The organism is Gordonia desulfuricans NBRC 100010, from assembly GCF_001485495.1.
In the GTDB taxonomy this organism is placed as follows: domain Bacteria; phylum Actinomycetota; class Actinomycetes; order Mycobacteriales; family Mycobacteriaceae; genus Gordonia; species Gordonia desulfuricans.
Map to the genome: position 1 here is coordinate 1 of NZ_BCNF01000022.1, position 57671 is coordinate 57671.

Below are 57671 nucleotides of genomic sequence, written 5' to 3' on the forward strand. Positions count from 1 at the left end.
GAAACCCCCGCAACACGACCTCGCCGGCGCAACCACCGGAGCGGTCCGACCGATCAGTAGTCGGCGTCGGTGTACTCGATCACGCCACGGATGTTCTTGCCCGACAGCATGTCGTCATAGCCTTCGTTGATCTGGTCCAGCCGATAGGTCGTGGTGATCAGATCCGAGAGGTTCAGTGATCCGGAACGATACTCGCGCAGCAGGTTCGGGATCTGGGTGCGTGGACCGGTACCACCGAAGATCGCTCCCTGGACCCGCTTCTGCAGCAGCGTCAGCTCGAAGAGGTTGAGTTTGACGTCCTCGGCGGCGAAGTTGCCCATACCCACCACGACCACCTGGCCGCCCTTGCCGGTGAGCCCCAGCGCCGGTGCGATGATGTCGCCGAAGATCTCGCCGACGGTGATCACCGTGGTGTTGGCCATCTTTCCCCAGGTGATCTCCCCGATCACCGGTGCCGCCTCCTCGATCGAGGCGAACGAGTGGGTCGCACCCACCTTCTCGGCCATCTGCCGTTTGAACGGGACCGGGTCGATTGCGATCACGAATCGTGCACCGGCCGCCGCGGCGCCCTGCACGGAGTTGATGCCGACGCCGCCGATACCGATCACCACCACGGTGTCACCGGTGTGGGTGTCGCCGATCTCCACGGCCGAGCCCCAGCCGGTGGCCACACCGCAGCCGAGGAGTGCGGCCTCACGCAGCGGGATGTCGTCCTCGATCTTGACCACCGACGCCTCGCTGACGGTGATGTAGGGGGAGAACGTGCCGAGCAGGCACATCTGGGTCACCGGGGTGCCATCCGTGGTGTGGATGCGGTGGGTGTTGTCGGCGATCGACAGTCCGCTCAGCAACCGCGCACCCTCGTCGCAGATGTTCTGATGCCCCTGCGAACACGGTTCGCACACACCACACGCCGGGATGAACGCGGTGACGACGTGATCGCCCTCGGCGAGTCTGGTGACACCGGGACCGACCTTGGTCACCACGCCGGCGCCCTCGTGGCCGCCGAGCACCGGCATCGGGATGGGACTGTCACCGGTCCGCAGATGATGGTCGGAGTGGCAGAGTCCCGATGCGGCCAGGCGAACCTGGACCTCACCGGCGACGGGATCACCGATCTCGATCTCCTCGATCTGCCACGGCTGTCCGGGTTCCCGCAGAATCGCACCCTTGGTCTTCACGCGCCCCACACCTTTCCGGCACCATCTGTGCCTCACATCACATCGTCGGCCATGGATGCGCCGGCCCGCATGGGAATGACGGATTCGATGCGCGACCGGGACGGTGCCCCGTGCGAGGATGGATGTCATGGCCGAGCCCGCGTCCGACGACCCGAATGCCTCCGGCCGTCGGGTCCGCACCCTCCGGTGGTTGTTGCCCGCACTGCTGATCCTGCTGTGGATCGCGATCGGCGGTCTGACCGGACCGTTCGCCGGCAAACTCTCCTCGGTCACCACCTCCGACAGCAGCGCTTTTCTGCCCGCTTCGGCCGAATCCACCCGTGCCGGTGAGGAACTCGCGGCGTTCCAGGACACCGACGAGGTGCCGGCCATCGTCATCGCCGAACGCACGTCCGGGATCACCCCGGCCGACCGTGCGTTCGTCGCCGACGCCACCGGCGGCGTCGCGGGCACCCCCGGTTTCGGTACGGCCGTCTCACCACCGATCCCGTCGTCCGACGGTCGCGCACTCGAGGTGTTCATCCCGGTCTCCACCGTCGACTCCGATCTGGGTGATGCCGTGGAGGCCCTGCGCACGGCGCTCGACGACGCCCCGGACGGCCTGACCGTACTGGTCACCGGACCGGCCGGACAGATCGCCGATCTCGGTGAGGCCTTCGCCGGGATCGACGGCATCCTGCTGCTGGTCGCGGGGCTGGTGGTGATCGCCATCCTGATCGTCGTCTACCGCAGTCCGATCCTGCCGTTCGTGGTGATCATCTCGGCGGTGTTCGCCCTCGCCCTGGCCTGCGGGGTGGTCTATGCACTCACCCGGGCCGGGCTGCTCGAGTTGAACGGTCAGAGTCAGGGCATCCTGTTCATCCTGGTGTTCGGCGCCGCCACCGACTACGCATTGCTGCTGGTCTCACGGTTCCGCGAGGAGCTGACCGGCACCGACGACCGGGTCACCGCGATCACCCGGGCCTGGCGCGCCACGATCGAACCGATCGCGGCGTCGGCGGGCACGGTGATCGCCGGTGTGCTGTGTCTGCTGCTCAGCGACCTCAACTCCAACAGCAGCCTGGGCCCGATCGCCGCGCTCGGCATCGTCGCGTCGTTCCTGGCGTCGATGACCTTCCTGCCCGCGGTGCTCGCCCTGCTCGGCCGCTCCGCGTTCTGGCCCCTGCGCCCGCACCGCACCGACGGCGAACCGACGCACCGTTTCTGGCATGGCATCGCCGAGTGGGTGGCCGCCCGCCCCCGCGCGGTCTGGGTGGGCACCCTGATCGTGCTGATCGTCGGCGCGGCCTTCGCCCCCACCTTCCGTTCCGACGGCATCGCCCAGACCGACTTCTTCCTCGGCGACGTCGACTCGGTCGCCGGTGCCGAGATCCAGGCGCAGCATTTCGACGCCGGAGGCGGCAGCCCGACGTGGATTCTCACCGAGGCCGCCGCCGCCGATCAAGTGGTCGCGACCACGAAAACCGTCGACGGGGTCGCACAGGTGTCGGTGAGCAGCGAGAACGGCGCACCCATCGTGCGTGACGGCCGGGTGGCGGTCGAGGTGACCCTCGCCGACAACGCCGAGTCGTTGGCCGCCCAGGACACCGTCGAACGGATCCGCACCCGGGTGCACGCCATCCCGGGCGCCGACGCCGAGGTGGGCGGCACCACCGCGGTCGCGCTGGACACCCGCACCACCGCCAAGGCCGACCGCAATCTGATCATCCCGGTGGTGCTGCTGGTGGTGCTGGCCGTACTGATCCTGCTGCTGCGCAGTCTGGTCGCACCACTGTTGCTGTTGGCCACCACGGTGTTGTCGTTCGCGACCACACTGGGTGTGGCCGCACTGCTGTTCAACGGGCCGTTCGGCTTTCCCGGCGCCGATCCGACCGTCCCGTTGTTCGCCTTCGTCTTCCTGGTGGCGCTCGGGATCGACTACAACATCTTCCTGATGACGCGGGTGCGGGAGGAATCGCTGCGGCACGGCACCCGGGCCGGGGTGATCGCCGGGCTCACCTCCACCGGCGGTGTGATCACCTCGGCGGGTGTGGTGCTGGCGGCCACCTTCGCGTCGTTGGCGGTGATCCCGCTGCTGTTCCTGGCCCAGGTCGCCTTCCTGGTGGCCTTCGGTGTGCTCGTCGATGCGCTGATCGTCCGGACACTGCTGGTCCCCGCGCTGTCCCTGGACATCGGGCGTCGGATCTGGTGGCCGAGCGCCCTCTCCCGAACCGACCCCGCCCGAACCGACCCCACCGATGACGACAAGTCCGGCGGAACACCGGTTCCCGCAACGGGTTCGGCCGAATCCGGGGTCCGCGTCGACGATCAGGGCTAGCGTCGGCATCACAGCCCTCTTGACGTGAAATCTGGTGTCCGATGACCCTCTCCGATCACACCGCGGACCTTCGGGAGGACTTCACCTCCCTGCGCCGCGGTGGCCTGAACTGGAACTCCCTGCCCCTGCGCCTGTTCACCAAGGGCAATGCCCGCTTCTGGGATCCGACGGCGATCGACTTCGGTGCCGACGCCGAGGACTGGCAGGAGATCACCGCCGAGCAACGGCGCAGTGCCACCTTCCTGGTGTCGGAGTTCGTCGCCGGCGAGGAGGCCGTCACCGCCGACATCCGGCCGTTCATGGATGCGATGGCCGCCGAGGGACGGTTCGGCGACGAGATGTATCTGAGCCAGTTCTGTTTCGAGGAGGCCAAACACACCCAGGTGTTCCGGCTCTGGATGGATGCGGTGGGCCTGACCGCCGACCTCAATCCGTATGTCGCCGAGAACCCCTACTACCGGCAACTGTTCTACGAGGAGCTGCCGACGTCGTTGCAGGCACTCCACGCCGATCCGTCACCGCGAAATCAGGTGCGCGCCAGCGTGACCTACAACCACGTCGTCGAGGGCTCGTTGGCGCTCACCGGATATCACGCGTGGCACAAGGTCTGCGCCAAGTACGAGATCTTCCCCGGTATGCGCAACCTGATCCGGCTGATCGGCGACGACGAGCGCCGCCACATGGCGTGGGGCACGTTCACCTGCCGGCGGCACGTGGCCGCCGACGACTCGCTGTGGACCGTCATCACCGACCGGATGGGTGAACTGCTGCCGCTGGCCGTCGGGTTGATCAACTGGGTCAACGACCAGTTCGACGAGCAGCCGTTCGGTCTCGACAACGACGAGTTCGTCGCCTATGCCGCCGACCGCGCGCAGCGCCGCCTCGGCGCCATCGAGTCCGCGCGCGGGCGCGACCTCGCCGAGATCGATCTGGACTGCTCCCCCGCCGAACTCGAGGAGAGGTTCGGGCAGGAAGATGCCGCGGCGATGGGCGCGCTCTGACCCACCGCCGCTCACCGGCTCCCGAGCTCGACGATCTCGGCACACCGCGATTCGACGAGCCCGCGGTGATGGCTGACCAGGACCAGGGCCGCTCCGTCGTCGACGATCTCCTGGAGCAGGCCGATCACCGATCGGGCGGCCACCGGGTCGAGCATCGAGGTGGGTTCGTCGGCGAGCACGATGTGCGGTGCCTGAACCAGCAGGCGTCCCACGCAGGCCCGTTGCAGCTGGCCGTCACTGACCTGGGCCGGGAATCGCTCCAGCAGAGACGATTCCAGTCCGACGCGCCCGGCGATCGCATCGACGTCGACATCGCCGCCGGTGATCACGGCCGGTTCGGCGACGATGCGGCGCAGTGTCCAGCGCGGGTTGACGACCAGCCGCGGATGCTGGGCGAGCATGCCGATCGCACCCGGCGCCGGGGTGTCCCGCTCGCCGTACCGGACGGTGCCGGAATCGGCCGGGACCAGACCCGCGAGCACCCGCAGCAGCGTGGTCTTCCCGGTCCCCGACGGACCGGTCACCCCGGTCATGGAGCCCGGCCGCGCCCGAAGGTCGACGTCGTCGAGCACCGTGTGCCCGTCGAAGCCCACGCGCAGTCGCTCGGCGACGAGGCCGGAGGTCTGCCGGAGCGCAGTCGGTGTGTGCGGCATGGGAATCCTCCGGCTCATCGGATCGGTGTGAAGAACGCGGCGACATAGTCGTCGGGATGCTCGGCGCACGCCTGGAGGTCCTGTTCGGCGACGATCCTCCCGGCCCGCATCACCGCGATGGAGCGGCACACGCGGGCTTCTGTCAGCGCGTCCATGTCGTGGGTGATCACCAGTACCGCCGCACCACGCTCGGCGAGGCTGCCGAGCAATGCCCAGATCGCCTGTGCCCGTTTCGGGTCGAGTGCGGAGGTGGGCTCGTCGGCGACGATCACGGCCGGTTCGGCGACGATCGCGGCGGCCACCGCCGCGCGCTGCGCCATCCCCCCGGACAGCTCGTGCGGGTAGCAGTCGAGCGCATCGACCGGAAGTCCCACGTCGGCGCACAGTTCGGCCGGGGTCCGTGAGCCGCCGAGGACGTCGACGACCTCGGACAGCTGGCCACCCAGCGTGCGAACCGGGGTGAACGAGGTCATCGGGGACTGCGGGACCAGGCCGATGTGCCTGCCGCGCAGGGCCCGCCAGCGTGGGTCGTCGACGCCGAGGGTCTCACCCGCGACGGTCACCGTGCCGCCGACCCGCGACCCGGGCGGCAGCAAACCGGTGAGTGCGGCGGCGAGCATCGACTTGCCGCAACCGGATTCACCGATCAGTGCGGTGACGCTCCCCGCGGCCAGGCAGAGGTCGACGTCGTCGAGCACCCGCACCGTGTCGGCACGGCGGTCACGGCGGGTGGCGATGTCGACGGTCAGACCCGTCACCCGTGCGATCGGTTCGGTCATCACCACACCTCCCCACTCGGCGGACGATGGTTGCGGCGCAACGCCGATCCGGCAGCGGTACACGCCAGGGCGGCGATGATCAGCGCCAGCCCGGGGACGACCAGCGTCCACCAGGCACCGGTCAGGACGTCACCGCGGGCCTGCCCGAGCAGCGTGCCGAGGCTGGCCTCGTCCGGCGAGAGTCCCACCCCCAGGAACGAGAGGGTGGTCTCGTGCCACACCGCGTGCGGCAGCAGGATGATCATGGCCACCAGTGCCTGTCCGGTGACCGCCGGGAGCAGGTGCCGGCGTGCGACGAACCAGCGGGACGCGCCGGCGAGCCGGGCCGACTCGATCCATCCGGCGTGCGCGTTGTCGAGCAGTTCGGCACGCACCACGCGGGCCACCGACGGCCAGTGCGTCAGCGCGATGGAGGCGACGATGGCCACCGGGTCACCGCGCCACATCGCGGCGATCACCACACCCACCACCAGGTGGGGCAGCGCGTTGACCCCGTCGACGACGCGCATCACCACGGCGTCGAACCAGCCACCGATGGTCACCGCACCGATCCCCACCACCAGGCCCAGGACCGTCGAGATCACCGCGCACAGGGCGGCGATCAGCAGGGAGATACGGAGGCCCTCTGCGGTCCGGACACCGAGGTCGTAGCCGGAATGGTCGGTACCCAGCCATGCTCCGTCGCCCGGCGCGCGCAGGGCGGCGGCGAAGTCGGCGGTCTGGTCACCGGCGAGCAGCGGGACGACTACGGCGAAGGCCGCCACCAGCGCCAGGACCACCCAGGGCCCGTGTCGCCACAGCCGGCCGGCGGCATCCCGGACGGTCTGTGCACAGCCGGTTGTCCGCGTCCGGACGTCTGCACCTCCGGCGAGGTTCCCGGCGGTCATGCGGTCAGTCCGATCCGCGGGTCGATCCAGACGGCTGCGGCGTCGGATAGTGCCGAGCCGATCAGCACCAGCACCGCCGATCCCACCGCGAGCGAGGCGAGCAGCGGGAAGTCCAGGGCCACAGCCGAATCGACGAGCGCCTGGGCCAGTCCCGGCCAGCCGAACACGGTCTCGACGATCGCGGCCCCGGCAATCAGCTCGGGCAGGCGTGTACCCAGCAGGGCCAAAGTCGGCAGAACCGACATCGGCGCGACATGGCCGCGGAGCAAACGGATTCCGCCGATCCCGCGTGCGCGCGCACCGCGCACCGCATCGGAGTCGACGGCATCGATCACCGCCGCCCGCATGGACAGCAGCAACCAGGGGATCATCGACACCGTCAGGGCGACGAACGGGAGCACGGCATGGGTGAGGATGCCGTCGACGCTGTAGTCGTCGCCGGGCCGTCGGGCGCCCGACGTCGGGAATGCCCCGAGCCCCACCGCGAACACGCTCACCAGCAACAGTGACACCACGAACGGCGGTGTCGCGGCGAGGACCGCTGCGAGACCGGTGCAGACCCGGTCGACGAGCCCGCCGCGGCGCATGCCGATCACCGCACCCAGGATGATCGAGATGACCGCTGCGGCAAGCAATGCCGCCAGCGAGATACCGACGGTGAACGGCATGCGTGCGGCGATCACGTCGGCGACCGGCTGCGACTGCGTCGCCGACCAGCCGAGATCACCGTGCATCAGGTTGCGGCACCAGTCCCACCATGCCGACGGCCAGCTCTGGTCGAGGTGATAGGCCTCGCGGACGGCTTCGCGCTGGGACTCGGTCGCCGACTGGTAGCGGTCGCCGAGATGGGCGGTCAGCGGATCGAACGGCGACATCCCCGCCACCAGGAACACCCCCAGCGACACCAGCACGATGGTGGGGATCGCGATCAGCAGCCGGCGGGCGAGCAGTCGCAGCGCCACCCGGTTCCGTGACGGCCGCCGGCGGCCGGCCACACCCGGATCGATCGGCTCTTCGGAACCCTGTTGTCGTGCAGCGACCTTCGGGTCCGACGTCGAGTCGGCGGAAACGGTGGCGGTCATCACCGGCCGCCCTCGGTCCACGACGGCAGGTTCCACCACGGCCCCCAGGTGACCCCGTGGGAGTGGGGTTCGAGGATCGGCGCGTCGTGTGTCCATGCGCCGGGCCGGGAGACATAGGTGTGGTGCAGGAAGGTCAGGAACACCGACGACGGCGCCTGGGCGTAGACCCGCTGGATCTGCCGGTACCGTTCGGTGTTCTCCGGTGACGGCGCGCTCATCCGGGCGGCGTCGAGCAGTGCGTCGAGTCCGGGTGCGGTGAAGTTCCCCGGGTTCGAGTACGGCGACGAGTCCGGCACGCGCGTGTGCAGCGTGTCGTACACCTGCGAGTCGATGCTGTACGGGGCGGAGCCGCCACCGAGGAGCACTGCGTCGGTGCCGAGTCGGGTGTCGATGTCGTCCCAGCTGGTGCCTCGCGGGGTGACCTCGACACCGAGCGGCTTCATCGCCGCGGCGAAGGCCACCGACAGATCGCGGCGGAGGGTGTCCTGGGCGTTGTAGAGCAGCGTGAACGACGCGCGATCGGTGCCCTTGGCGCGGATTCCGTCACCACCGGCGATCCATCCGGCACGCTCCAGGACGGCCTCCGCCGCGGCCCGGTCGTACCCGAATTGTGTTGCGGCGTCGTAGGCCTCGCCGTACACCGGTGCGATCGGCGTCGACGACGGTTCCCCCCGGCCGGCGAGGACGTCGGTGACCAGCGCTTGCCGGTCCACACCGAGGTTCATCGCCAGTCGCGCCTGCACGTCGGCGGTGAAGGCGTTGCCGGCCGGCAACGACACGCCACGCCAGTCGGCCGAGCGCACCGCCACCACCTGTGCACCGTCCCGGCCGTCGAGCGTGTTCGCCAGTCGCGGTGGGAGGTTGGTGCCGTCGACCTCGCCGGCGGCGATCCGCTGGGCACGGGTGTTGTCGTCGGGGACGTAGCTGTAGACGACGCGGCGCAGTTGCGGCGCGCGGCCCCAATAGTCGTCGCGGGCGACCAGGACCGCCTGGTCGGGCTGCAGGGAGTCCAGGCGGTACGGGCCGGTGCCGACGGGCTCGGTGTTGAGCTTCCACTCGGCGGCCGGCGCGTCCTGCACCCGCTCGGACGGGACGATGCCCAGCAGCAGGTACGGCGACGGGTCGGCTGCGGTGTCGAGCTTCACCACCACCGCGTTCGGCCCGTCCGCGGTGATCTCGGTGATCGGTGCGACATCGGTGGAGATCTCCGATGCGACGGCCGGGTTGCGCACCGCCCGGTAGGTGGCCACGACGTCGGCGGAGTCGAAGGCGGTTCCGTCGGAGAAGGAGATGTTCTCCCGCAACGGGATACGCCAGGTGTTGGTGTCTCCGATCCGGGCGGGTGCCGCCGCGGCGAGCGCCGGGACCAGGTCCGGGACGACGGTGTCGTCGTCGGCCTGCGGCTGCAGCAATCCCTCGTAGATCGGGGAGACACCGAGTTGCCCGTAGCCCATCATCGGGTTGTAGTCACCCAGCTCGTACCCGGTGGCCAGGACCAGCCGATCGTCCTGCTCGTCCGTCGAGCCGGAACAGGCGGCCGCGAGCATCGCCACCGCTCCGGCCATCGCGAGCATTGCACGCCGCTTCATTTATCACCTCTAAAGTCTGTTCAGTTGAACATATGAGCATATTCTCAGCCCATTGGGTGATCGTCGCAATCCGGACAGCCGTTGGCCAGTCTTTCGACGCATTACTGGCCGACCGGACAGGGCGGGACAGCCGAGACGTCGAGGGTCGACGCGCGGCGACCCGGTGACAAAGAACTAGAACACGTTCTAGTCTGATGGGGTGGATGTCACCTATGACGCGACCAGACGCGAACTGACCACCGACAAGGGCGTGCTGCGCTACCACGAGGCCGGTAGCCCCGACGCCCCGCCGCTGCTGTTGCTGCACGGGTCCGGGCCGGGCGTCAACGGCTGGCGCAACTATCGCGGCAACCTGGGATTCTTCGCCGAGACCCACCACTGCTACATCGTCGAGTTCCCGGGATTCGGCGTCAGCGACGCCTGGGAGGGCATGCCCGTGCTCACCGCGGGCAAGTCGGTGATCGCGTTCATGGACGCCCTCGGCATCGACTCGGCGCCGATGATCGGCAACTCGATGGGCGGCGTCGTCGGCGTCAACCTGGCGATCAAGAAGCCCGACCGCGTCGAGAAGCTGGTGACCATCGGCGGGGTGGGGCCCAACGTCTTCTCCCCGAGCCCCTCCGAAGGACTGCGACTGCTGCAGGAGTTCGCCGACGACCCCGACCGCGACAGATTGGTCCGCTGGCTGCGCGGCATGGTCTACGACCCGGCACTGGTCACCGAGGAACTGATCGAGGAACGCTGGGAGGCCGCGATGCATCCCGACGCCCTGCAGACCGGCAGGATGATGTACGGGTCGGCATCCTTTGCGATGCAACAGAAGTTCATGGCCGACTCCGACATCCCGCCGTACTGGTCGATGATGCACAAGATCTCGTGCCCGACACTGCTCACCTGGGGCCGTGACGACAGGGTGAGCCCGCCGGACATGGCGATGGTCCCGATGCGGCTGATCCCGCAGGCCGAGCTGCACATCTTCCCCAACTGCGGGCACTGGGTGATGATCGAGGCCAAGGAGGCCTTCGAGTCCGCGGTCGCGGCCTTCCTCGCCCGCTGACCGACACACGTTTAATCGATTGCGCCCGGGTCGTCGGATCTGCCAGAGTCATATCGACACGAGAGAAGCAGCCGGTCGCGGGGTACCGCCGATCATGTTCTGCGCGTGGCACTCTCGTGCCTCCACATGGCAACGGCCGGCAAGGCCCGGGGTTCGACTCCTCCATCCTGGCACCGCCCCCGGGGTTCCGGGTGGCATCGGTCCTGTGGCTCGCGTCCGGCTCGTCCCGCGCGTGTCCCCACCGGTGCACCCGCCCGCGGGCGGTGTCGCATGCCGTCGCGTTCCACGTGGAACCCACAACCGAACATCGACATGCGCGGCGCACACGGAAGGAGGTTCGCCATGTCCTTCACCTTCGCACTCCAGCCCAAGCGGAAGCTGTTCTCCCATCAGGAGATCGAGCCCGGTCACACGGTCCTCGAATACCGTGGCGGCCGCCTGTCGCGCACGCTGGCCCCCGGTCGGCATCGCGTACGGCGCACGGCGTCGTATGTCGACGTCGACCTCCGTACGCGCATCGTTCCCGTTGCGCCGCAGGAGGTCCTGACCGCCGACACCGTCTCGGTCCGGGTCACCATGGCACTGCGGGCCCGGGTCACCGACGCGGTGGCCTACACCGAGACCACGGCCGACCCGTGGTCGGCGGTCTATCTCGCCGCCCAGGTCGCCCTCCGGGATGCCTGCGCGTCGTCGACCGTCGAGCAGCTGCTCGCCCGCGACCAGGGCATCGACGCCGGCTCGATCCTGCAGGCCGCCCGCACCGCGGGTGCCACCATGGGTATCGACGTCGAGGCGGTGTTCCTCAAGGACGTGATCACGCCTTCCGAGATCCGTTCGGCGGCACTCGAACTGATCACCGCCAAGATGCAGGGGCAGGCACGACTCGAGAAGGCCCGCGCCGAGACCGCCGCCCTGCGTGCACTGGCCAACGCCGGCCGGCTGCTCGACGCGCACCCGGCACTCGCACGGCTGCGGCTGGTGCAGGAGGCGCCGTACGGCGCCAAGGTCGTCCTCGCCGTCGGTGACGCAGACGCTGCGGCCGCCCGGCCGGTCGCGTCCGACGACGACCGCTGACCGTGTTCTGGCGTACTCGTCCGCTTCCCGCTTGCCTGCTCCGGTAGGCGGAAACGACGTCCGTACGCGGCAACCGAACAGCCAACAGGGCCCCGACCGGAATCCGGTCGGGGCCCTGTCTGTCAGTTCAGCGGTCCGAGAACGAGATCAGTACTTCTCGCCCTTGGCAGCCTTCTCCACCAGCGAGGCCGGCGGGGTGAACTGGGTGCCGTACTTGGCCTCCAGCTCGCGGGCACGGTCGACGAAGCCCTGCAGGCCGCCCTCGTACTGGTTCATGTACTGGACGACGCCACCGGTCCACGCCGGGAAGCCGATGCCGAAGATCGAGCCGATGTTGGCATCCGGCACCGAGGTGATGACGCCCTCTTCGATACACCGGGCGGTCTCGACGGCCTCGGCGAAGAGCATGCGCTCCTTGAGGTCCTCGAGAGTGGCCGAACCGCTGCCGGAGTTGAACTTCTCCCGCAGACCCGGCCACAGCTGGACGCGCTTGCCGCTCTCGTCGTACTCGTAGAAGCCGGCGCCGTCCTTCTTGCCCGGGCGACCCTGCTCCACGAGGTAGTCGATGACGTCGAACGACCCGTGGTGCGGGAATTCCTTGCCCTCGGCCTTGGCGGCCTCCTGGCCGGACAGACGGATCTTCTGCATCAGGACGAGGTTCAGCTCGTCGCTGAGCTGCAGCGGTGCGGCCGGGTAACCGGCCTGGGTGCCCGCATGCTCGATCAGGGCCGGCTCGATGCCCTCGGCGACGGCCGCGATGGCCTCGTTGATGAAGGTACCGATCACGCGGCTGGTGAAGAACCCACGGCTGTCGTTGACGACGATCGGGGTCTTGCGGATCTGCAGGGTGTAGTCGATGACCTTGGCCAGCACCGCATCCGAGGTCTTCTCACCGCGGATGATCTCCACCAGCGGCATCTTGTCGACCGGCGAGAAGAAGTGGATGCCGATGAAGTCCTCCTGGCGCTTGACGCCCTGGGCGAGGATCGTGATCGGCAGCGTCGAGGTGTTGGAGCCGAGGATGGCGTCGGGCTCGACGACGTCCTCGATCTCCTGGAACACCTTGTTCTTCACCTCGACCGACTCGAACGCGGCCTCGATGACGAGGTCGACGCCCGCGAAGTCGGCCGGGTCGACGGTCGGGGAGATCCGGGCGAGCAGCGCATCGGAGCGCTCCTGCGTGGTCTTACCGCGCGAGAGCGCCTTGGCCTCGAGGCTCTCGGCGTAACCCTTGCCCCGCTTGGCGGCCTCGATGTCGATGTCCTTGAGGACCACCTCGATGCCGGCCTTGGCCGAGACGTAGGCGATGGCCGCACCCATCATGCCGGCGCCGATGACGCCGACCTTCTTGGCGGTGTACTTCGGGTAACCCTCGGGCCGCGAACCACCGTTGTTGATGTGCTGCAGATCGAAGAAGAACGCCTTGATCATGTTCTGCGCGACCTGACCGGTCACGAGGTTCACGAAGTAGCGGGTCTCGATGATGTCGGCGGTGTCGACGTCGACGTAGGCGCCCTCGACGGCCGCGGCGAGGATGTTGCGCGGGGCCGGCATGTTGGCGCCCTTGATCTGCTTGCGCAGCAGCGACGGCAGCGCGGGCAGATTGGCGGCGAACTTCGGGTTCTTCGGGTCGCCACCGGGGATCTTGTATCCCTTGACGTCGAAGGGCTGCTGCGCCTCCGGGTTGGCGGCGATCCATGCCTTGGCGGCCGGGACCAGATCGTCGGTCGAGGCGACGACCTCGTTGACCAGGCCGATCTCCTTGGCCTTGGTCGGGTTCAGGCGCGGGCCCTGCAGCAGGACACCCATCAGGGCGTTCTGGATACCGAGCAGACGCACGGTGCGCACCACACCGCCGCCACCGGGCAGCAGGCCGAGGGTCACCTCGGGCAGGCCGACGACGGCACCCTTCACGTCGGCGACGACGCGGTAGTGGGTATGCAGCGCGATCTCCAGGCCACCGCCGAGGGCGGCACCGTTGATGGCGGCGACGACCGGCTTGCCCAGGGTCTCCAGTCGACGCAGCACCTTCTTCATGGCGTTGGTGCGCGTGGTGATCGCGGTGGCGATCTCTTCCTTGGTCTGGGTGCGCTCGGCGGTCATGTCCTTGAGGTCGCCGCCGGCGAAGAAGGTCTTCTTCGCGGAGGTGAGCACGACACCGGTGATGTCGTCCTTCTCGGCCTCGAGCCGATCGACGGTGGCCTCCATGGACGTCATGTAGAGATCGTTCATGGTGTTGGCGCCCTGGTTCGGGTCGTCCATGGTGAGCACGACGACGCCGTCGGCGCCCTTCTCCCACGCAATCATGTTGTCAGTCATGGTGTTTTCGAAAGTCCTTTGATCTGTCGAGGGGGGATCAGACGCGCTCGATGACGGTGGCGATACCCATGCCGCCGCCGATGCACAGGGTGACCAGGCCGTAGCGACCGCCGGTGCGCTCGAGCTCGTCGAGGCAGGTGCCCAGGATCATGGCACCGGTGGCACCGAGCGGGTGACCCATCGCGATGGCGCCACCGTTGACGTTGACCTTCTCGTGCGGGACCTTGAGGTCCTTCATCCACTTCATGACGACCGACGCGAACGCCTCGTTCAGCTCGAAGACGTCGATGTCGTCGACGGTCAGGCCGGCGCGCTTGAGCGCGAGCTCGGTGGCCGGGGTGGGGCCGGTGAGCATGATCGACGGCTCGGAGCCGACCTGTGCGAACGACACGAAACGGGCGCGCGGGGTCAGGCCGTTGCGCTTGCCCGCCTCCTCGCTACCGATCAGGACGGCTGCGGCACCGTCGACGATGCCCGAGCTGTTGCCACCGGTGTGGACGTGGTTGACACGCTCCACCTCGGGGTAACGCTGCAGGATGACGTCGTCGAAGCCGGCCATCTCGGCCAGCCCGGCGAATGCCGGCTTGAGCTTGCCCAGCGACTCGGCGGTGCTGCCCGGACGACGGTGCTCGTCGTGGTCGAGCAGGATGACACCGTTCATGTCGCGCACCGGTACCACGGACTTGGCGAAGAAGCCGCTGGTCCAGGCCTTCTCGGCGCGTGCCTGCGACTCGGCGGCGTAGGCGTCGACGTCGTCGCGGGTGAAGCCCTCGATGGTGGCGATCAGGTCGGCACCGATGCCCTGCGGAACGATGTAGTTCTCGTAGGCGGTCATCGGGTCGGTGAAGAGCGCACCGCCGTCACTGCCCATCGGCACACGCGACATCGATTCGACGCCACCGGCGAGCACCAGGTCGTCGAAGCCGCTGGCGACCTTGGCCGCGGCGAGGTTGGTGGCCTCCAGGCCCGACGCGCAGAAGCGGTCGATCTGGGTGCCGGGGACGTTCTCCGGCAGACCGGAGTTGAGCGCCGCGGTGCGGGCGATGACGCCGCCCTGCTCACCGACGGGCGAGACGACGCCGAGGATCACGTCGTTGACCTGCGAGGCATCGAGGCTGCCGTGGCGGGCCAGGACCTCGTTGATGATTCCGGAAGCGAGATCGACCGGCTTGACGCTGTGCAGCGCTCCACCGCGCTGCTTGCCACGAGGCGTGCGGAGTGCCTCGTAGATGAATGCTTGATCGGCCACGAGAGAGTGTTCCTTTCACACGAACCAGCGATGGTTTCACCTCAGGCTAACGCGGAATAACTTGTTTGGCTATACCTGGAGGTCAAGGACTAGATGAACTCTCCGATTTTCAGCTAAGGTCGATTCACCATGTCTACCTCCACCCCGCCGTCCGGACCGCGCCGCACGCGTCCGGCCGACCGTAAACGGCAGCTCGTCGACCACGCGACGACGCTGTTCGCCGAACGCGGATACCAGCAGGTCTCGGTGGCCGACATCGCCCGTGCCGCCGGGGTCACCGCGCCGTCGGTGTACCGGCACTTCACCGACAAGCTGGCCCTGCTCGACGCCGCGGTGATCGCCGCCGTCGACGATCTCGAGTCGTGTACCGACCGCGCGCTGGCGGGCGGCGAGAGCATGGACCGGCTGGTGACCCGGCTGTGCGTGCTCGGCGCCAAACGACCGGAGTCGACGTCACTGTGGCGCTCGGCCAGCCAGCACCTCACCGACGAGCAGAACCGCGAGGTGGTGCTGCGCACCCGGGAGGTGCTGCACCGATGGGCGGCCACCATCGACACCGCCACCGGTATGGGTGAGCGCAATGCCATCCAGATCGCCTGGGCGATGCTCTCGGTGGCGGGCAGCCTCGCGGTCCACAACTCCCGGCTCTCCACCACTCGGGCGCAGGCCGAGCTCGGGGTCCTGGTGCTCCGGCTGGTCGCGCTGCAGCCGTCGTCGGCGCCACCGCTGACCGCCCCACCCCAGATCGGCACCTCCACACGGACGCGCCGGGACGAGATCCTCGACGCCGCAGCCGATCTGTTCGCCGAGCGGGGTTATGCCGGAGTGGGCGTCGACGACATCGGTGCCGCGGTGGGGATCACGGGACCCAGTGTCTACAAACACTTCTCGTCCAAGCTGGCGATCCTGCTGGGAATCGGCCAACGCAGCGGCACCCGTCTGGAGGCCGGGGTGATGGCCGCCTATGCCGCCGTACCGAACTCGGCCGTCCGCGACGACGCAACCGAACCGGGAACCCAGGATCCGGCGGCACTGCTCGCCCGGCTGGTGGATTCGTACGTCGGGGTGATCACGTCGAGCCCCGACCTGTCGGTGGCGTTCAACAACTCCTACGCACTGGCCGGTCAACCGGCCGCGGGGGATCTCCTGGACGTGCAGCGACGGTATGTCACACGGTGGATCGACCTGCTCGGCGCCGCCCATCCCGACCTCAACCGTGCGCAGGCGGCGATCGCGGTCCATGCCGCGCTGTCGATCGTCAACGACGCGGTCCGTGTGCGACGCGGGGTCAACCGTCCCGAGTTCCCGGCCACCATGGCGTACCTGATGAAGGGCATACTCTCGGTATGACCAGCGCGGGCGAGCCCGAGTACACCCGGGACGAACTGATCGCCGAACTCGGGATCTCCACCGAGTACGCCGAGAAGATGTGGAATGCCTTCGGTTTCGCGCGGCAGAACACCGACGAGAAGGTCTTCACCGCCGCCGAGGTGGAGGCGCTGCGGTTCTTCGCCCACTCCGACGAGACCATCCCGCAGGCCGCGCAGGTTCCGGTCGCGCGGGCGATCGGCCAGACCATGTCACGGCTGGCCGACTGGCAGGCCGAACAGCTGATCGAGTTCGACAAGAATCCCGAGATCCCGTGGACGCGCGACCAGATGGCGCTGGCACTGGGCCTGATCCAGCAGATGATCTGGCGGCGTCACCTGTCGGCGGCGCTCGAACGTGACATCGCCCATCCGCATGACGAATCCCAGGAACTGGTGGTCGGATTCGTCGACATCGTGGGTTACACCAGCCTGTCGCGGCGGATCGGGATGGCCGAACTCGAGATCCTGCTCGAGATCTTCGAGGACCAGACACACGAGATCATCGCGAAGAGTGGCGGGACCGTCATCAAGACCCTCGGTGACGCGGTCATGTTCACCTTCACCGAGGCATCCGGCGCCGCCGAGGCCGCGCTGGCGATCCACCGGCTCAGCGAGGACGACCGCATCCCGTCGTTACGGGTCGGCCTCGCCCGCGGCCACATCCTCACCCGGCTCGGCGACGTCTTCGGCGAGCCGGTGAACATCGCGGCCCGGCTCTGCGGATCGGCCCGTCCGGGAACGACTCTGGTCGATCAGGCGGTGGCCGACGAGCTCGCCGACACACCGTCGGTCCATCTGCGGCCGATCCCCACGCTCTCGGTGCGCGGCTACCGCCGGCTCAAGGCGAGGGTGCTGACGGCCAACCGCTACAACCGGTCGGATTCGGCGGGATCGGAGAACACCGACGCCGGTCCCACGGTCCCGTAGATCCGCACCTCGGTGGCCTTGACCACCAGGAACACCGGGCTGCCGTGGCCGAGACCGAGTTCGGCCACCGACTCCCAGGTCACCTCGGCACCGATACGCACTCCGCCGCAGTCCGACCACACCACGGCATGATCGCCACGCGGCATCACCTCGGTGACGGTGCCCGTCCAGCTGTTCCGCGGACTCCCGTGCGGCGCTTGCGGATACACCGCGACGGCGCGCGGGGAGAACGCCGCGGCCGCCGCCTGTCCGGCGGTCAGCGGTTCGGAGGGCTCCCCGACCACCGTGATCCCCTGCGGCCCTTCGATCGTCGACGACCCGGCGAAGCGACCGGTGACCAGGTTGACCCCCGACAGCGACGCCGCGAACGACGTCTCCGGATGGGTGAGCACCTCGGTGGTCGGGCCGGTCTGCACCAGCCTGCCGTGGTCGAGCACGGCGACGGTGTCGGCGAGTCCGACGATGTCGACGAGGTCGTGGGTGACGAGCACCGTACACCCGGCACGTTCGGACAGCAGTGATCGCACCAGGGTTCGCATCTGCTGTGCCACATCCACATCGAGTGCCGCGAACGGTTCGTCGAGCAGCAGCACCGACGGTTCGGTGGCCAGCGCCCGGGCGATCGCCGCGCGCTGGGCCTGCCCGCCGGACAGTTGTGACGGCATCCGGTCGGCGAGATGGGCGACGCCCACCGCCTCCAGCCAGTGCTCGGCACGCGCGCGTGCCGCACGGCGGGAGAGCCCGGCCGCCGCCGGCCCGAAGGCCACGTTGCGCCGAACGTCGAGATGCGGGAACAGCTTCGCCTTCTGCTCGAGCAGCACCACCGAACGCCGGTGCGGTTCGACGAAGACACCGCGCCCCTGCAGCACCCGCTCACCCAGCCACACCTCGGAACCGGGGGTGCGGCGCAATCCGGCGAGAACGCCCAGCAGGGTGGACTTCCCGGCGCCGTTGGGGCCGATCACGCCGAGCGTCGTCGCCGGCGGTACCTCGAGATCGGCGGTGAGCGGGGGAAGTTCACACCGCACCGCGGCGCGGAAGGCCGCGGATTCCTCGGTCACGTCATCACCCCCGATCCCTTCCGGAGGTGCACGCCCACCACGACCACCAGGGCGATCACGATCAGCACCAGCGACATCGGCAGTGCGGCAAGCGGATCGGAGATGGCGTCGAGATAGATCTTCAACGGCGCCGTCTGGGTGGTCCCGGGCAGGTTGCCGGCAAAGGTGATCGTGGCACCGAACTCGCCGAGCGCCCGGGCGAAGGCGAGCACACTGCCGGCGATCAGGGCGGGCACGATCAGCGGCAACGTGACCCGCCACAGAGTGCGCGTCGGCCCCGCACCGAGTGTGGCGGCGACCTGCTCGTACCGATCACCGGCGGTTCGCAGGGCACCCTCCACACTGATCACCAGGAACGGCAGTGCCACAAAGGTCTGCGCGATCACCACCGCCGGGGTGGTGAACGCGATGACGATCCCCGCCCGGTCGAGGTACTGCCCGATCAGCCCGTACCGGCCCAGCGCATACAGCAGCGCCACACCGCCGACCACCGGCGGCAGCACCAGCGGCAGCAGCACCACCGCACGGATCACCCGGATGAACATCGAGTCGTACCGGGCGAACACGATCGCCATCGGCACACCGAGGACCAGACAGGCGACGGTGGTGGTCACCGCGGTGAGCATGCCCAGCCGCAGTGCCTCCACCGAGTCCGGCGACGTCACCGACTCCCAGAAGGTCCCCCACGGCATCCGCCACAGGATCGCGATGGGACCCATCAGGATCAGCGCGACCCCGAGGGCGGCGGGGACGTGAATCCAGAGCGGGACGCGCCTCATCTGCTGACGCTGAACCCGATCAGGAGGCCGCGGCGAAGCCGGCGTCGGTCAGGATCTTCTGACCGGTGCTCCCGAGCACCAGGTCGACGAACTCCTGGGCCTGCTGCTCGTGCTTCGACGCCTTGAGGGTGGCGATCGGGTAGTTGTTGACCACCGTGGCGAAGGCCGGATCCACGACGGTGGTGACCTTGTCGCCGGCGCCCTTGGCGTCGGTGACGTAGACCAGACCCGCGTCGGCCTGCCCGCTGGTGACCTTGGTCAGCACCGCGGTCACCGAGGTCTCCTGGCTCTTCGGGGTGATGTCGACGCCGGTGTTCTTCTCGACCTCGGCGGTCGCCGCACCGCACGGAACCTCCACCGCACACAACACGGTGGTGACGTCGGGGTTGCGCAGGCTCGCGAAATCGGTGACGTGCTTGGGGTTTCCGGGTGCGGTCACGATCACCAGGGTGTTGCGGGCAAAGATCTGCGGGGGGTTGACCTTGTCGGTCACCTTGTTCATGGTCGCCTCGTCGGCGGTGGCGAGCACATCCACGTCGGCGCCCTGCTGGATCTGGTTGACCAGCGCCGACGACCCATCGAAGTTGATCTTCACGTCGACGTCGGAATGCTCCGCCTCGTAAGCCTTCTCGAGCTCGGTGAAGGTCTTCTTCAGCGATGCGGCCGCGTAGACGTTGAGGACGGTCTTCTCACCGCTTCCGCCGTCGTCCGACGACGAGCACCCGACCACGGTGACGGCCGCGGCCGCAACCACCCCGACGGCCGCGAACGTCTGACGAATCCTCTTGCTGCGCAGCATCATCCTGCTTCTCCCTCGACAACTGTCCATGGTGGTGTCCGACGCCGGGCGGCGTCAGCGGTGCGCGTCACGCTCGACGATCACGGTGGTCGCCTTGACCACCGCACTGGCGATCACGCCGGGTTCGAGGCCGAGTTCACGAGCGGCCTCGGCACTCATCAGTGAGGTGACCGTGAACGGCCCGCACTGCAGGCCGACCTTGGCCATCACCCCGTCCATCTCGACGTCGGTGACCAGACCGGTGAAGCGATTGCGGGCCGACGTCAGCACACGGTCGTCGTCGCCTCCCGGGTCGCGGGCACGGTCGGCCGCGAGTGCGGCCAGTTCGGCACCGTCGACGGTGGTCGCGCCCTCGGCGCTGGTGGCCGTCAGTGCCCCTGCACCGATCCACCGGCGCACGGTGTCGTCACTGACCCCGAGCAGCGCCGCCGCTTCTTTGATCCTGATTGCGACCATGCGGGTACCCTAACCGCACTTGCGGACAGATGTCAGTTCTAGGTCCGCAAACACGGAACCTTGGGACGCCTCACTCGCGTCAGGACGCGTTGTGAGCGTCGAAGACCTGCTGGGCCACCTTCATCGCCGACAACGCCGCGGGCGCACCGCAATACCCCGCGGTGTGCACGATCGCCTCGACGATCTCCTCCTGGGTGAGTCCGTTGGTGAGCGCGCCACGGACATGCCCGACGAGTTCCTCGTGCGCACGCAACGCGGTGAGGATGCCGATGTTGAGCAGGCTGCGGTCCCGTCGCTCGAGTCCCTCCCGGTTCCACACCGCATCCCACACATGTTCGGTGACGAACTGCTGCAGCGTCGCCGAGGCGGTTCCGTCGGTCCGCGCGAGTGCCGCGTCGACGAAGTCGTCGCCCATCACCGCGCGCCGCACCCGCAGGCCGTTCTCGAATGATTCGGAATCGTGATCAAAACTGTCGCTTGGCATTCGTTCATGGTCGCAGACCTGCGGCGGCGATCTGCCGATGAGTTCTGCCGAGTGTGGTGGTCTGTATCGAGGACAGCTCACCGAAAATCGCTGGCGCCCCGACCCGCGCCTCCCTAGCCTGGAGAAACATGACCGCACAACCAGCAGTCGAGACCGGGGCCATCGGTTCCGACACCCCCGCGATCGAGGCCGTCGACCTCGTGAAGACCTTCGGTGAGTTCACCGCCGTCGACGGTGTCTCGTTCTCCGTCCCCCAGGGATCGGTCCTGGGACTGCTCGGCCCCAACGGCGCCGGGAAGACCACCATCGTCCGCATGATGACCACGCTGTCCGAGCCGACCTCGGGTACCGCCCGCATCGCCGGGTTCGACATCCGCGACGACCCGGAGGAGGTCCGCCGGCACATGGGCCTGACCGGCCAGGCGGCCACCGTCGACGAGATCCTGACCGGCCGCGAGAATCTCCGGATGATCGGCGGCCTCTACGGAATCCGCCGCCGGGAACTCGCCGAACGCAGCGACCGCCTGCTCGAGCAGTTCTCCCTCACCGACGCCGGCAACAAACAGGTCAAGTCGTACTCCGGCGGTATGCGCCGACGACTCGACCTCGCCGTGAGTCTGCTCGCCGCACCACCGGTGCTGTTCCTCGACGAGCCGACCACCGGACTGGATCCGCGCAGCCGCAACGAGTTGTGGGATGTGTTGCGGGAACTGGTCGACGGCGGCACCACACTGCTGCTCACCACGCAGTACCTGGAGGAGGCGGACCAGCTCGCCGACGACATCGTCGTCATCGACCGCGGCACGATCATCGCGCACGGCACCCCGCTGCAACTCAAACAGCAGGCCGGGGCGGCGAGTGTGGTGGTCACCGTGTCGGCGGACTCCGATCTCGAACCGGCACGCGAACTGTTGTCCCGGTACGGCCAGGAGGTCTTCGTCGACGCCGCCTCACGCACCGTCACCACCCCGGCCTCGGGACTGTCGGATCTGACCCGGATCGCCGGCTGGTTCGACGAATCACAGATCGGTGTCGACGATCTCGGCCTCGCCCGGCCGAGCCTCGACGACGTGTTCCTCTCGCTCACCGGACATCGTGCCCAAGCGGACACCGCAGACAACTCCGGCGCAGATACCTCCGGCGCCGCCCACCCGACCGCCTCCACCAAGGGGGAATCCGCATGACCGCCACCGCCGCCACCTCGACCTCAGCATCCGCGCCGCGATCGCCGGCCTCGGCACCTGCGATCCATCAGACCAACATCTGGCAGCAATCCTGGATCATGGTTCGCCGCAACCTGATCCACACCCGCCGCATGCCGGAGATGCTCTCCGACGTCACGATCCAGCCGATCATGTTCGTGGTGCTGTTCGCCTACGTCTTCGGACCGGCGATCAGCCTCGGTGTGCCCGGCGTGAGCTACAAGGAGTACCTGCTGCCCGGCATCATGGGGCAGACCATCGTGTTCACCGCGTTCATCGTGGCCACCGGCATCACCGCCGACATCGAGAAGGGAATCGTCGACCGCTTCCGCTCGCTGCCGATCCGACGCTCCTCGGTGCTCGTCGGCCGCAGTATCGCCAGCCTGATCCACTCCTCGATCGGCATCGTCGTGATGGCGGTGACGGGGCTGATCATCGGATGGCGGATCACCACGTCGGTCGGCGAGGGCATCCTGGGTTTCGCCCTGGTGCTGCTGTTCGGTTTCGGGATGATCTGGTTCGGTGTGCTCATCGGCTCCTGGCTGCGATCGGTCGAGGCGGTCAACGGGTTCATGTTCACCCTGCTGTTCCCGCTGACCTTCGTGTCCAATGCCTTCGTCCCCACCGCCAACATGCAGCCGTGGCTGCGCGCGATCGCCGAATGGAATCCGTTGTCGGCGCTCGTGCAGGCCATGCGCATCCTGTGGGGCAACGGGCCGGAGGCCGCCGAGACCGCCGCCTGGCCGATGCGCCATCCCGAGCTCGCCACCCTGATCTGGGCGATCGTCCTGACCGCCGTGTTCGCCCCGTTCGCCGTACGCGGCTACAACCGCCGGACCGCCGACTGATCAGCCCCCGCACCGGTCAGGACTTCACACCGGGCAGGGCTCCGCCGCAGGTCGCGGCGATCCATCATGATCGACATGGCTACGATCGAACGGTGTCCGACGACGACCCCGACTCGGGGGCACCCGACATCCCGGCCTACACGCCGGAGATGTGGCGACGCCCGATCAACCTGCCGGGCACCGTCTCGATCGGCCTCTCCCGCGCCGAGCAGGCCGCCAACCAGATAGCGCGCCTGGCCGCCGGGACGCCGGCGGGCGAGCGGATCGGCAGCAAGGACGACATCCGCCAGATCACCAGGGTGTCGGTCGGCACCGTCAACGAGGCCATCAAGCTCGCGCTGGAACGCGGGGTGATCACCTCTCGACCGGGCCCCGGCGGCGGGATCTTCGCCGCCGACCCCTCGCCGCTGTCGCGGATGAACGGGTGGTTCCGATCCGCCGCCGAGGACAGCTCGGCGCTCGCCGAATCGATCCAGATCCGCGATGCGATCGCACCTCTCGTCGTGACCGAGGCACTCTCGATGCTGACCGACGACGACGTGCGCGAGATGCGCACACGCGTCGACCACATGCGCCGGACGCGCGACGAGCACGACATCTCCGGCTTCGTCTGGGCGGCATGGCACGTTCACGAACACCTCGCGAGCGTCGGCCACAGTCAACTGCTCAACAGCCTCTACCTCAGCATCATGGACGTCGGCACGTCCCATCTCCGCGCCCAGCTCGAGGCCGTCGACGGCCGCACGCCGGTGTACCTCGACCGCCTCGCCGAGGTCGTCGAACAGCTGGTCGACGCGCTCGCCGCGCATGACGCCGACGCCGCCGTCGCCGCGCTCTGCCGGACCGACCCGACGATGATCCTGCGGGCGCCCGCCTCCGCCGACTGACCGGCGCACCCCGCCGCCTCGGCCCCGGTACCCGCACACCGCTTTTCGCCCGACCCCGGCGTTCCGGACGTTCGCGACCTTCTCGACAACACCTCTGATCAGGCATTTCCCTGCCTCAGAAAAACAATCATGATCAATACGATCAATCCCTTGACAGGTGATCCGCATCACGGTCATGATGTGACCTACGCAATTAATCATTACTTATTAGGAGGTGGTCGACGATGCTCACCCAGGAGTTCCGCGACCTGATGGCCGGGGTGTGCGCACCCGTCACCGTCATCACCACCGGCGACGCCGACGGTCCGCACGGCGCCACGGTCAGCTCACTCGCATCGCTGTCACTGCGGCCGGCGCTGCTCTCGATCGCCCTCGACCAGAACTCACAGCTGCTGGGCCGCATCCGCGCCACCGGCCGATTCGGCGTCAACGTGCTCAGCGCCACGCAGGACGACGTCGCCACGGCCTTCGCCTCACGCGGCGTCGACCGGTTCGGCACCACCGGGTGGTCGACGTGCGACGGGCTCCCCCGCCTCGACGACATCGCCGGCTGGGCGTCCTGCGACGTGACCCAGACCGTCGAGGCAGGCGATCACCTGCTCCTCGTCGGCACCGTCACCCGCGCCGCGTCGGTGCACCGGCCCCCACTCGTCTACGCCCACCGGACCTTCGGCACGCACTCGCGGTACGCCGCCCGCCCTCGCCCCACCATCGTCGACCAGATCACCGCCTGCGCCGTCTGACGCACCCCCCACCAGGAGAAACAATGACCATCACCGCCCCCAACCCCACCCAGGCCGTCCCCAGCGATGCCGAACTCGTCGCCCGGGCAACCGAACTCAAGCCTCTGCTCGCCGCCAACAGCGCCCAGGGAGAACGCGACCGGCGCGTCGTCGCCGAGAGCATCCAGGCACTCACCGACGCCGGACTGTTCCGCCTGTCGGTGCCGAAACGCTATGGCGGATACGAGACGTCGATGCGCACGATGCTCGACGTGTCGGCCGTCGTCGCCGAGGCCGACGGTGGAACGAGCTGGGTCGTCACGCTCACCAATGTCTGCAACTGGCTGGTCGGCCTGATGTCACAGGAGGCACAGGACGAGGTGTTCGGCGCCGATCCCGACGCCCGGGTGTCGGGGGTGCTCGCCCCCACCGCCGAGACACGCAAGGTCGACGGCGGCTACCGGGTGAACGGCAAGTGGTACTACAACTCCGGCTCACATCACTGCACCTGGGCGGTCATGGGCATCCCGATCACCGACGCCGACGGTGCCGTCGTCGACCAGGGTTGTGCCCTGATCCCGCGCACCGACCTCGGATTCGAGGACACCTGGTTCGTCGCGGGTATGCGGGCATCGGGCAGCAACTGCCTGATCGCCGAGGACGTCTTCGTCCCGGATCACCGGGTCATGAGTGTGCCGCCCGCCATCGAGGGCCACTACCCCACCCCGCACACCGACGAGGTGCTCTATCGCTCGGCGCTGATCCCCATGCTGGCCCTGGTCCTGGTCGGCCCGCAGCTCGGTATGGGACGCGCCGCCCTCGACTTCGTCGTCGAGAAGGCAGCCCGAAAGCCCATCTCGTACACCTTCTTCGACTCACAGAAGGAGTCGACGGCCTTCCAGCTGCAGGTCGCCGAGGCGTCCCGGCTCATCGACACCGCACATCTGCACGCCTACCGCGCGGCCGCCGACATCGACGAGGCCGCCGCCCGCGGCGAGTACCCCGACCACCTGGTGCGTGCGCGCGTGCGCTCGGACACCGGCTACGTCGCCGACTGCATCACCCGCGCCATCGACATCCTGCTCTCGGCACACGGGGCCGGTTCCTTCGCGGAATTCAGTCCGCTGCAACGGACCTGGCGTGACTCCGCCACCGCCGCCCGCCATGCGATCGTCTCGCCGGCGGTGAGCTACGAGGCGTACGGCAAGGCGCTGCTCGGCGTCGACGAACCGATCACCCCGATGATCTGACGGCCACCCCCGAAACCCTGAGGAGCAACTCACATGCGTATCGCCAACCACGACAACCGCGCCGCCCTGGTGATCGGCGAGGACGGTGACGAGCGGGTGATCGATCTCGCCACCGCCTCCGCCGGACGCTTCGGTCCGGATCCGGATTCCCTGTACGACAACTGGTCCGAGTTCCTCTCGTGGGCACAGGACCTCGACATCCCGGCGGCGACGTCGACACCGCTCGATCGTGCCCGACTGGCCGCACCGTCACCCCGGCCGAGGCAGGTCTTCGCGGTGGGACTCAACTATCACGCGCATGCCTCGGAGTCGGGATTCGAGTCACCGGAACACCTTCCGCCTGTCTTCACCAAGTACGTGTCGAGCTTCTCCGGACCCGACACCACCGTCACCATCCCCGACGGCGGGTCCGTCGACTGGGAGGTCGAGCTCGTCGCGATCATCGGCCGCCAGACACACGAGGTGTCCGCCGACGACGCCTGGGATCACATCGCCGGTCTCACCGTCGGGCAGGACATCTCCGAGCGGATCACCCAGACACGCGGTCCGGCACCGCAGTTCGGCCTGGGCAAGTCGTTCCCGGGATTCTCTCCCCAGGGTCCGTGGCTGGTCACCCCGGATCAGCTGCGCGACCGCGACGATCTCGAACTCGGTTGCACCATCGACGGTGAGGAAATGCAGAAGGGCCGTACCCGCGACCTGATCTTCTCGGTGCCCGAGCTCGTCGCCGGGTTGTCGCGTTCGGTCACCCTCTACCCCGGCGACGTGATCTTCACCGGCACCCCGGCCGGTGTCGGTGCGGGCCGGCAGCCACAGCGCTTCCTGCAGCCGGGCGAGCGTCTCGACAGCTGGATCACCGGCATCGGCTCGCTGCACCAGACCTTCGTCGCCGCCGGCCGGGCAACCGACTAGCCGAACAGGAGAATCATCATGTCCCTTCATCGACTCGCCTCGGTCACCATCGGTGTGCCGAATGTCGCCGAGACATCGCAGTACTACACCGAATTCGGGCTCGCCCCCGGACCCGACGGCTGGTTCTCCACCGCCGACGGCGGACGGCAGCTGCGGATCGTCGAAACACCGTCCCGCCGTCTGGTCGCGATGACCGTCGGTGCCGACCACCCCGACGACCTCGAGCGCATCACACACAACCTGACCGGACTCGACATCCCCTACCAGGGCGACGCAACCCGGATCACCGCCGTCGAGGCCGCCACCGGGGTGACGGTGAGCGTCGAGGTCGCGCCCCGTGTCACCCAGTCACCCGTCGAGGGCACACCGTACAACGGTCCGGGCCGGCTCGAGCGCGAGACCTGCCGCGCACCCGGCGTGCTGCGAGACGGACCGATCCGGCCGCGCAAACTGGGTCATGCGGTGATCGGCAGTACCGATCACGCTGTCACCCAACGGTTCTTCACGCACGGACTCGGATTCAAGATCAGTGACGAGGTCCCGGGACTCGCCGCCTTCCTGCGCTGCTCCACCGACCACCACAATGTGCTGGTGCAGCAGGCGCCGGTGAACTTCCTGCATCACACGTCGTGGCAGGTCGACGACGTGGACGAGGTGGGTCGGGGCGCGATGCGCATGCTGGAGGCCGATCCGGATCGCCACGTGTGGGGCCTCGGCCGTCACTACGCGGGCTCGAACTTCTTCTGGTACCTCAAGGATCCGGCCGGCAACTTCAGCGAGTACTACTCCGACATGGACTCGATCGTCGACGACCAGCTGTGGACCCCCGAGATCGTCGAGGGGGCGCGGGGTCTGTTCAGCTGGGGACCTCCGCCGCCGCCGTCGTTCCTGCAGCCCGAGGACCTCGCGGCCCTCATGACCGGGGCACACAGCGCGGCCTGACGCCACGTCCACGGTTCCCACCCCCAGCATGTCAAGGACACCGCCATGAGTTCCTCACCCCACCCGATCTGGCAGCCCGACCCGGACGCCCTCCCCGCCACCCGGCTCCACGCCTTCACCGAACGGGTGGAAACGTCGACCGGACAACGGTTTCCGTCATATCCCGACCTGTGGCGATGGTCGGTCGATCATCCGAAGGACTTCTGGTCTGCCGTGGTCGACCATTTCGACATCCTCGTCGACGGGATACCGGCCGACGTCCTGCCGGATCCGGTCATGCCGGGTGCACGCTGGTTCCCGGGTGCACGTGTCAACTATGCCGAGAACATGCTCCGGCACCGGGGCGAGGGCACCGCGGTGGTCGCGGTCGACGAGGGCGGGACCACCACGGCGGTGTCGTGGGAGCAACTGCGCGGCATGGTCGGTGCGGTGCAGCGGTGGCTGCGCGAGCAAGGGGTCGGGCCAGGGGATCGGGTGGTCGGCTACCTGCCGAACTCGCCGGCCGCACTCGTCGGCATGCTGGCCACCACCGGACTCGGCGCGATCTGGTCGGCATGCGGTCAGGACTACGGTTCCGACGGTGCCACAGCACGATTGGGGCAGCTCGATCCGGTCGTCCTGATCGCCGCCGACGGGTACCGCTGGAACGGCAGGACCCACGATCGCCGGGACCAGACCACCGCGCTCGCGGCGTCGATGCCCCGGCTGCGCGCGGTCCTGCACGTCCCCCGGGTCCACTCCGGCGGCCTTCCCGATCAGACTGTGCCCGTGGGGTTGTGGGACGAGGTGATCTCGACCCCGGCCGAGCCCGTCTTCGAGCGGGTCGAGTTCAACGAACCCCTGTGGGTGCTGTTCTCCTCCGGCACCACAGGTGTCCCCAAGGGGATCATGCACTCGCACGGTGGCGTCACCCTCGACCACGCGAGGCTGCTCGGCCTGCACAACGACCTCGGGCCCGGCGACCGGTTCTTCTGGTTCACCACGACCAACTGGATGATGTGGAATCTCGTCGCGTCCGGACTGCTCACCGGCGCCACCGTCGTCCTCTACGACGGCGCGCCCGGCCATCCGGCGCCGTCGCGGCTGTGGGAGATCGCCGCCGAGCACCGGGTGACCGTCCTCGGAGTGAGCCCCGGCTATCTCGCCGCGTCCGAAACTGCCGGTGTCCGAACGGATGTCGACGTCGACCTGTCGGCGTTGCGGTCGATCGGGTCCACCGGTGCGCCTCTGCCGGCACATGCATACCGGTGGGTCCACGACAATGTCGGCCCGCACATCCAGCTCACCTCCACCACCGGTGGCACCGATGTGGTCAGCGGGTTCGCGGGCAGCGCCCCCACCACCCCGGTGTGGCCCGGCGAGATCTCCGCGCCGCTGCTCGGCGTCGATCTGCAGGCCTGGAACCAGTTGGGCGAGAATGTGGTCGACGAGGTCGGCGAGCTCGTCATCGCATCCCCCATGCCGTCGATGCCCGTCGCCTTCTGGAACGACCCGGATGGCCGGCGATACCGGAACGCCTACTTCGACACCTATCCGGGAGTGTGGCGCCACGGTGACTGGATCACCATCACCGGCAGGGGTTCGGTCGTGGTGTCCGGACGCTCGGACGCCACCCTGAACCGGCAGGGCGTGCGGCTGGGCAGCGCCGACATCTACGCCGTCGTCGACCCGTTCCCCGAGATCGGCGAATCCCTCGTCATCGGAGCCGAACTCGACGACGGCCGGTACTGGATGCCGCTGTTCGTCGTGGTCGCCGAGGGGTATGTCCTCGATGACGCGCTGCGAGGGCGGATCGTCGAGGCGTTGCGCACCAACGCATCCCCGCGCCACGTCCCGGACGAGATCATCGCGGTCCCCGCGATCCCCCACACCCGCACGGGCAAGAAGCTCGAGATCCCGGTGAAACGGATCATCCAGGGAGCGGCCATGAGTGAGGTCGTCGGCGCCGACACCGTCGACGACCCCGCCGCCCTCCAGCACTTCGAACGGTTCGCCCCCTCCCCGAAACCAGGGGAAGGTTGTTCTTCCCCTGGTTTCGCCACCCTCCCCTAGTTGAAACCCGAGGAAGGCCACGAAAATACGGGAAAGTCGCCGACGACCCGAACGACAACACACCCGCACCCGCACCCGCACCCGCCTCCCGAAACCAGGGGAAGGCTGTTCCTCCCCTAGTTTCGCCACCCTTCCCTGGTTGAAACCCGGGGAAGGCCACGAAAGTAGGGGAAGTCACCTTCCCCTACTTTCGGGAGGAGGAGCGGAAGGAAGAAGAAGAGCCGACGACGACGGACGCACCCGACCCACCGTCCGGAGAACGGGGATCGAGTCGGTCACTCCGTCGCGGCGAGTGCTGCGATGGGGTCGCTGTAGACCGCGTCCAGCGAGACCGCACCGGCTGCCTGCTGCTGGACAGAGGCACCCGAATGTGACACGCGCACATCACGATTGGCAACCACCGAGGTTCCCCGGATGGCCGCTGCCACGGCCGGGAGGGTGGACGGGTAGTCGGTGAACGCCTGACCGCCCAGGATGACGTGATCGGGATTGAAGATGTCGGCGATCAGGGCGACGGTCCGGCCGAGGACCTCGGCGCGCTCCTCGAGCAGCGCCTGCGCGGTCGGATCACCGGCACGGGCGAGCGCGATCACCCCGTCGACATCCTCCACCGGAAGATTCAGCGACTGCGCCGCCTCGACGACGCCGGTGTCGCTCACCGCGGGCTCGAGCCGACCGGTGCGATTGGGGTCGAGCAAGGTGGTGCCCGCCGCCGGGAAGTGCCCGATCACCGGCGGACCGGCAGCCGGGGTGTGCACGGTGCCGTCGACGCTGAAGGCGATACCGACCATCTCACGGGCGTAGAAGTAGAGGAAGCTCGCGCGCTGCGAATCGTCGTCGGTGACCGTGCCCGGGTTCACCACGAGCTCGGCGGCGGCCATCGCCTCGACATGCGAGGCCACCGACACCGGCAGGCCCACCGACTCGGCGATGATCCGCCCGACCGGCGCGTTGGTCCAGCCCAGACGGGGGTGGTCGACGAAGCCACCGGAGGCGACGCGGCCACCCACGGCGACGCCGGCCCACAGGATGCGGCGGTTGTTCCAGCGGCCGAGGAAGCGGCGCGCACTGTCGCCGATCGCGGTGAGTGTCTGCTCCGGCGACTCGGCGACCGGGGTGGGGATCTGGATGGCGCCGACGACGCGGTGCAGCAGGTCGTGGGTGGTGATCGAGGTGACCTTGAAGCCGATGTGGATGCCGAGGGTCAGGTAGTCGGCAACGTTCAGCTCGAACGGCAGACGCGGACGGCCGATGGCGCCGGCCGGGGCGAGGTCGGCGCGCTCACGCAGCAGCCCGGCCTTGAGCAAGGTGCCGACCTGGCGGTTGACGGTGGAGATGGACAGACCGGTGAGTTCGGCGGCCTCGTCCCGGAACAGCGGGCCCGAGAGCCGGGCGGTGCGCAGGACCAGCGCCGCCGGCTTGGTGGAGAGTTCGAGCTGCGGGGTCGCGACGTGAATCGGCCGGCCTCCCTGGGTGCGGGTCGTTCGGGGTGAGCTGACCCGGCTGCCGGTGGGGCGGGGACGGGAGATCCGTGGCGGTGCCGGTCGGGCCGGGGCCGGAACGGTGGCGGTGCTGCGGTGATCGATGGTGGCAGTCATGTTTCGTGTCCTCACGGAGTGGACCGCAGGCGGTTGTCGGCATCCGACACCGGTCGTCGGCGACCGGTGGGGCGACACTCTGCGGCGAGTTCGTTGTTTCGGGGCGGATCGGAGAAACAGCAGCCGCACGGCGTCCGACGATGGACGCACCTCGAGAGCGGCTGGTCAGCGCATTCGACAACAACAGAGGACACGAGCGAACGGCAGGCGACAGCCCAGGGCGGTGATCATATAGGTCACCTCCGGGATGCGGGTCTGCTCGTTCGCGTGCATGGGTGTCAAGCTAACAACGTGCGTCACCGCATGGCAACCCGGACAGCGAGGTGACTTCGTCACACCCCGACCGGTGTCGGTGGCCCGACGTAGCCTGGATCACATGTCCACGAGCACCGAGACGAGCCCTTCGGAGAGCGAGTTCCTGGAGGTCACCGAGCCTTTTCGACGCGAGATCATCGCCCACTGCTATCGCATGACGGGGTCGCATCACGACGCCGAGGACCTCACCCAGGAGACCTACCTGCGCGCCTGGCGGGGGTATCCGAAGTTCGATCACCGCGCCTCGGTCCGGACCTGGCTGCACAAGATCGCCACCAACACCTGCCTCACCGCACTCGACGGATCGCGGCGCCGGCCCCTGCCGTCGGGGCTGGGCGGCAACGCCTTCGACCCCACCGACACGCTGCTGCAAGACCACGAGGTGCCGTGGCTGCAGCCGTATGCGGGCACCGTCGACGAGGTCGCCCCGGGCGACGACGCCGACCCGGCATATGTGGTGGGTGCCCGGGAATCGATCCGGCTCGCCTTCATCGCCGCACTACAGCACCTCCCGGAGCGGCAGCGTGCCGTCCTGATCCTGCGGGATGTGTTGCAGTGGAGGGCCGCCGAGGTGGCCGACGCGATCGGCATCACCACCGCGGCGGTCAACAGTCTGCTGCAGCGCGCCCGAGAACAGCTCCGCGCGGACCGGCCCGACCCCGACGCCCCGGTCACCATCGACGATCCGGCGACGCGCGACCTGCTCGCACGCTATGTCTCGGCGTTCGAACGCTACGACGTGGACGCGATCGCAGCGATGTTCACCGACTCCTCGATCTGGGAGATGCCGCCGTTCACCGGGTGGTATCAGGGGGCCGAGTCGATCGCGACCCTCATCCGGGGTAACTGCCCCGCCGAGAAGGCCGGCGACCAGATCCTGCTGCCGGCCACCGCAAACGGGCAGCCCGCCTTCGGCCTGTACATGCGCGGCCCCGACGACGTGCATCGCCCGTTCCAGTTGCAGGTCCTCGACCTCGATCCATCCGGCAAGGTCGCCCACGTCGTCGCCTTCTTCGGCGACGACCTCGAGGCGGAGTTCGCCCGCTTCGGTCTGCCGGCCGTGCCGTACGAGGTCTCAGCAGGCTGACGTGGCCGGGCGGCGCGGATCGGTCCACACCACCTCCCAGGCGTGGCCGTCGAGGTCGCAGAACGTGCGGGCATAGAGGAAGCCGAGGTCGGTGGGCGGCCGCAGGACGGTGGCACCGCAGTGCAGCGCCGCGTCGAGGCGCCGGTCCACGTCGCTGCGCGCGGGCACCGAGATCGCGAGCACCGTCTCCCGGCCGACGGCGGGATCGGGTACCGGACCTGCCGAGTATCCCGCGAACCGGTGACTCCGGTGCATCATCACCACGGCGTTCGGCGTGACCGGCATGCACAGGGTGGAGCCATCGCTGAACATCTCGTCGAAGACGAACCCGAGCCCTTCGAAAAAGCCACGGGTACGCGATATCTCGGCAACCGCCAGATTGACGAACAGTGTCGGCGACACGACATACCTCCTCGGCCCGCGGGACTCGGCCACCCCGGGCGCCACGGGTATGACCAACGAGGGCCGTGGAATTCATCGGTGCAGCCGCCTCTGCGATCTGGAGACGGCCGCCGCACACGGTGGTCGGTGACGTTATGCGAGCGAGGCGGCAAATCCTTCCAGACGCTCACGCACCCAGTTGGTCACCAGCTCGGCCGTCGGAGACAACACAACGTCGGAAAAGGTCGCTCGCGACGAGTGATTCGACGGGAGGTTCGGTTCGTCCGAGGTTCGGGCACCGACCAGCAGGAATACCCCTGGGACCTCGTTCAGGATCCAGGAGAAGTCCTCCGAGATACTCACCGGTTCAGACAGTCGTGTGACCTGACGGCCGTACTTGTCGGCGATCGCGAGCAGTGCATCGAATTCGCCCGGGTCACTGATCGTCGGAAGCGTGTCCCGACGCAGTTCGATCTCCACCGTCACATCGTGAGCAGCGGCGATCCCGGTGACGGTTCGCCGCACGACACCTTCGAGCGTCTTCGTTGTCGCCTCGGAGAACGCCCGAATGACTCCTGACAACTCGGCTCTGTCGGGGATGACGTTGCGCGCCTCGCCTGCCTGGAGGGCGCCGAATGTGACGGTCGAAGGCTCGAACATCGACACAGCGTGTGCGGCGGCGGCGGTCGTCGCTCCCACCATCTCGGCGGCGGCGGTCAGCGGACTGGCCGCGAGATGCGGCGCCGATCCGTGGCCTCCCCGACCGGTGACAACGATGTCGACGAGGGTCGACCCCGATAGCACCGCGCCCGGACGCGAGGCCATCTCCCCCTGGGACAGGAGATGCGACAGCACATGTAGCCCGAGGGCAGCACGGGGCCTGGCACCAGCAGCGTCGAGCAGCCCTTCCGCCAAGGCACGTTGCGCACCCCCGTGGCCTTCTTCTCCGGGCTGGAAGAAGAAGATGACGTCACCCTTCAGTTCGTCTCGGTTCGCATAGGTGGACATGGCGGCCGCGACGACGACTGCCATGTGCACGTCATGTCCACACGCATGCATCGCCCCGTTGGTGGCCGCCCATTCCAGGCCGGTCTCCTCCTGAATGGGCAGCGCGTCCATGTCTGAACGGACCAGCACGGTAGGTACCTGGTCGAGCCGTGTGCGGTCGACTGCACCGCCGCGCACGATCGCGGTGACCGAGGTCATCGCCGCCCCACATCGAACCTCAAGACCTCCGTCCCGCAAGTGCTTCACAAGAATGCCCTGAGTGACAGGGAGATCCATTCCGACCTCCGGCACCCGGTGCAACTCGTGACGCAGCGCAATCAGTTCAGCGTCCTTCACATCTGCTCCCATACCGAATTGTCGATACGGACCGGTGGTCCGTATCCCGACATGATGGTGACCGCGATCAGCCCAGGCGGGCCGGCTTGCCGACAGATGGTCGGGGTGTCTGCGGCGTGGTCGGGGGCAGGCCCTCCGATACGCGACACCGGGCCGCTGATCTCGATCGATCTCAACAAGGGCGCCCCGTTCCCTCCTGGGAACTCCTGCCCGGGTGGCCGTTCCAGCGTGAACGGCATGTCTGGGCGCATGATGGACCGATCACACCCGACCAACCAGACCGCCGCTCCCTCGCGCCGCAGCTCGACGGAGGCTTCGCCGGCAGCGGTCCCCAACACGACCCACGCAGCCAATGCTCGGCGATGCGCCAGAGCTGCCGCCACAAGCCGCCCGAATGGATGCGTGGCCGCCTGGGATTCGTCCTCTACGGTGACCAGTTCCAAAAACGAGTTACCCAACGGCATGATCCGATTCCGGGTGCCGACACCCAGATGGACACCGCCACCGACGAAGCGCCGGCCGAGCCGATCGGCGAGGACGCGTTCACCTCGATCGAGGTCCTCGGCCACCAGAACGATATGATCTACAGCGGCCAACGTGCTTTCTCCTTTCGTGAGAGGTTTGCTGAGTACATGTCTGTTGAATCCCGGTCGCCGAGCCCGGACGGCAACGGCGAGACATCAGCAATGCTCAAGATCGGCCAGGTCGCTCAACTGGTCGGTGTCTCGCCGTCGCGTATTCGGCTGTGGGAAAGCGAGAGACTGATCAGCCCTCACCGGACGCCCACCGGGCAGCGACTTTTCACTGTCGCCGACGTGCGTCGCCTCGAACGCATCCGACGTCTCTTCGACTCGAAGTCGATGACAGCGGTAGGTGTCCGTCAGGCATTGGGAGCCGATCCCGATCATCCAGCAGAACCAGCCGATTCCGACAACGATGCGAACCCGGTACTCGGCGCCCGGGCCAAGGCGCTGCGGCAGCGTCAGCACATGAGCCTGCGTGAACTCTCACGTGAGATCGGGATGAGCCCATCAGCGCTCAGTTCCTTCGAACGAGGCCAGAGTAAGCCGAGCATCGGACGAATCACCCAGATCGCGCACGCTCTGGGAACAACGACCCCGGACCTCCTCGGCGTTCCTGCCGCCGAGGAGAGCGCGGTGGTACGGGCCGATTGCCGCAAGCGACTACCACTTGGGGCCGAAGGCGTCATCATCGAGAATCTCTACGAGTCCTCGACGGTACTCCAATCCCAAATGGTCACGGTACGACCAGGGTTCGGTAGCGGCGAGCCGATGACCCATGCAGGTGAAGAGTTCCTGACTGTCATCGAGGGCGAGATCGAGCTGACGCTCGACGGAGTCGAGACCATCGAACTCCGTACCGGCGACTCGATGACCTTCACCAGCACTCGGCCTCACAGCTACTTCAATCGAAGCCCGACGACGGCCCGCATAGTGTGGGTGAACACTCCACCCACTTTCTGATGTCGTCCACCGTGTCGTCGGGCGATCCTCTGCCTGCGACCAGGTCCCACGGTCAATCAATCACCGCGACAGCGCGGATCGGCGATCCGGTGCCTCCGACGAGGTTCAGGGGTAGGCCAAAATAGTCGAAGCGCTTGTTGATCAGCTGCCCCAGATTGGTCAGATGTTCCGTGTTGACAATTCCATACTTCTTACACACCATATGACCGGAAAAAGTGTTGTCGAGACTGTTGTCGATCGCATTACAGTCCGTACCGATATTCACCACCCCCTTCTGCGCGAGGTATTCCGCACCCTCCCAAGAGAATCCCGGATTCTCATCGATGTACTTACGCTGCGGAAACCAGCGGTCACCGTAGTCAAACCAGGCAAGAACAATGTCCCCCGGGCGAATCTCTTGCCCGGCTTCGGCAAGCTTGTCTTCTGCGCGCTTGATGGCGGCGACATCCGCATACCCGAGGTGATCGTCGTCAGGACTCTGGAACTGAACATGTGACAGATCCAAGCAAACCGCCGAACCGTAGTAGTAACTCAACGGCGTGTTGTCGATCGTGCATCCGGCGGGGTCGTACTCGATCGTGGCATCGGTATGGGTTCCGGCATGCTCACTGATGACCAGATTCCGAGCATAGAATCCGTCCGCCGTACCGTACATTTCCTTGAACTGCTCGTGAGTCTGGTTGACCGGAGTGAAGGTGCGTTGATGGCCGAACCACATCGGCATCCCTTCATAGATCGGTCGGGTGAGATCCACAATCGTCGGTCTCCCATCGAGGAGTTGCGCCCCCAGCGCGGGAACCTGACTGCGTTCGGTGGTGGTCATGTGAGGTTACCTTTCGAATGAGCGGCAGTGAATGAACCGAATGTGCTGTCGTAGAAGGTCAACGGTCCGACCCCGGTGGCCCCCGCGCCGATCCGGGCGGTGATCACGTCGGCGATGACGAGCAGGTGATCTATCGCCTCCACGATGTAGGCCACGCGACACTCGAGGTTGTAGAGCGCTTGCGCGATCACCGGCACGCCCAACTCTGCGCTCGGTCGATCGAGCTGTTCGTCCGGAATGAACTTCGGTTGCCCAGGAGCGGCGAGCGACCTGGCAAGCGCCTCGTCCTCCGCAGACAGGATCGCGACCCCGAACTTCTCCTGCTCGACGATGAATTGCGCAGTCGCAGTGTTCTTCCCAACAGACAAAGAGATTCTTGCCGGATCAGCGGAAAAGGACGACACCGAGCTGAGCGTGACTCCCCATGGGCGCCCGTCGGTCAACGTTGTCACCACCACGACCCCACAGGCGAGCTTGCGCATCGATGCGCGGAAATCCTCGGCGGCCACAGAATCGGAGACCGGCCCGGTCCCCTGCCACAAGAGCGCATTTCGCTTGTCGGGGACCATCTGGGTCATCACTCGATCCCCACGTAGTCACGGACACGTCGAGCAGCGGCCGATCGGTCGGTCTTCGAGTAGACGAGTTGCCGTACGAAGGCCGGCGGTGTGGCATTGACGTTCTCGAAGAGACCGACACGTCCGGCATGCGCCCCCGCCACCAAGTCCCAGACGAAGTTGAAGAAGGTGTTCTTGTCTCGGGCGCTGACTCCGGTTCCTGGGAAGAACTCGGCCATTCGATCACCGAATTCTGGGTGATCCCATACCTTCTCGGGCCATCGCGCGATCAATGCCTGACCACACAGGTCACGCAGTTGATAGGTGATCCGCGGGTAGTTCTCGATGGAGTACAGGCGCCCGGCCGTGGTCAGTTCAGGGTTCGGCACCTGCAACCCACACCATTCGACCGACTCGTGGATGGTGGCAAGCGAGTAGGCCTTCAGTGTCTGCGCGTAGAGGGTGATATCTGCGACAGCCGCCTGGACACCGGGGATCTTGTCCGTACCCAGGATCTCCGTGATCACCTGCGCGACACCGGTGAACATCTCCGCACGGAAAGCCAACCGGGTCATCACAGACCAGAGCGAGTAGGCGCAGGACTCATAGTACAACGTCAACAGATCAAGGTTGTACTTGCTGAAGACGTACTCCCGCGGGATGAAGACGTTGTCGAAGATGATGGTCTGGTCGAGCTCCTCCCCGGCATGATCGAGCGGATGGTCACTGCGTGGAGCGTTCATCTTGGCGGTCGGCTCTCGCAGGATCAGGGTCAGACCAGGAGAGTTGACCGGAATCGCTGCCCAGATCGCCGCCTCCGGTCCGACGCCTCCGCCGAGTGTCGTCGACAGCGTGAAGAAGTGTGCCAGCGACCCAATGCTGCCGGCGACCTTCGCTCCCGAGACCACGATGCCATCGGGTCGATCCTCGACGATTCGCAGCTGAGACGGGCGTTTGTCTCGAGGAATCCTCTTGTCCGACTGAGGATCGGCGATCAAGTCCGTGCTCAGGAGATTGTGGTCTCCGGATAGATCCACGAAATCACGGACATGTTGGGCGAACTCGGGGTTCTCGGCCTCGATACGATCGATGGTGGACAGGAATCCCAATGCCATCATTGCGCCATAGTCATTGGGTCGACCGTACATTCCCATGGTCTGACCGGTGATGAACCGAGTGGCCTCACGCTTGGCCATCAGATCCTCACGGGTGCGTGGGACCTGCCAGCCGATGGCACGTCGGCCACCGTCCTCGCCGACATATGTGAGCACATCCCGCGTGGCGGGATCGAACTGGGCGTCTTGGATGGCGGCGAGGGTGTTGACCGCGCGCAGGTCGGGATGCGTGGTCACATCAGCGATGTCCTCGCCCTGAGAGCTGATGACACGACGTCCGTCGCGCAGAGATGCCTTGTAGGCGTCCCCGGAGAGCAGGTGACCGCCGGTCGCGTTCAGTTGTTCGGTCACCTTGTGGATGCGGAGCCGGTGCGCAGCGGCATCGTCAAGGGCCATAGAGGTGGTACTGATTGTCATGATCTGCCTCAGCTTTCGGTATCAGGAGTGGTTCGGGTGATGACGGCGATGGCTTCCACCTCGATCAGGAAGCCGTCGTACATGAGCCCGGCGACGCGGACTCCGGTCCCCGCAGGACCGTCGTCCGGGAGATACTCCATCCGAACGCGCGTCATGGTCTCCCAGTTCTGCTGAACCTCGTCGCCGGAACCCTCGAAGCAGTAGTAGGTGTTGAGTTTGATGACGTCGCTCCAGGTCGCCCCGGCCTCGGTGAGAATGGAGGTGAGTGACTCGAACACATTTCGGGTCTGTACCTCGATGTCCCCCTCACCGACGACGTTTCCGTGCATGTCGGCCGATAGCTGGCCTCCGGTGACAACGAGATTTCCCACTCGCCACCCCTGCGCGAACGGTGTGGGGATATGGTGCGTCCACGTGCTGTTCATCAAACGCTGGCGGTCGGCTCCGTCCCCGATGATGTGATCGAGCGCCGGGGAATCGGTGGCGGGTGTGATCTGCATGATGGTTCTCCTTTCAGAAGACCGTGGAAGGTGATGCCACGGCCTCGACACGCGAGGTACTGCGGGCTCGAACGAGTGCCAGGTAGAGCGCGAAGCTGACGATGGATCCGACAAGCCAGGAAATGTCGACACCATCCATTGCCGCCGAGATCCATCCCGTGTAGAACGCCCCCGACATGAAGGGCATCTGCACCACGAACCCGACGACATATGTGACCAGCGCGGGGATGTTGTACTTTCCGTATCCGGCATTGGCATCACTGAAGGAGGCAACGTCGTAGTGCCCCTTCGAAATCAGGTAGTAGTCGACGAGGTTGACCACGCTCCACGGGATGAGCAGACACATCAGGAAGTGGATGAAGCTCGAGTAGTTGACCAAGAAGTTGTCCGCAAAGAACAGCGCGACGACAAAAGCGATACCCGCGGTGATCGTGGCGACGGTGTTACGTGCCGCCGCTCCGGGCGACCAGGTCGGACGGAATGTCTGAATGAAAGTCAACGTGCACAAGGCCGGACCATAGAGATTGATGACGGCGGCGTCGATGGCGCCGAGGAACAACATCGCCAGTACGAACGCCGACACCGGGCCCGGCATGATGTCGACCAACTGTCCGATGGTTCCGTCTCCACCAGCAGCGGTGACCAGGAGTGCACCGAGCGCCATCATCGGAATCGCACCGAGAATCGAACCGAAGAAGGTGTAGCCGAATGCGGTGCGCGCGGGTGTCTCTTCAGGAAGATAGCGAGAGTAGTCCGATACATATGGGGCATAGGCGATCTGCCACACAGCTGCGATCGAGGCCATACCGACGAAGCCGATGAGGTCGAATGACTGGGCGACGGTGCCCGTCGTGTCCGAACCTGCCGCCCTGAGGACATAGACGGCGACGAGCGCGACGGCTATCGCGAAGAGCACCAGCAAGATTCGGTTGAGTCGGTGAATCAGTTCATATCCGAAGACCACCGCGACCAGGGCCACCACAGTCGTGATCACCAGGGCGAGTGTCGGATCGAGGCCAGGGGCGAGAGCAACCAACGTATCTCGGGCCAGAACGATGATCGAGGCCAGGAATCCCAGATACATGAGGATGACGACCACCAGGACCAAGAGGGAGCCGTACATCCCGAATTGTCCACGCGCCTGAATCATCTGAGGAACACCCAGTTTGGCCCCCTGCACCGAGTGAAGGGCCATGAAGACGGCGCCGATGAGGTTACCGACGACGATGGCGACGATCGATGCTGCTGCGCCGAGTCCGAAAACCGTCGGCCCCAGGACGCCGGTGACCAGGGTCAGCGGCATGACCTGGACGCCGAACCAGACTGCGAACAGGTGGCGCGCACTGCCCGTGCGCTTGTCGGCCGGCACGGGCTGAATCGTCAGCTCCTCGATCAGCGGCGAGTTGGTTTGTGTCATACGGATCTCCGGGGGTCGAGAGGGGAAGCATGAGGAAGTTGTACGGCAAACTTATCGCTGTGCGGTAAGAGTGCAATACCGCGCCGTCTCTGTTTTCCGGAACGAAACATCCACGAAACATGCTGGTGCGGCCCGGGTTGCGACCCACGGCGCAGAGCAGGCACGATAGCGCCTGTGCGGAATACTTCAGTTAGTGCGGGAGAAACAGTGCCGTCATATGTGCCGATGAACCAGTTGTTCACAATCGGTATCGGTCCATCCAGCAGCCACACGGTGGGGCCGATGCGTGCTGCTCGCGCCTTCACCCGAGACCCCCTGCTGCGGTCGTCGATACACCGAGTGAGTCGCATCCGGGTCAGACTCCTCGGCGCGCTCGGGGCGACCGGAATCGGGCACGGCACACCCGACGCAGTCGTCGCAGGACTGCTTGGCTGGCAACCACATGATTGCGATCCACAGCGGGTTCACGGTCTCTGGCAGCCATCGGACGCCAACCCGTTCATCACCATCGGCCGACGACGTGTCGCACTGAGTTCGCTGGATATCGTCCTCGCCCCGCAGGACCGGAGCGCCGCTCATCCCAACGCAATGGAGGTGATCGCCCTCGACGGCGACGACATACCACTGGTGGCGCGCTGCTACCTCTCGACAGGTGGGGGCTTCATCGTCGAGACGGGCCGGGAACCGGTTCAGCCCAGTCGAGTCCACATCGAGTACGCAAGCTTCGACGAACTGGTCGGCGTCTGCCGGCGCACAGGGTGGAGCATCGCCGAGGTGGTCAGGCGCAACGAGATCGGACTGGGCAATCGACCAGATCTCGATGCCGCTGCCATCTGGTCGGCGATGAGCGACTGCATCGCCAGAGGCAAGGAACGCCAGACCAACTCGCTTCCTGGCGGTTTGGGACTACGGCGCCGTGCCCCAGATCTCGCCACTGCCCTGCAAGCGCGGGAGACCGGGACCGCAGCCGACCTGATCCGCATCCAACTCTCCGCGCTGGCGGTCAACGAGGAGAATGCGGCCGGCAACCGCGTGGTGACGGCACCGACCAATGGTGCTGCAGGCATCCTGCCTGCAGTGATCGACCACTACACACGTACCGCAGGTGCATCACCCGAGGGCGTTGCCGAGATGTTGTTGACCGCCACGGCGATCGGCGGCATCGTCAAGACCGGTGCTTCGATCTCCGGAGCCGAGGTGGGCTGCCAGGGTGAGGTGGGGACCGCCTGTGCGATGGCGGCCGGCGCCCTGTGCGCGGCAATGGGCGGGTCACCTCAGCAGGTGGGGGCCGCCGCCGAGATGGGCATCGAACACCACCTGGGGCTGACCTGCGATCCCGTTGGAGGGCTCGTTCAGATTCCCTGTATCGAGCGCAATGCGATCGCTGCGGTGACCGCCGTGCAGGCGGCCACGCTGAGCCTGTACGAGGGACCACGCCACCATCACGTATCCCTGGACACGGCAATCCGGACCATGGCCCAGGTCGGAGAAGACATGCATTCCAAGTACAAGGAGACCGCACTCGGTGGGCTCGCCGTGAACGTCCCGGTCTGTTGACAGCTGCAGTATTCGGAAATGTCGGCGGCGATCAACCCGAATCTCGAACCGCCCAGGGCCGACCTTGGTGCACTGCTCCAGCCCCCCAAGTATTTTGGGACTCACATGAGAAGCACTAGGCTGCAGTCATGGGTGTGATCTATCTCGTCCGGCACGGTCAGGCCGATCCCAAGGCGTACGGCATCGTCGATGCCGCATCGCAGAGCGCGTCCGGTGAGATCGGCGGCCTCACGCCCACCGGGGTGCTGCAGGCCAAGCTGACCGGGCAGTTGCTCGCCGCCCGGACCGGGGAGATCACCTCGGCGTTCTGCGGCGATCTCCCGCGTCAGCGCGACACGCTCGCCGGAGTCCTGTCGGCCTTCGACTCCACACCGGCACCCCTGATCGACCCGCGGTGGAACGAGTACGCCCTGCCCGCGCTCGTCGGTGAGGCCAGCGCCGCCGAGTACGCCGACGGCCGCAACTATCAGCAGCGTCTCGATGCCGCACTCGGGGCGTGGATCGACCTCGACGACACCGTGCCGACCGCGGGCAGCGGCGGCGAGAGCTACGCGGGATTCCGCGACCGGGTGGGCGCGGCCGCGCAGACCGCCACCGAGCAGGCCGGCAGTGGTCAGACGGTGCTGGTGGTGTCGTCGGCGGGCGTGATCAGTCAGTGGATCGCCGCCCTGTGGGACGTTCCCGGACGGCAGTGGCCCGCGGTGTCACGCGCGATGGTCAACGCCTCGGTCACCAAGCTGATCGTCGGACGTCGTGGGGTGTCGGTGGTGTCGTTCAACGAGCACGCCCACCTCGACGACCGCGAGGGCGGTGTCGCCACTTTCCGGTGACGGCAACACGCCCTCGCGATGATCTCGTGGGATTGCGGCCGGTCAGGCCAGCCGGCGTAGACCGGCGGCGATGAACTCACCGGTCGCCTGGTCGGCCTTCTCCGCGCCGGCGCCCGACGACGCCCCGGCACGCGCCCGGTGGGCGATGCCCTCGGCGATCACGCCGAGCTTCAGGTTCGCCAGGGCCAGGTAGAAGTCCCAGTCCCCCAGCTCGTTTCCGGTGGCGGTCACATAGCGCTGGGCGATGTCGTCGGCCGACGGGTAGCGCGGAGAGGTCCACGCGGCGTCGAATCCGACGACCGCATCGAACACCGGCTCCCGGTACACACACATCAGGGCGACGTCGGTGATCGGGTCGCCCAGGGTGGCCATCTCCCAGTCGACCACGGCCGCAACCTTTCCCGGGTCGTCTGCGGACAGGATCGTGTTGTCCACCCGGTAGTCGCCGTGCACGATGGTGTTGCGGGCGTCCGCCGGCACCCGCTCGGACAGCAGCCCGACGAGCTTGTCCACGTCGGGCAGCTCGCGGGACTTGACGATCCCCCACTGCCGCGCCCACAGCTTCACCTGGCGGGCGGCAAACCCTGCCGGACGGCCGAATTCGCCGAGCCCGACCGCCTCGTAGTCCACCGCGTGCAGGGCCGCCAGGGTCGAGACGAGGCCGTCGAGATTGCGGTCGACCTCGGCGTCGGAGAGCTCATCGAGATCGGCACGGGTACGGATCACCCGCCCGTCGACGAATTCGACGACGGTGCACGGCGCCCCGAGGACCTCACCCTCCACATCGAAGGCGACCGTCGGCGCGACCGGTACGCCCGTACCGCCGAGCGCGCTGGTCACCGCCCACTCGCGTGCCATGTCGTGGGCCGACGGCGTCAGTCCACCGGTCGGCGGGCGGCGCGCGATCCAGCGGGTGACCCCGTCGGTGACGGTGAACGTCAGATTGGACTTGCCGCCGCTGATCAGGCTGATCTGGAGGTCACCGGCAACCGCGACACCGTTGTCCACCAAGAACTTCCGCAGAACGACGGGGTCGAGGACGCTGAGCGGGTCGATCCCGGTCCCGGTGTCGCTCATGCCTGGCCCGCCTCTGCTGCCGCGGCAGCCTTGCGGGCGCGCCCGATCGACCGACGGGCGATGGACCAGCGATGCACCTCGGAGGGCCCGTCGTAGACCCGGAACGGGCGCAGTTCCCGCTGCAGTCGGGCGATCGGCAGGTCGTCGGACACACCGAGTCCGCCGCACATCTGCATCGACCGGTCGGCCACCCGGCAGAATGCCTCGGCCGCAAAGGTCTTGGCGATCGACGTCTCGATGGAGGCATGACTGCCCTGGTCGAGCTCGAAGCAGGCCTTGACGAGCAGGGACCGCGTGGCGGCGAGGTCGATCTCGTTGTCGGCGACCATCTGCTGGATCATGCCGAGATCACCGAGCCGGCCACCGAAACCCTCACGGCGCGAGACATAGTCGAGGGCGACGTCGTGGCAGCGGGTGGCCGCGCCGAGCCAGCGCATCACGTGGGTCATGCGGGCCGGACCGAGGCGCACCTGGGCATAGCGGTAGCCCTCGTCGACCTCACCGAGGACGTCCTCGTCGGGGACGAACACGTCGGTGAACAGCACCTCGCAGTGACCACCGATCATCGACCGGTCGATGGTGGGGACATGCCGGCCCACCTCGATACCCGGGGTGTCGGCCGGGGCCAGGAACATCGTGGCGCCGCCACGGTCGCCGGGGGCACCGGCGGTGCGGGCCATGATGATGAAGAACCCGGCACCCTCGGCACCGGTGATCAGGTGCTTGATGCCGTTGATCTTCCAGCCGCCGTCGACCTTGGTGGCCTGCGTCCGCAGCGCATTGGGGTCGGCGCCCGCACCCGGGGCCGGTTCGGTCATCGCGAAGCCCGATCGGACCTCGGCGGTGGCCAGCGGACCGAGGTAGAGCTCGCGCTGCCGGTCGTCGGCGATGTGGGCGAGCATGTGCACATTGCCCTCGTCGGGAGCGCCGATGTGCAGGGCCACCGGCCCGAACGTCGAGTATCCGGCCGCCTCGAACACCGGGACACGGTCGGACATGTCGAGTCCGAGTCCGCCGAACTCGACCGGCGCGTGCGGGGCGAGGATGCCCTCGGCGCGGGCCTTGGCATTCATCTCGCGCCGCAGTTCGTCGCCGCCGGCGGCGGTGATGTCGCCGCCGAAGCGATCTTCGATCGGCAACACGTACTCGCGGACAAAGCGGGTCGTCTTCTCGACGACGTCGACCACGTCCGGGCCGTACCGCAGGTCGATGGCCATGCATTCCTCCTCAGGGCACACGATCAGCGTACCGACCGATCGCTCGTTCTGTCGGAGTCAGACTGCCAGGCTCGTCCGCGTGGGTCAACCCCTCACGACTGCGGGCGGTATCCCACGATGGACCGCGCGAGCTGCAGATTGCGGCGGATGAGCTCGTCGGCACCGAGTTCGCCGTCGAGCTTGAACCAGGTGGACACACCGACACACATGGTCGCCACCGCACGGGCGGCATCCTTGGGGTACTCGGTGGCGAAGACACCCTCCCCGACCCCGGCGAACACGATCTCGTCGACCATCCGCTGCTGGCGATCGCGGTAGCCGATGTAGGTGGGGCGGTAGTCGTCGTCGAGGCTGCGGATCTCGGTGGACCCGACGAACGCCTGTTCACGGCGGTACATGTGGAACCGCAACAGCGACTCGACGACGGCATCGAAACGGTTGATCGGCTCCGGGCCGGCCTCCTCGATGGCCTTCTCCGAGCGGGCGAGCAGATCGGTCATGGTGCGTTCGAGCAGGCCCTGCAGCAGCGACTGCTTGGACGGGTAGTGGTGGTAGAGACCGGGTACCGAGAGATTGGCCCGCGCGGCGATCTCACGCACCGAGGTGCCGTGATAGCCGTGCTCGGCGAACGCCGCGAGCGCAGCCGCGAGTGGCACGGGAAGCTCCTCGACCCCGTAGTCCCGCCAGCCGTCCTCGGTGCCCTCGGGGGTGTCCGCGGACTCCACCTGCGTCTGCTCGACTCCGCCACTCATGTGACCAACATATCCCGATGCCTACCCGGCCACCGCATCCACCAGCGACATCATCAGTCGCACACTGAGCGCGACCACCTCGTCACGCCCCAGCGCCACATCGCCGTCGAGCCAGGCCGACAGCAATCGCGCGAGCCCGCCGACCTCGAACTGGGCCGCGCCGATCGCCTCCGGCGACACCTGCTTGGCCAGCGCATTCGACGCGGTGTCGACGGTGAGCATCGCGAACAGGGCCGTCGATTCGCTGCGTTTGTCGGCGATCGTCGGCGACAGGAGTTTGGGCGAGAAGAGCAATCTGCCCTTGCGCCGGTCGTCGTCGATGATGTCGACGATCGCACCCACCGCCCCCGCGACCTTGTCGTCGATGTCGTCGCCGGCACCGAATCCGGCGAGGGCGGAGTCGGAGATCTCGTCGACCACCCGGTCGAAGGTCGCGGCCACCAAGGCCTCCACCGAGTCGAAACTCTCGTAGAAATAACGGGGGTTGAGCCCCGATGCGCGGCACACCCCCCGGACGGTCACCGATCCCCCGCCGTCGGCGCCGAGCAGGTCGAGGGCGGCATCCATCAGGGCGATCCGACGCCGCGCGATCCGCTCGTCACCGTCGACCCCACCGTAGGAGCGCAGCGCGGCACTCCGCTCGGACTGGCCGTCGACGGGCCGGGAAGCGTCGGTCACGGCTCCCATCTTGGCATCCTCACCCTTGACATCCCACCGCACGGAGCGGTTCAATCAATCAGGAAACATGCGTTTCCAGAATTTCCGGACGGCTCGAGGGGTGCCGTCCCGACATTCGCCAGACACACCGGGTGACGATCACACACCGGGCACACGACAGATCGGGGAGGACGTCATGACCGCGGCACGCGATGACCTGAGCACAGCAGGGAACGACCCGGGCACAGCCGAATCCGCCCTGGCCGCCCACCTGGCCGCCGACTCACCGGACACCGAGTTCCTGCCGAAAGCCGCGCGGATGTCGCGCGCCGAGCTCGACGCACTCCCGGCCGCGAACCTGGAGCTGCTGGGGATCGCCGCACTCGCCGGACCTGCCAACGTGATCATGCAGCTGGCCCTGCCCGCCGTCGGGTACGGCGTGTACGAGAGCCGCGTCGACTCCGGCAACCTGTTCAAGCATCCGCTCAAGCGCACCCGCACCACACTGTCGTACCTGGCGGTGGCCAGCTGCGATGATCCCAAGGTGCGCAAGGCATATCGTCGTGCGGTCGGCCGCTCCCACGCCAAGGTTCGCTCGACTCCGGAGAGTCCGGTGAAGTACAACGCCTTCGATCCGACGCTGCAGCTGTGGGTGGCCGCATGCCTGTACAAGGGATGGGAGGACGTGCAGCGCATCTACGGCGATCCGGCGGCGATCACCGAGACCGCCTACCAGCAGGGTGCGGTCATGGGCACCACACTGCAGATGCCGCGGGAGATGTGGCCCGCCACACGCGCCGATTTCGAGGACTACTGGAACGGCATGCTCGACGACCTGGAGATCGATCCGGTGATCCGCGAGCACCTGATGTCGATCGCCCGGATGGAGTTCGCCGGGCCGGTGATGTCGAAGCTGTTCGGCTGGCATTCGGAGATCTTCACCATCGGCTTCCTCCCCGAGGGATTCCGCACCGCCATGGGCGTGGAGATGCGGCCGTGGCAGCAACGCTTCTTCGACATCCACAACGCCATCGCCCGCGCCCTGATCCGACGATTCCCGAAGCCGTTGCGCGCCTTCCCGTTCAATCTCCTGCTCGCCGACGTGAAGTGGCGTATGCGGACCCACCGGCCGTTGGTCTGAGCGCAGCCGGCCGGTACGGACTCACCGAATCTGTTTCAGCGCATCGCGATCCAGCTCGGACACCGACGTGTGCCCCGACAACCCGAGCGTCAGGTCGAGCTCGGCGATGATGTTCGCCACGGCGTCGCGGGCACCGTCGGCACCGGCGAGTGCCAGCCCGTACATATGCGGCCGGCCGATACACACTGCGTCGGCACCCAGCGCGAGCGCCTTGAAAACATCGGCGCCGGTGTAGATCCCGGAGTCCACCAGGACCGTGGCACGACCGTCGACGGCGTCGGCGACATCGGCCAGGGCGTCGACCGACGAGATCTCCCCGTCGATCTGGCGGCCACCGTGGTTGGAGACGACGATGCCGTCGATCCCGGCGTCGACGGCGGCGCGTGCATCGTCGGGGTGCAAGATTCCCTTGAGCACGATCGGCAACGACGTCTTGTCCCGCAGTGATGCGATCTCGGCCCAGCCGAGCGACGGCCGTGAATAGATGTCCAGGAAGGTCTGCACACCGACCCGCGGTTCCGGCCGGATCAGATTGCGTAGCAACGCACCCGGGGTGTTGCGCGCGATGGCGAACAAGGTCTTGATGGCACCCACCGAGATCTCTTGCCGCTCGGTCGAATCGGCGGCGGCGCGGGTCCGCTCGGCGACGATCTCGGCGAAGCGCGGATCGGAGGTGTACTGGGCGATCCCCTCGGCCCGCGCGAACGGCAGCGACCCGAGGGCCAGATCCTGAGGGCGCCAGCCGAGCATCGTGGTGTCGAGGGTGACGACGACGGCCTGCGCCCCGGACGTCTCGGCGCGGTGCACCAGCGAGTCCACCAGGTCGTCGTCGACCGACCAGTACAGCTGGAACCAGCGTGGCGCGCCGGGCCGCACCGCATCCATCTCCGCGGCGACGCGTTCCATCGGGGCGCTGCCCTGATTCGAGAAGATGTACGGCACACCGAGTTCCGCAGCTGCGTGACCGATGTGCACATCGGCGTCGGGATGTGCCAGGCCGCCGGCGCCGACCGGTGCGAACAGGATCGGGGCGGGTAACCGGGTCCCGAACAGATCCACCTCGAGGCTGCGCTGCGACACATCACGCAGGACCCGCGGCACGATCGCCCACCGGTCGAGGGCCTCGCGGTTGGCGGTCATCGTCCGGCCCTCACCTGCCCCGCCGGCGATGTAGGCCCACGCCCGCGCCGACATCACCGTGCGTGCGCGACGTTCGAGGCCGGCGAAATCCGCGGGCACCACCGGCTTCCGCCCGTGCACACCTGCACCGTAGATGTCGTTCTGACGTGCCCGGCCCCAGCCTGCGGTCATCGGTGACCCCTCCCGAATTCGACGGTGGCCACAGTAAAGCACGCACCCCCGGCCCGGTTGCCCGGTTGCCCCGGCCCGGTTGCCCGGTTGCCCCGGGCCGGCAGGGCCGCTCACGCCGACACCAGCAGGGCCGCCCCCATCCCGATCATGATCACCGCGACCACCCCGTCGATCACCCGCCACGCCGCAGGTCTGGCGAACAGCGGTGCGACGCGGTGGCTGCCGCCGCCGAGCAGGGAGAACCACAGCACGCTCGCCAGGCTCGCGCCGACGGCGAACGCCCACTTCCCGGCGCCCTGTCCGTTCGCGATGGCGCCCATGGTGACCAGGGTGTCGAGGTAGACGTGCGGATTGAGCCAGGTCAGCGCGAACGCGGTACCGATGGCGGCCCACCGGCTGACCGTCGCCGCCTCGGCGCGGTTGGCGGTGATCGCCTCACCACTACGCAGGCATCGCCGTGCGGCCATCCCGCCCAGCACCATCACGTAGATGCCGCCCAGGATCGTCGCGACGGTCACCACCCGCGGATGGGCCGCGATCAGCGCCCCGAGCCCGGCCACCCCCGCGACGATCAGCACGACGTCGGACAGCGCGCACACCGCGACCACCGGCGCGACGTGCGTCCGGCGCACCCCCTGCTGCAGGACGAAGACGTTCTGCGGTCCGATCGCCACGATCAGCCCGATACCGGTTAGCAGGCCGGCCAGCGCCGGCAGCAGGAATGCGTTCACGTTCTCTGACGCTAGGAGCGGCTCCATCCAAAGACCAGCGAATGTTTTTCATGAATCATTAGACTCACTTCATATGGAGATCGGTCAGGACGCACTGCAGACGTTGTCGGCGGTACTGCGCGAGGGCACGTTCGAGGCCGCGGCGACGGTCCTGCACATCACGCCGTCGGCGGTCAGCCAGCGCATCAAGGCCCTCGAGCGCTCGGTCGGCCGGGTCCTGGTGCGCCGCACCAAACCGGTGCGCGCCACCCGTGACGGCGAGGTCCTGGTGCGTCTGGCCGAACAGTGGGAACTGCTGGTCACCGAGGCCGGTCAGGAACTCGCCGGGTCCGCCGACGGCCCACCGGGCACCGACCGGCCGCTCGTCCATCTGCCGATCGCGGCGAACGCCGACTCCCTGGCCACCTGGCTGCTGCCCGCCCTCGCCGACTTCCACCGCAACCATGCCGCGGCCGTCGAGGTCCGCCGCGACGACGAGTCCCGCAACAGCGAGTACCTGCGGACCGGTGAGGTGCTCGGTGCCCTCACCTCGATCCCCGACCGCATCCGCGGCTGCCGGGTGCAGCCGCTCGGCTCGATGCGCTATCTACCGGTCGCCACCCCCGACTTCCTCGCGACGTGGATGCCCGACGGCCCCACCGACGCCGCACTCGCCCGCGCGCCGATGATGCTCTTCGACCGCAGTGACCAGCTGCAACGCGACGTCCTGCGCATCCTCACCGACACCCCGGGCGATCCGCCCGGGGTGTACATCCCCGGGTCGGTCGAGTACCACCGTGCGATCGAACTCGGGATGGGATGGGGTGCGGCGCCGACCGTGCAGATCGCCGGCGCACTCGCCGACGGTCGGCTGGTCCGATTCACCGACCGCCACGTCGACGTCCCGTTGTACTGGCAGTACTGGACGGTGAGTTCACCGCTGCTGACCGCACTCACCGACTACATCGCCGACGCCGCGGCCACCCATCTCGATCCGGTCGGGCACCTCAGTCCGCAGGCGCGGGCACCGCGGTGAGGTGCGGCTCGTCGTCGACGAGAGGGTGGTCCACCTCGTCACGCCACAACCGGGCGGCGAGATAGAAACAGAGCGCGAACGGTACCGGGAGCAGCCCACAGACGATGAACGTGGCCTGCAGGCCGATCGCATGGGCCAGCGGTGCGGCCAGCGCCATCGACACCGGCATCAGCACCGCCGAGACGAAGAAGTCCAGCGAGGCCACCCGCCCGAGCAGAGCGGGCGGGACCCGACGCTGCAACAGCGTGCCCCACAACACCATCGGACCGTCGAACAGGACACCGGTGACGAAGGCGGCGACGATGAACACCCAGGTGTGACCGGCGATCCCCATGAGCACCAACGGGACCGAGGAGAATCCCCAGACCACGAACATCACGCTGAGATAGCGCCGCGGCATCGGGATGGACGCGAACACCAGTGACGAGATCGCCGCTCCCACACCGAAACCGGCCAGCACCAGCGCATGGTCACCGGCACCACCGTGGACGCGTTCCCGCAGCGCGAACGGGATGAGCACCTCGATCGGACCCATCGTCGCCAGCACCAGGATGGTCGCGAAGAACAACGTCGACCACAGCCACGGGGTCCGCCACATGTAGACGAAACCCTCGGCCATGTCGGTGACGATCGATCGGAAAGCGTTGCCGCGCAGCGTGGTCACGTCACGACGCAACGGGACCGGGCGCATCGCCAGATAGCAGACACCGGCGGCCACACTGGCGATGGCGGCCACCACGATCGCCTGCGCGGGTGCCGCTGCCGCGATCACCGCACCGGCCACCATCGGACCCACCGCCTGGAACAGCACCGGCCGCAGGAATCCTTCGATCCCGTTGGCGGCCTGCAGTTCCGACGGTGTCACGATGCTCGGCAGCAACGCCGAATACGCCGGGTAGTACATGCCGGTGGTGATCCCGCCGAACAATGCGGCGAGCACCACGATCGGCAACGACAGCACCCCGACGAGCGCACACACGCCCACCGAGACGAAGGCGAGGGTCTTGACCACCTCGAGGCCGATGATGATCCGACGCTGCGACACCCGGTCGGCGAGCACACCACCGGCCAGCGTCGAGACCACCATCCCGATCGCGGCCACACCGGTCGCGATCGACACCTGCGCGGGCCCGCCCCCCAGGGCGATCACCTGCCACACCAGGGCGATGGTCCACACGCCGTCGGAGAACAGCGCGAACACCAGGCCGGCGGCGAGCAACCGGTACTGACCGCCGACGAACGGTCGGAGTGCCTTCGGCAGCACGGTGGTGGACGACGCGGTAGAACTCACCACTAGAGCTTGCCCGATTCGGCCCCGCCGAGGCGAACGGATTTCGGCGCCGGTCGGCTCGCCCTCGCCGGTTGGACGGCCTCGGAGCGGGTCACCACCGGCTCGAACCGCGGTCGCGACCACCCACCCGATCGGCAACTGTTCGAGCCCGGCGAAGAGCACAAGAACGCTGGTTGAGCCGACGAGGAGCGAAGCGACGAGACGAGTCACCACCCATCCCACGCTGCGGAGATTTCGACACGGGTCCTCGCCCTTCAGGGCTCGGTCCCGGCTCAATCAGCAATCACTGCCCACCACCCGATCAGCTCTATTCGAGCCCCGCGAAGAGCACAAAAACGCTGGTTGAGCCGACGAGTAGCGAAGCGACGAGACCAGTCACCACCCACCCCACGCTGCGCAGATTTCGACACGGGTCCTCGCCCTTCAGGGCTCGGTCCCGGCTCAATCAGCAATCACTACCCACCACCCAATCAGAAACTGTACGAGCCCGGCGAGGAGCACGAAAACGCTGGTTGAGCCGACGAGGAGCGAAGCGACGAGACGAGTCGAAACCTCCGCCGGCCGGCGTCCCCAACCCCACCACCTCAGAAGTGGTCATCACCCGATCAGAAACTGTTCGAGCCCCGCGAGGAGCACAAAAACGCTGGTTGAGCCGACGAGGAGCGAAGCGACGAGACGAGTCGAAACCTCCGCCGGCCGACCTCGAAACCCCACCACAGGCAGACCGGTCAGCTGGCGCGGCGGGCCGTCTTCTTCGCGGTGGTCTTCTTGGCAGCCGTCGTCTTCTTGGCAGCCGTCGTCTTCTTGGCAGCCGCCTTCTTCGCGGGGGCCTTCTTGGCAGCCGCCTTCTTCGCGGGGGCCTTCTTCGCCGGGGCCTTCTCTGCGGCCTGCTCGGCGGATCCGCCGCGGTCCTTCACCGATGCACGCAAGGCGGCCAGCAGGTCGGCGACCTCGGAGTCCTCGTCGGCGCCGGCATCCTCGTCGGTCTCCGGGAACGCCTCGTCTCCGGTGGCCTTCGCCTCGATGAGTTTGGCCAGTTCTTCCTGGTAGGTGTCGGAGAACTCGCTCGGGTCGTAGTCCTGTGCCATCGACTCGATCAGCGACGACGCCATCGACAGCTCCTGCGGCCGGATCTCGACGTCCTCACCGAGGAAACCGAAGTCCGGGACGCGCACCTCGTCAGGCCACAACAGCGTCTGCAGGGTCATCACACCCGGCTCGATCACGCGCAAGGCGGCCATCCGGGTGCGGTTGCGCAGGGTGAACGACGCGATCGCCAGCCGGTCGGTCTCCTGCAGTGCCCGCGCCAGCAGCACATAGGCCTTCGGGGATTTCGACGACGGTTCCAGGTAGTACGGCTTGTCGAAGTAGATCGGATCGACCTGATCGACCGGCACGAACTCCAGGATCGAGATCTCGGGACTCTTCTGCACCGGCAGCGTGGACAGGTCGTCCTTGGTGAGCACCACGGTCTCACCGCCCTCGGCCTCGTAGGCATTGGCGATGTCGGCGAAGTCCACCTCGGTGTCGGTGCCCTCCCGAACCCGCCGATAGCGGATGCGGGTGCCGTCGGCCGAGTCGACCTGATAGGACTTGCGGTCGTGGCTTTCCGTGGCCGAGTACACCTTGACCGGCACGTTCACCAGGCCAAAGCTCAGATCGCCCTTCCAGATCGAGCGCATGTGGGCCATTGTGCCATCACATCTGCGCCTGCGGGCGTGGCACGCTGGACCCATGGCATCCGGACAGACCCTGGAGGTGGACGGCCACCACATCACGGTGACCAACCTGGCCAAGGTCCTCTACCCCGAGACCGGGACCCGGAAATACGACGTCATCGACTACTACGCACGCGTCGCCGACGTCATGCTCCCCCACCTCGCACGGCGCCTGATCACCCGTAAACGCTGGCCCAACGGCGTGCAGAGCACACCGTTCTTCGAGAAGGCCGTCCCCGAAGGCATCCCGGACTGGGTGGCCCGGCACGGCGTCGAACACAGCAGCCGGATCATCGAGTACGTCGTCGCCGACTCCGCCGCCACCCTGGTGTGGCTCGCGCAGATGGCCGCCCTCGAACTGCACACCCCACAGTGGCGGCTACCCACCGGCGACGACGAGTCGCTGCAGAGGTTCGCCGCCGAGGGCCCCAAGGCCAACCGCCTCGTCCTCGATCTCGATCCGGGACCGGAAGTGCCGCTACGCGAATGCGCCGAGGTGGCCCTCGCCATCCACGAGATGCTCGACCACGCCGGACTGGCGTCGTATCCGGTCACCAGCGGCGGCAAGGGAATTCACGTCTACGCACGCTTCCCCACCCCGGTGTCGTCGGATTCGGCCCGCACCGTGGCCAGGCAGATCGCCACCACCCTAGCCCAGACGCATCCCGACGCGATCACCGCGACCATGGCGAAAGCCGAACGCCACCAGCGGATCTTCATCGACTGGAGCCAGAACAGCGCCGCCAAGACCACACTCGCCCCGTACTCGCTGCGCGGGCGGGAGAAGCCGTGGGTGGCCGCACCACGCACCTGGGACGAACTCGACGACCCCGATGTGCGGCAACTGCTCTACACCGAGGTCCTCGAACGCATCGACGAGATGGGTGACCTGCTCGACGGACTCGACGATCCGTACCCCGCCGAGCAATCCGCGGACCCGGGATCACACGACGAATCCCCGCCCGCGGGAACCACTTCCGGCCAGGTGATCAACCTGCGGGAGTACCGGCGCAAACGGGACGCAACGGCCACCCCGGAACCGTTCGGCGACGACGCGATCCGCGAGCAGCGCGCCGAGACCGCCCCCGCATCGGATGGACCGATCTTCGTCATCCAGGAACACCGGGCACGGCGCCTGCACTACGACTTCCGCCTCGAACGCGACGGGGTGCTGGTCAGCTGGGCGATCCCCAAGAACCTGCCCACCGACCCCGACCAGAACCGCCTCGCCGTGCACACCGAGGACCACCCGCTCGACTACGCCGACTTCGCCGGCGACATCCCGGCCGGCGAGTACGGCGGAGGGCATGTCGAGATCTGGGACCGCGGCACCTACGAGACCGAGAAGTGGCGCGACGACGAGGTCATCGTGCGGCTGCACGGCACCAGAATCCAGGGCCGCTACGCCCTGATCCGCACCGGCGAGCAGAACTGGCTGGCGCATCTGATGACCGACGAGGCCCGCCCGATCCTGCCCGACAGCCTGCGCGATCCGCGACCGATGCTGGCCACCGACGAACCGATCGACGGACTGTCGGAGAAGGACTGGGCCTTCGAGGGGAAGTGGGACGGCTACCGGATTCTGGTGCGATACGTCGGCGGTGAGTTCCGGCTGACATCGCGCTCGGGACTCGACATGACCGCCGACTTCCCCGAACTCGCCTCCATCGCCGACGATCTCGGGCTGATCGACGCCGTCCTCGACGGCGAGGTGGTGGCCCTCGACTCCGCCGGTCGCACCAATTTCACCCTGCTCGCCGGACGCAACAGCGCCACCGAACCGCTCACCCTCAAGCTGTACCTGTTCGACATCCTCTACCTGAACGGGACGTCGTTGCTGCGCACGCCGTGGGAGCAGCGACGGGCACTGCTCGAGGCGCTCGCACCCGCATTCCGGCACTCCCGCCACGTCGAGGTCCCGCCACTGCTCGGCGGTGACGGCGCCGCGGCGATGGCCCACAGCCGCGAACACCATCTCGAGGGGGTCGTCGCCAAACGTCGCACGTCGACGTACCAGCAGGGACGCCGCACCTCCACCTGGCTCAAACACAAGAACTGGAGTGACATCGAGGTGGTGATCGGCGGCTGGCGACCGGGAAACGGCAACCGCGCCCACACCATCGGCTCGCTGCTCCTCGGCCTGCCCGAGGAGACCGGGCTGCGCTACGTCGGACGCGTCGGCACCGGGTTCACCGACGCCGGGCTCGCCGCTCTGGCCGCAGAACTGGAACCGCTGCGGATCTCGCGGTCGCCGTTCCTGGACAAGCTCGACCGGCCGGTCGCCGCGAACGCGGTGTGGGTGCTGCCCAAGATCGTCGGCGAGGTGCAGTTCATGGACTGGACCTCCACCGGACATCTGCGCCACCCGAGCTGGCGCGGCATTCGCCGGGACAAACTGCCCGGCGATCTGTGATCATCACAACGGGCCCATGAGCGGAAAGAGGACCATCAGATGACCGACACCCGGGGTACGACGATCACCGTCACCACCCCCGACGGAACCGCCGAAGCCTATCTGACACAACCCGTTCCGGACCCCGACAATCCGGGCGGCCCGCTGCCCGGGGTGCTGCTGATCATGGATGCGATCGGTCTGCGGCCCCGGATCGAGACGATGGCCGACCGGATCGCCTCGTGGGGATATGTGGTGCTCGCCCCCAACGTCTTCTACCGCGACGGCGACGCCGCGGCCACCTCGCCCTCGGTGGAGTTCCTCGACGACGAGTCGCGGGCGGAGTTCTTCGCCGGGGCGATGCCGCGCATCCGCCGGCTCACCCCCGACCTCGCGACCCCCGATCTGCGCGCCTACGTCGACGCCCTGCACGCCCGCCCGGAGGTGTCGCCGGGACCGATCGGGGCCACCGGCTACTGCATGGGCGGACGGCTGGCCCTGCTGGCCGGGGCCACCCTGCCCGACGACGTCGCCGCCATCGGGATGTTCCACACCGGAGGTCTCGTCACCGACACCTCCGCCAGTCCCCACCTGTGGGTCACCGACGTGCGTGGCGAGGTGCTCGCGGTGCACGCCGACCACGACCGCTCCCTGCCGCCGGTGGCGATCGCCCGGTTCGAGCACGCCCTGAGCTCCGCCGGCGTGACCCATCACACGACGGTGTATCCGGGTGCCCGACACGGCTACACGATGTCCGACACCGCCGAGTACAACCACGACGCCGCCGAGCATCATTTCGCGGAACTGCGCAAGCTGTTCGCCCGCACGTTGCACTGAGGGGTGGCGGGCACCCTCACCGTGCCCCGGTAGGCACCTGCGGCTAGCCTCAGGGAAGCCGAGACCGAGGGAGCCCGAGTGTTCGTCGTCGCCCACATCAGCGACCTGCATTTCAACGGGACGCGCTTCAACCGCGCCCGTATCGAGTCGGCGCTCAACTACGTCAACGCGCGCGCCGACGGCATCAACGCACTCCTGATCACCGGCGACATCGCCGACGAGGGCAGC

General features: G+C 67.4%; 53 protein-coding genes (1 of these 53 running past the window's edge). 23 read left to right on the top strand and 30 right to left on the bottom strand.

Annotation, left to right across the window (positions count from 1 at the left end):
- Nucleotides 1-53: 53 nt before the first annotated feature.
- Nucleotides 54-1181: an NDMA-dependent alcohol dehydrogenase gene (locus tag GD1_RS03600; RefSeq protein ID WP_053776380.1), complete on the bottom strand. Its 1128-nt coding sequence runs from the start codon at nt 1179-1181 to the stop codon at nt 54-56.
- Nucleotides 1182-1308: 127 nt separating this feature from the next.
- On the opposite strand from GD1_RS03600, the gene GD1_RS03605 reads away from it, so the two are divergent.
- Together GD1_RS03605 and GD1_RS03610 are read left to right on the top strand one after the other, a co-directional pair.
- The gene (locus GD1_RS03605; RefSeq protein ID WP_059035719.1) at nt 1309-3498 is read left to right on the top strand and encodes an MMPL family transporter; all 2190 of its coding nucleotides are present in this window, start codon (nt 1309-1311) and stop codon (nt 3496-3498) included.
- Nucleotides 3499-3539: 41 nt separating this feature from the next.
- Nucleotides 3540-4499 carry a R2-like ligand-binding oxidase gene (locus tag GD1_RS03610; RefSeq protein WP_059035720.1) on the top strand — a complete coding sequence of 320 codons (960 nt, stop codon included), beginning with the start codon at nt 3540-3542 and terminating at the stop codon, nt 4497-4499.
- An 11-nt stretch (nt 4500-4510) separates the two neighbouring features.
- Here the strand turns inward: GD1_RS03610 and GD1_RS03615 are convergent, their stop codons facing one another.
- The 5 genes from GD1_RS03615 to GD1_RS03635 are packed head-to-tail and all read right to left on the bottom strand — an operon-like array spanning nt 4511 to nt 9489.
- Nucleotides 4511-5152: an ABC transporter ATP-binding protein gene (locus GD1_RS03615; protein WP_083533834.1), complete on the bottom strand. Its 642-nt coding sequence runs from the start codon at nt 5150-5152 to the stop codon at nt 4511-4513.
- Nucleotides 5153-5166: 14 nt separating this feature from the next.
- Nucleotides 5167-5931, bottom strand: a complete 765-nt coding sequence (locus GD1_RS03620; protein ID WP_059035722.1) for an ATP-binding cassette domain-containing protein — start codon at nt 5929-5931, stop codon at nt 5167-5169.
- The gene (locus GD1_RS03625) at nt 5931-6818 is read right to left on the bottom strand and encodes an ABC transporter permease (protein WP_083533835.1); all 888 of its coding nucleotides are present in this window, start codon (nt 6816-6818) and stop codon (nt 5931-5933) included. The genes GD1_RS03620 and GD1_RS03625 overlap by 1 nt, the downstream gene beginning before the upstream one ends.
- The gene (locus GD1_RS03630) at nt 6815-7900 is read right to left on the bottom strand and encodes an ABC transporter permease (protein ID WP_053776377.1); all 1086 of its coding nucleotides are present in this window, start codon (nt 7898-7900) and stop codon (nt 6815-6817) included. Before GD1_RS03630 ends, GD1_RS03625 begins: the two co-directional genes overlap by 4 nt.
- On the bottom strand, nt 7900-9489 hold the full coding sequence (locus tag GD1_RS03635) for an ABC transporter substrate-binding protein (protein ID WP_059035724.1): 1590 nt from the start codon (nt 9487-9489) through the stop codon (nt 7900-7902). The genes GD1_RS03630 and GD1_RS03635 overlap by 1 nt, the downstream gene beginning before the upstream one ends.
- 199 nt (nt 9490-9688) lie before the next feature.
- Here GD1_RS03635 and GD1_RS03640 point away from each other — a divergent pair, with 199 nt between their 5' ends.
- Nucleotides 9689-10546 (top strand): alpha/beta fold hydrolase, encoded by an 858-nt coding sequence (locus GD1_RS03640; RefSeq protein WP_059035727.1) that lies wholly within the window; start codon nt 9689-9691, stop codon nt 10544-10546.
- Nucleotides 10547-10888: 342 nt separating this feature from the next.
- On the top strand, nt 10889-11620 hold the full coding sequence (locus tag GD1_RS03645; protein ID WP_083533836.1) for a slipin family protein: 732 nt from the start codon (nt 10889-10891) through the stop codon (nt 11618-11620).
- A gap of 147 nt (nt 11621-11767) precedes the next feature.
- On the opposite strand, the gene GD1_RS03650 is transcribed toward GD1_RS03645, so the two are convergent.
- The gene (locus tag GD1_RS03650) at nt 11768-13939 is read right to left on the bottom strand and encodes a 3-hydroxyacyl-CoA dehydrogenase NAD-binding domain-containing protein (RefSeq protein WP_059035729.1); all 2172 of its coding nucleotides are present in this window, start codon (nt 13937-13939) and stop codon (nt 11768-11770) included.
- A gap of 37 nt (nt 13940-13976) precedes the next feature.
- A complete protein-coding gene (locus GD1_RS03655; protein WP_020790838.1) occupies nt 13977-15188 on the bottom strand; it encodes an acetyl-CoA C-acetyltransferase in 1212 nt (403 codons plus the stop codon).
- A gap of 129 nt (nt 15189-15317) precedes the next feature.
- Here GD1_RS03655 and GD1_RS03660 point away from each other — a divergent pair, with 129 nt between their 5' ends.
- Nucleotides 15318-16538 carry a TetR/AcrR family transcriptional regulator gene (locus GD1_RS03660; protein ID WP_020790840.1) on the top strand — a complete coding sequence of 407 codons (1221 nt, stop codon included), beginning with the start codon at nt 15318-15320 and terminating at the stop codon, nt 16536-16538.
- Complete coding sequence (locus tag GD1_RS03665; protein WP_059035732.1) at nt 16535-17485, top strand: adenylate/guanylate cyclase domain-containing protein; 951 nt, start codon at nt 16535-16537, stop codon at nt 17483-17485. The genes GD1_RS03660 and GD1_RS03665 overlap by 4 nt, the downstream gene beginning before the upstream one ends.
- On the opposite strand, the gene GD1_RS03670 is transcribed toward GD1_RS03665, so the two are convergent.
- The 5 genes from GD1_RS03670 to GD1_RS03690 all read right to left on the bottom strand — a co-directional run bounded on the left by GD1_RS03670 (nt 17425) and on the right by GD1_RS03690 (nt 21064).
- A complete protein-coding gene (locus GD1_RS03670) occupies nt 17425-18546 on the bottom strand; it encodes a sulfate/molybdate ABC transporter ATP-binding protein (RefSeq protein WP_174519002.1) in 1122 nt (373 codons plus the stop codon). The genes GD1_RS03665 and GD1_RS03670 overlap by 61 nt on opposite strands.
- Nucleotides 18543-19325: an ABC transporter permease gene (locus GD1_RS03675; protein WP_020793836.1), complete on the bottom strand. Its 783-nt coding sequence runs from the start codon at nt 19323-19325 to the stop codon at nt 18543-18545. Before GD1_RS03675 ends, GD1_RS03670 begins: the two co-directional genes overlap by 4 nt.
- A gap of 19 nt (nt 19326-19344) precedes the next feature.
- On the bottom strand, nt 19345-20124 hold the full coding sequence (modA, locus tag GD1_RS03680) for a molybdate ABC transporter substrate-binding protein (RefSeq protein ID WP_157079372.1): 780 nt from the start codon (nt 20122-20124) through the stop codon (nt 19345-19347).
- A gap of 54 nt (nt 20125-20178) precedes the next feature.
- Complete coding sequence (locus GD1_RS03685; protein WP_053776326.1) at nt 20179-20580, bottom strand: TOBE domain-containing protein; 402 nt, start codon at nt 20578-20580, stop codon at nt 20179-20181.
- Nucleotides 20581-20659: 79 nt separating this feature from the next.
- Nucleotides 20660-21064, bottom strand: coding sequence for a carboxymuconolactone decarboxylase family protein (locus tag GD1_RS03690; RefSeq protein ID WP_053776325.1), 405 nt, complete (start codon nt 21062-21064; stop codon nt 20660-20662).
- 128 nt (nt 21065-21192) lie between these two features.
- Between GD1_RS03690 and GD1_RS03695 the strand changes: the two genes are divergently transcribed.
- From GD1_RS03695 to GD1_RS03730, 8 genes are all read left to right on the top strand, one after another.
- Nucleotides 21193-22248 carry an ATP-binding cassette domain-containing protein gene (locus tag GD1_RS03695; protein ID WP_059035734.1) on the top strand — a complete coding sequence of 352 codons (1056 nt, stop codon included), beginning with the start codon at nt 21193-21195 and terminating at the stop codon, nt 22246-22248.
- Entirely contained in the window at nt 22245-23114 is an 870-nt protein-coding gene (locus GD1_RS03700) for an ABC transporter permease (RefSeq protein WP_020792001.1), read from the top strand. The genes GD1_RS03695 and GD1_RS03700 overlap by 4 nt, the downstream gene beginning before the upstream one ends.
- Before the next feature lie 92 nt (nt 23115-23206).
- The gene (locus GD1_RS03705) at nt 23207-24001 is read left to right on the top strand and encodes a FadR/GntR family transcriptional regulator (RefSeq protein ID WP_244882504.1); all 795 of its coding nucleotides are present in this window, start codon (nt 23207-23209) and stop codon (nt 23999-24001) included.
- A gap of 224 nt (nt 24002-24225) precedes the next feature.
- Nucleotides 24226-24744 carry a flavin reductase family protein gene (locus GD1_RS03710; RefSeq protein ID WP_053776324.1) on the top strand — a complete coding sequence of 173 codons (519 nt, stop codon included), beginning with the start codon at nt 24226-24228 and terminating at the stop codon, nt 24742-24744.
- 23 nt (nt 24745-24767) lie between these two features.
- Nucleotides 24768-25973 carry an acyl-CoA dehydrogenase family protein gene (locus tag GD1_RS03715; RefSeq protein WP_053776323.1) on the top strand — a complete coding sequence of 402 codons (1206 nt, stop codon included), beginning with the start codon at nt 24768-24770 and terminating at the stop codon, nt 25971-25973.
- Between the two features lie 33 nt (nt 25974-26006).
- Nucleotides 26007-26885: a fumarylacetoacetate hydrolase family protein gene (locus tag GD1_RS03720; protein ID WP_059035736.1), complete on the top strand. Its 879-nt coding sequence runs from the start codon at nt 26007-26009 to the stop codon at nt 26883-26885.
- Nucleotides 26886-26903: 18 nt separating this feature from the next.
- Nucleotides 26904-27827 (top strand): VOC family protein, encoded by a 924-nt coding sequence (locus GD1_RS03725; protein WP_020791942.1) that lies wholly within the window; start codon nt 26904-26906, stop codon nt 27825-27827.
- A 45-nt stretch (nt 27828-27872) separates the two neighbouring features.
- A complete protein-coding gene (locus GD1_RS03730) occupies nt 27873-29879 on the top strand; it encodes an acetoacetate--CoA ligase (protein WP_059035738.1) in 2007 nt (668 codons plus the stop codon).
- A gap of 275 nt (nt 29880-30154) precedes the next feature.
- Here GD1_RS03730 and GD1_RS03735 read toward each other — a convergent pair whose 3' ends face one another.
- Complete coding sequence (locus GD1_RS03735; RefSeq protein WP_053776322.1) at nt 30155-31477, bottom strand: ROK family transcriptional regulator; 1323 nt, start codon at nt 31475-31477, stop codon at nt 30155-30157.
- A 376-nt stretch (nt 31478-31853) separates the two neighbouring features.
- On the opposite strand from GD1_RS03735, the gene GD1_RS03740 reads away from it, so the two are divergent.
- Nucleotides 31854-32879: a sigma-70 family RNA polymerase sigma factor gene (locus GD1_RS03740; RefSeq protein ID WP_059035740.1), complete on the top strand. Its 1026-nt coding sequence runs from the start codon at nt 31854-31856 to the stop codon at nt 32877-32879.
- Here GD1_RS03740 and GD1_RS03745 read toward each other — a convergent pair.
- The 3 genes from GD1_RS03745 to GD1_RS25725 form a co-directional block, all read right to left on the bottom strand.
- Nucleotides 32868-33281 (bottom strand): VOC family protein, encoded by a 414-nt coding sequence (locus tag GD1_RS03745; RefSeq protein ID WP_059035742.1) that lies wholly within the window; start codon nt 33279-33281, stop codon nt 32868-32870. The genes GD1_RS03740 and GD1_RS03745 overlap by 12 nt on opposite strands.
- A 132-nt stretch (nt 33282-33413) precedes the next feature.
- Nucleotides 33414-34604, bottom strand: a complete 1191-nt coding sequence (locus GD1_RS03750) for a M20 metallopeptidase family protein (protein ID WP_162128743.1) — start codon at nt 34602-34604, stop codon at nt 33414-33416.
- The gene (locus GD1_RS25725) at nt 34601-35173 is read right to left on the bottom strand and encodes a VOC family protein (protein WP_369127638.1); all 573 of its coding nucleotides are present in this window, start codon (nt 35171-35173) and stop codon (nt 34601-34603) included. Before GD1_RS25725 ends, GD1_RS03750 begins: the two co-directional genes overlap by 4 nt.
- Before the next feature lie 117 nt (nt 35174-35290).
- Between GD1_RS25725 and GD1_RS03760 the strand changes: the two genes are divergently transcribed.
- Nucleotides 35291-36088: a helix-turn-helix domain-containing protein gene (locus GD1_RS03760; protein WP_373855232.1), complete on the top strand. Its 798-nt coding sequence runs from the start codon at nt 35291-35293 to the stop codon at nt 36086-36088.
- A 52-nt stretch (nt 36089-36140) separates the two neighbouring features.
- Here GD1_RS03760 and GD1_RS03765 read toward each other — a convergent pair whose 3' ends face one another.
- The 5 genes from GD1_RS03765 to GD1_RS03785 are packed head-to-tail and all read right to left on the bottom strand — an operon-like array spanning nt 36141 to nt 40917.
- Nucleotides 36141-36911 carry a cyclase family protein gene (locus GD1_RS03765; RefSeq protein ID WP_083533839.1) on the bottom strand — a complete coding sequence of 257 codons (771 nt, stop codon included), beginning with the start codon at nt 36909-36911 and terminating at the stop codon, nt 36141-36143.
- Nucleotides 36908-37489 carry a flavin reductase family protein gene (locus GD1_RS03770; protein WP_059035747.1) on the bottom strand — a complete coding sequence of 194 codons (582 nt, stop codon included), beginning with the start codon at nt 37487-37489 and terminating at the stop codon, nt 36908-36910. Before GD1_RS03770 ends, GD1_RS03765 begins: the two co-directional genes overlap by 4 nt.
- Nucleotides 37489-39000, bottom strand: coding sequence for a 4-hydroxyphenylacetate 3-hydroxylase N-terminal domain-containing protein (locus tag GD1_RS03775; RefSeq protein ID WP_083533840.1), 1512 nt, complete (start codon nt 38998-39000; stop codon nt 37489-37491). The genes GD1_RS03770 and GD1_RS03775 overlap by 1 nt, the downstream gene beginning before the upstream one ends.
- Before the next feature lie 8 nt (nt 39001-39008).
- On the bottom strand, nt 39009-39500 hold the full coding sequence (locus GD1_RS03780) for a RidA family protein (protein ID WP_020790040.1): 492 nt from the start codon (nt 39498-39500) through the stop codon (nt 39009-39011).
- 13 nt (nt 39501-39513) lie between these two features.
- Complete coding sequence (locus tag GD1_RS03785; RefSeq protein ID WP_059035752.1) at nt 39514-40917, bottom strand: purine-cytosine permease family protein; 1404 nt, start codon at nt 40915-40917, stop codon at nt 39514-39516.
- A gap of 225 nt (nt 40918-41142) precedes the next feature.
- Between GD1_RS03785 and GD1_RS03790 the strand changes: the two genes are divergently transcribed.
- On the top strand, nt 41143-42474 hold the full coding sequence (locus GD1_RS03790) for an L-serine ammonia-lyase (RefSeq protein ID WP_157079371.1): 1332 nt from the start codon (nt 41143-41145) through the stop codon (nt 42472-42474).
- A 128-nt stretch (nt 42475-42602) separates the two neighbouring features.
- A complete protein-coding gene (locus GD1_RS03795) occupies nt 42603-43304 on the top strand; it encodes a histidine phosphatase family protein (protein WP_020790042.1) in 702 nt (233 codons plus the stop codon).
- A 42-nt stretch (nt 43305-43346) separates the two neighbouring features.
- Here the strand turns inward: GD1_RS03795 and GD1_RS03800 are convergent, their stop codons facing one another.
- From GD1_RS03800 to GD1_RS03815, 4 genes are all read right to left on the bottom strand, one after another.
- Nucleotides 43347-44381: a phosphotransferase family protein gene (locus GD1_RS03800; protein WP_059035755.1), complete on the bottom strand. Its 1035-nt coding sequence runs from the start codon at nt 44379-44381 to the stop codon at nt 43347-43349.
- Nucleotides 44378-45598 (bottom strand): acyl-CoA dehydrogenase family protein, encoded by a 1221-nt coding sequence (locus GD1_RS03805; RefSeq protein WP_059035757.1) that lies wholly within the window; start codon nt 45596-45598, stop codon nt 44378-44380. The genes GD1_RS03800 and GD1_RS03805 overlap by 4 nt, the downstream gene beginning before the upstream one ends.
- 92 nt (nt 45599-45690) lie before the next feature.
- The gene (locus GD1_RS03810; protein WP_059035759.1) at nt 45691-46350 is read right to left on the bottom strand and encodes a TetR/AcrR family transcriptional regulator; all 660 of its coding nucleotides are present in this window, start codon (nt 46348-46350) and stop codon (nt 45691-45693) included.
- A gap of 21 nt (nt 46351-46371) precedes the next feature.
- On the bottom strand, nt 46372-47037 hold the full coding sequence (locus tag GD1_RS03815; RefSeq protein ID WP_053776370.1) for a TetR/AcrR family transcriptional regulator: 666 nt from the start codon (nt 47035-47037) through the stop codon (nt 46372-46374).
- 166 nt (nt 47038-47203) lie between these two features.
- Here GD1_RS03815 and GD1_RS03820 point away from each other — a divergent pair, with 166 nt between their 5' ends.
- Entirely contained in the window at nt 47204-48148 is a 945-nt protein-coding gene (locus GD1_RS03820) for an oxygenase MpaB family protein (RefSeq protein ID WP_053776314.1), read from the top strand.
- A gap of 21 nt (nt 48149-48169) precedes the next feature.
- On the opposite strand, the gene GD1_RS03825 is transcribed toward GD1_RS03820, so the two are convergent.
- Together GD1_RS03825 and GD1_RS03830 are read right to left on the bottom strand one after the other, a co-directional pair.
- Entirely contained in the window at nt 48170-49459 is a 1290-nt protein-coding gene (locus GD1_RS03825) for an alpha-hydroxy-acid oxidizing protein (RefSeq protein ID WP_059035761.1), read from the bottom strand.
- Nucleotides 49460-49569: 110 nt separating this feature from the next.
- Complete coding sequence (locus tag GD1_RS03830) at nt 49570-50190, bottom strand: LysE/ArgO family amino acid transporter (protein WP_053776369.1); 621 nt, start codon at nt 50188-50190, stop codon at nt 49570-49572.
- 73 nt (nt 50191-50263) lie between these two features.
- Here GD1_RS03830 and GD1_RS03835 point away from each other — a divergent pair, with 73 nt between their 5' ends.
- A complete protein-coding gene (locus tag GD1_RS03835) occupies nt 50264-51205 on the top strand; it encodes a LysR family transcriptional regulator ArgP (protein ID WP_059035763.1) in 942 nt (313 codons plus the stop codon).
- Here GD1_RS03835 and GD1_RS03840 read toward each other — a convergent pair.
- Together GD1_RS03840 and ku are read right to left on the bottom strand one after the other, a co-directional pair.
- Complete coding sequence (locus GD1_RS03840) at nt 51177-52496, bottom strand: MFS transporter (RefSeq protein WP_174519003.1); 1320 nt, start codon at nt 52494-52496, stop codon at nt 51177-51179. The two genes, GD1_RS03835 and GD1_RS03840, sit on opposite strands and share 29 nt — an antisense overlap.
- Before the next feature lie 728 nt (nt 52497-53224).
- Nucleotides 53225-54178 carry a non-homologous end joining protein Ku gene (ku, locus tag GD1_RS03845; RefSeq protein ID WP_444979450.1) on the bottom strand — a complete coding sequence of 318 codons (954 nt, stop codon included), beginning with the start codon at nt 54176-54178 and terminating at the stop codon, nt 53225-53227.
- Nucleotides 54179-54230: 52 nt separating this feature from the next.
- Here ku and GD1_RS03850 point away from each other — a divergent pair, with 52 nt between their 5' ends.
- From GD1_RS03850 to GD1_RS03860, 3 genes are all read left to right on the top strand, one after another.
- Entirely contained in the window at nt 54231-56627 is a 2397-nt protein-coding gene (locus tag GD1_RS03850) for an ATP-dependent DNA ligase (protein ID WP_059035767.1), read from the top strand.
- Nucleotides 56628-56666: 39 nt separating this feature from the next.
- Nucleotides 56667-57443 carry a dienelactone hydrolase family protein gene (locus GD1_RS03855; protein ID WP_053776310.1) on the top strand — a complete coding sequence of 259 codons (777 nt, stop codon included), beginning with the start codon at nt 56667-56669 and terminating at the stop codon, nt 57441-57443.
- A 78-nt stretch (nt 57444-57521) separates the two neighbouring features.
- Nucleotides 57522-57671: the beginning of a metallophosphoesterase gene (locus GD1_RS03860; protein ID WP_059035768.1), read on the top strand. It continues 588 nt past the right edge of the window; 150 of the gene's 738 nt are visible here — the first part of the coding sequence; the start codon lies at nt 57522-57524; its stop codon lies off the right edge, out of view.

What these genes read in the sequence shown, in the direction of transcription:
- GD1_RS03690 (WP_053776325.1), bottom strand. Translation starts at nt 21,064, where the DNA reads ATGCCAAGCGACAGTTTTGATCACGATTCCGAATCATTCGAGAACGGC.
- GD1_RS03700 (WP_020792001.1), top strand. Translation starts at nt 22,245, where the DNA reads ATGACCGCCACCGCCGCCACCTCGACCTCAGCATCCGCGCCGCGATCG.
- GD1_RS03730 (WP_059035738.1), top strand. Translation starts at nt 27,873, where the DNA reads ATGAGTTCCTCACCCCACCCGATCTGGCAGCCCGACCCGGACGCCCTC.
- GD1_RS03645 (WP_083533836.1), top strand. Translation starts at nt 10,889, where the DNA reads ATGTCCTTCACCTTCGCACTCCAGCCCAAGCGGAAGCTGTTCTCCCAT.
- GD1_RS03720 (WP_059035736.1), top strand. Translation starts at nt 26,007, where the DNA reads ATGCGTATCGCCAACCACGACAACCGCGCCGCCCTGGTGATCGGCGAG.
- modA (WP_157079372.1), bottom strand. Translation starts at nt 20,124, where the DNA reads ATGCTGCGCAGCAAGAGGATTCGTCAGACGTTCGCGGCCGTCGGGGTG.
- GD1_RS03630 (WP_053776377.1), bottom strand. Translation starts at nt 7,900, where the DNA reads ATGACCGCCACCGTTTCCGCCGACTCGACGTCGGACCCGAAGGTCGCT.
- GD1_RS03825 (WP_059035761.1), bottom strand. Translation starts at nt 49,459, where the DNA reads ATGACCGCAGGCTGGGGCCGGGCACGTCAGAACGACATCTACGGTGCA.
- GD1_RS03810 (WP_059035759.1), bottom strand. Translation starts at nt 46,350, where the DNA reads ATGAGTGGCGGAGTCGAGCAGACGCAGGTGGAGTCCGCGGACACCCCC.
- GD1_RS03715 (WP_053776323.1), top strand. Translation starts at nt 24,768, where the DNA reads ATGACCATCACCGCCCCCAACCCCACCCAGGCCGTCCCCAGCGATGCC.
- GD1_RS03800 (WP_059035755.1), bottom strand. Translation starts at nt 44,381, where the DNA reads ATGAGCGACACCGGGACCGGGATCGACCCGCTCAGCGTCCTCGACCCC.
- GD1_RS03770 (WP_059035747.1), bottom strand. Translation starts at nt 37,489, where the DNA reads ATGACCCAGATGGTCCCCGACAAGCGAAATGCGCTCTTGTGGCAGGGG.
- ku (WP_444979450.1), bottom strand. Translation starts at nt 54,178, where the DNA reads ATGCGCTCGATCTGGAAGGGCGATCTGAGCTTTGGCCTGGTGAACGTG.
- GD1_RS03785 (WP_059035752.1), bottom strand. Translation starts at nt 40,917, where the DNA reads ATGACACAAACCAACTCGCCGCTGATCGAGGAGCTGACGATTCAGCCC.
- GD1_RS03805 (WP_059035757.1), bottom strand. Translation starts at nt 45,598, where the DNA reads ATGGCCATCGACCTGCGGTACGGCCCGGACGTGGTCGACGTCGTCGAG.
- GD1_RS03665 (WP_059035732.1), top strand. Translation starts at nt 16,535, where the DNA reads ATGACCAGCGCGGGCGAGCCCGAGTACACCCGGGACGAACTGATCGCC.
- GD1_RS03625 (WP_083533835.1), bottom strand. Translation starts at nt 6,818, where the DNA reads ATGACCGCCGGGAACCTCGCCGGAGGTGCAGACGTCCGGACGCGGACA.
- GD1_RS03790 (WP_157079371.1), top strand. Translation starts at nt 41,143, where the DNA reads ATGAACCAGTTGTTCACAATCGGTATCGGTCCATCCAGCAGCCACACG.
- GD1_RS03815 (WP_053776370.1), bottom strand. Translation starts at nt 47,037, where the DNA reads ATGGGAGCCGTGACCGACGCTTCCCGGCCCGTCGACGGCCAGTCCGAG.
- GD1_RS03765 (WP_083533839.1), bottom strand. Translation starts at nt 36,911, where the DNA reads ATGACCACCACCGAACGCAGTCAGGTTCCCGCGCTGGGGGCGCAACTC.
- GD1_RS03855 (WP_053776310.1), top strand. Translation starts at nt 56,667, where the DNA reads ATGACCGACACCCGGGGTACGACGATCACCGTCACCACCCCCGACGGA.
- GD1_RS03695 (WP_059035734.1), top strand. Translation starts at nt 21,193, where the DNA reads ATGACCGCACAACCAGCAGTCGAGACCGGGGCCATCGGTTCCGACACC.
- GD1_RS03725 (WP_020791942.1), top strand. Translation starts at nt 26,904, where the DNA reads ATGTCCCTTCATCGACTCGCCTCGGTCACCATCGGTGTGCCGAATGTC.
- GD1_RS03760 (WP_373855232.1), top strand. Translation starts at nt 35,291, where the DNA reads ATGCTCAAGATCGGCCAGGTCGCTCAACTGGTCGGTGTCTCGCCGTCG.
- GD1_RS03605 (WP_059035719.1), top strand. Translation starts at nt 1,309, where the DNA reads ATGGCCGAGCCCGCGTCCGACGACCCGAATGCCTCCGGCCGTCGGGTC.
- GD1_RS03735 (WP_053776322.1), bottom strand. Translation starts at nt 31,477, where the DNA reads ATGACTGCCACCATCGATCACCGCAGCACCGCCACCGTTCCGGCCCCG.
- GD1_RS03635 (WP_059035724.1), bottom strand. Translation starts at nt 9,489, where the DNA reads ATGAAGCGGCGTGCAATGCTCGCGATGGCCGGAGCGGTGGCGATGCTC.
- GD1_RS03685 (WP_053776326.1), bottom strand. Translation starts at nt 20,580, where the DNA reads ATGGTCGCAATCAGGATCAAAGAAGCGGCGGCGCTGCTCGGGGTCAGT.
- GD1_RS03835 (WP_059035763.1), top strand. Translation starts at nt 50,264, where the DNA reads ATGGAGATCGGTCAGGACGCACTGCAGACGTTGTCGGCGGTACTGCGC.
- GD1_RS03650 (WP_059035729.1), bottom strand. Translation starts at nt 13,939, where the DNA reads ATGACTGACAACATGATTGCGTGGGAGAAGGGCGCCGACGGCGTCGTC.
- GD1_RS03850 (WP_059035767.1), top strand. Translation starts at nt 54,231, where the DNA reads ATGGCATCCGGACAGACCCTGGAGGTGGACGGCCACCACATCACGGTG.
- GD1_RS03615 (WP_083533834.1), bottom strand. Translation starts at nt 5,152, where the DNA reads ATGCCGCACACACCGACTGCGCTCCGGCAGACCTCCGGCCTCGTCGCC.
- GD1_RS03675 (WP_020793836.1), bottom strand. Translation starts at nt 19,325, where the DNA reads ATGAGGCGCGTCCCGCTCTGGATTCACGTCCCCGCCGCCCTCGGGGTC.
- GD1_RS03780 (WP_020790040.1), bottom strand. Translation starts at nt 39,500, where the DNA reads ATGCAGATCACACCCGCCACCGATTCCCCGGCGCTCGATCACATCATC.
- GD1_RS03710 (WP_053776324.1), top strand. Translation starts at nt 24,226, where the DNA reads ATGCTCACCCAGGAGTTCCGCGACCTGATGGCCGGGGTGTGCGCACCC.
- GD1_RS03660 (WP_020790840.1), top strand. Translation starts at nt 15,318, where the DNA reads ATGTCTACCTCCACCCCGCCGTCCGGACCGCGCCGCACGCGTCCGGCC.
- GD1_RS03775 (WP_083533840.1), bottom strand. Translation starts at nt 39,000, where the DNA reads ATGACAATCAGTACCACCTCTATGGCCCTTGACGATGCCGCTGCGCAC.
- GD1_RS03820 (WP_053776314.1), top strand. Translation starts at nt 47,204, where the DNA reads ATGACCGCGGCACGCGATGACCTGAGCACAGCAGGGAACGACCCGGGC.
- GD1_RS03740 (WP_059035740.1), top strand. Translation starts at nt 31,854, where the DNA reads ATGTCCACGAGCACCGAGACGAGCCCTTCGGAGAGCGAGTTCCTGGAG.
- GD1_RS03795 (WP_020790042.1), top strand. Translation starts at nt 42,603, where the DNA reads ATGGGTGTGATCTATCTCGTCCGGCACGGTCAGGCCGATCCCAAGGCG.
- GD1_RS03620 (WP_059035722.1), bottom strand. Translation starts at nt 5,931, where the DNA reads ATGACCGAACCGATCGCACGGGTGACGGGTCTGACCGTCGACATCGCC.
- GD1_RS03610 (WP_059035720.1), top strand. Translation starts at nt 3,540, where the DNA reads ATGACCCTCTCCGATCACACCGCGGACCTTCGGGAGGACTTCACCTCC.